This window comes from Blautia sp. An81 (genome assembly GCF_002161285.1).
Taxonomy (GTDB): domain Bacteria; phylum Bacillota; class Clostridia; order Lachnospirales; family Lachnospiraceae; genus Blautia; species Blautia ornithocaccae.
On sequence record NZ_NFHH01000003.1, the window covers coordinates 227917 to 285587 of the forward strand.

General features: G+C 45.0%; 57 protein-coding genes and 1 pseudogene (2 of these 58 only partly in view). 54 read left to right on the forward strand and 4 right to left on the reverse strand.

Annotated elements, in window-relative coordinates; translation table 11 throughout:
* The 13 genes from B5G33_RS04620 to B5G33_RS04685 all read left to right on the forward strand — a co-directional run.
* Positions 1 to 853, forward strand: partial view of an ArsR/SmtB family transcription factor gene (locus tag B5G33_RS04620; RefSeq protein ID WP_087272328.1) — the 3' portion only. 59 nt of this gene lie to the left of the window's left edge; 853 of the gene's 912 nt are visible here — the last part of the coding sequence; its start codon lies beyond the left edge, outside the window; it ends in the stop codon at positions 851 to 853.
* A gap of 104 nt (positions 854 to 957) precedes the next feature.
* Positions 958 to 2127 carry a galactokinase gene (locus B5G33_RS04625; protein ID WP_087416885.1) on the forward strand — a complete coding sequence of 390 codons (1170 nt, stop codon included), beginning with the start codon at positions 958 to 960 and terminating at the stop codon, positions 2125 to 2127.
* Between the two features lie 31 nt (positions 2128 to 2158).
* On the forward strand, positions 2159 to 3649 hold the full coding sequence (galT, locus tag B5G33_RS04630; RefSeq protein ID WP_087416916.1) for a UDP-glucose--hexose-1-phosphate uridylyltransferase: 1491 nt from the start codon (positions 2159 to 2161) through the stop codon (positions 3647 to 3649).
* Between the two features lie 113 nt (positions 3650 to 3762).
* Positions 3763 to 6408: a DNA polymerase I gene (gene polA / locus B5G33_RS04635; RefSeq protein ID WP_087416886.1), complete on the forward strand. Its 2646-nt coding sequence runs from the start codon at positions 3763 to 3765 to the stop codon at positions 6406 to 6408.
* 26 nt (positions 6409 to 6434) lie between these two features.
* On the forward strand, positions 6435 to 7037 hold the full coding sequence (gene coaE / locus B5G33_RS04640) for a dephospho-CoA kinase (protein WP_087269703.1): 603 nt from the start codon (positions 6435 to 6437) through the stop codon (positions 7035 to 7037).
* Entirely contained in the window at positions 7024 to 7821 is a 798-nt protein-coding gene (locus B5G33_RS04645; protein WP_087416887.1) for an MBL fold metallo-hydrolase, read from the forward strand. The genes coaE and B5G33_RS04645 overlap by 14 nt, the downstream gene beginning before the upstream one ends.
* 15 nt (positions 7822 to 7836) lie before the next feature.
* Positions 7837 to 8109 (forward strand): ACT domain-containing protein, encoded by a 273-nt coding sequence (locus tag B5G33_RS04650; protein WP_087269708.1) that lies wholly within the window; start codon positions 7837 to 7839, stop codon positions 8107 to 8109.
* Positions 8110 to 8142: 33 nt separating this feature from the next.
* Positions 8143 to 9507, forward strand: a complete 1365-nt coding sequence (locus B5G33_RS04655) for a PFL family protein (RefSeq protein ID WP_087269711.1) — start codon at positions 8143 to 8145, stop codon at positions 9505 to 9507.
* Between the two features lie 24 nt (positions 9508 to 9531).
* A complete protein-coding gene (locus B5G33_RS04660; protein WP_087269714.1) occupies positions 9532 to 9858 on the forward strand; it encodes a hypothetical protein in 327 nt (108 codons plus the stop codon).
* 292 nt (positions 9859 to 10150) lie between these two features.
* Positions 10151 to 10480, forward strand: coding sequence for a PadR family transcriptional regulator (locus B5G33_RS04670; RefSeq protein WP_087269717.1), 330 nt, complete (start codon positions 10151 to 10153; stop codon positions 10478 to 10480).
* A gap of 3 nt (positions 10481 to 10483) precedes the next feature.
* Positions 10484 to 11794 carry an FtsW/RodA/SpoVE family cell cycle protein gene (locus B5G33_RS04675; protein ID WP_087416889.1) on the forward strand — a complete coding sequence of 437 codons (1311 nt, stop codon included), beginning with the start codon at positions 10484 to 10486 and terminating at the stop codon, positions 11792 to 11794.
* Between the two features lie 200 nt (positions 11795 to 11994).
* The gene (locus tag B5G33_RS04680; protein WP_087269724.1) at positions 11995 to 12309 is read left to right on the forward strand and encodes a DUF4258 domain-containing protein; all 315 of its coding nucleotides are present in this window, start codon (positions 11995 to 11997) and stop codon (positions 12307 to 12309) included.
* Positions 12310 to 12311: 2 nt separating this feature from the next.
* On the forward strand, positions 12312 to 12539 hold the full coding sequence (locus B5G33_RS04685; RefSeq protein WP_087269727.1) for a type II toxin-antitoxin system MqsA family antitoxin: 228 nt from the start codon (positions 12312 to 12314) through the stop codon (positions 12537 to 12539).
* 83 nt (positions 12540 to 12622) lie between these two features.
* Here the strand turns inward: B5G33_RS04685 and B5G33_RS04690 are convergent, their stop codons facing one another.
* A complete protein-coding gene (locus B5G33_RS04690) occupies positions 12623 to 13894 on the reverse strand; it encodes a tRNA(Met) cytidine acetate ligase (RefSeq protein ID WP_087269732.1) in 1272 nt (423 codons plus the stop codon).
* A 403-nt stretch (positions 13895 to 14297) separates the two neighbouring features.
* Here B5G33_RS04690 and B5G33_RS04695 point away from each other — a divergent pair, with 403 nt between their 5' ends.
* The 10 genes from B5G33_RS04695 (at position 14298) to ilvA (ending at position 25055) form a co-directional block, all read left to right on the forward strand.
* Positions 14298 to 15500, forward strand: coding sequence for an acetate/propionate family kinase (locus B5G33_RS04695; RefSeq protein ID WP_087416917.1), 1203 nt, complete (start codon positions 14298 to 14300; stop codon positions 15498 to 15500).
* A 58-nt stretch (positions 15501 to 15558) separates the two neighbouring features.
* Positions 15559 to 16086: a YceD family protein gene (locus tag B5G33_RS04700; RefSeq protein WP_087416890.1), complete on the forward strand. Its 528-nt coding sequence runs from the start codon at positions 15559 to 15561 to the stop codon at positions 16084 to 16086.
* Positions 16087 to 16089: 3 nt separating this feature from the next.
* A complete protein-coding gene (gene rpmF / locus B5G33_RS04705) occupies positions 16090 to 16275 on the forward strand; it encodes a 50S ribosomal protein L32 (protein WP_087269741.1) in 186 nt (61 codons plus the stop codon).
* Positions 16276 to 16558: 283 nt separating this feature from the next.
* Positions 16559 to 17149 (forward strand): hypothetical protein, encoded by a 591-nt coding sequence (locus B5G33_RS04710; protein WP_087416891.1) that lies wholly within the window; start codon positions 16559 to 16561, stop codon positions 17147 to 17149.
* A 110-nt stretch (positions 17150 to 17259) separates the two neighbouring features.
* Positions 17260 to 18288: a phosphate acyltransferase PlsX gene (gene plsX / locus B5G33_RS04715; protein WP_087416892.1), complete on the forward strand. Its 1029-nt coding sequence runs from the start codon at positions 17260 to 17262 to the stop codon at positions 18286 to 18288.
* A gap of 12 nt (positions 18289 to 18300) precedes the next feature.
* On the forward strand, positions 18301 to 18531 hold the full coding sequence (acpP, locus tag B5G33_RS04720; protein ID WP_087269750.1) for an acyl carrier protein: 231 nt from the start codon (positions 18301 to 18303) through the stop codon (positions 18529 to 18531).
* A gap of 77 nt (positions 18532 to 18608) precedes the next feature.
* Entirely contained in the window at positions 18609 to 19319 is a 711-nt protein-coding gene (rnc, locus tag B5G33_RS04725) for a ribonuclease III (RefSeq protein WP_087269753.1), read from the forward strand.
* Complete coding sequence (smc, locus tag B5G33_RS04730; RefSeq protein ID WP_087416893.1) at positions 19310 to 22870, forward strand: chromosome segregation protein SMC; 3561 nt, start codon at positions 19310 to 19312, stop codon at positions 22868 to 22870. The genes rnc and smc overlap by 10 nt, the downstream gene beginning before the upstream one ends.
* Before the next feature lie 9 nt (positions 22871 to 22879).
* Positions 22880 to 23824, forward strand: a complete 945-nt coding sequence (ftsY, locus tag B5G33_RS04735) for a signal recognition particle-docking protein FtsY (protein WP_087269760.1) — start codon at positions 22880 to 22882, stop codon at positions 23822 to 23824.
* A gap of 19 nt (positions 23825 to 23843) precedes the next feature.
* Entirely contained in the window at positions 23844 to 25055 is a 1212-nt protein-coding gene (gene ilvA, locus B5G33_RS04740; RefSeq protein ID WP_087416894.1) for a threonine ammonia-lyase, read from the forward strand.
* A gap of 119 nt (positions 25056 to 25174) precedes the next feature.
* Here ilvA and B5G33_RS04745 read toward each other — a convergent pair whose 3' ends face one another.
* Positions 25175 to 26299, reverse strand: coding sequence for a DUF362 domain-containing protein (locus tag B5G33_RS04745; protein WP_087416895.1), 1125 nt, complete (start codon positions 26297 to 26299; stop codon positions 25175 to 25177).
* Between the two features lie 177 nt (positions 26300 to 26476).
* Here B5G33_RS04745 and larC point away from each other — a divergent pair, with 177 nt between their 5' ends.
* The 16 genes and pseudogenes from larC to B5G33_RS04820 all read left to right on the forward strand — a co-directional run bounded on the left by larC (position 26477) and on the right by B5G33_RS04820 (position 38269).
* A complete protein-coding gene (gene larC, locus B5G33_RS04750) occupies positions 26477 to 27634 on the forward strand; it encodes a nickel insertion protein (RefSeq protein ID WP_242974497.1) in 1158 nt (385 codons plus the stop codon).
* Positions 27624 to 28436, forward strand: coding sequence for an ATP-dependent sacrificial sulfur transferase LarE (larE, locus tag B5G33_RS04755; RefSeq protein WP_087269768.1), 813 nt, complete (start codon positions 27624 to 27626; stop codon positions 28434 to 28436). Before larC ends, larE begins: the two co-directional genes overlap by 11 nt.
* A 130-nt stretch (positions 28437 to 28566) precedes the next feature.
* Positions 28567 to 28911, forward strand: coding sequence for a YlxM family DNA-binding protein (gene ylxM / locus B5G33_RS04760; protein WP_087269772.1), 345 nt, complete (start codon positions 28567 to 28569; stop codon positions 28909 to 28911).
* A gap of 3 nt (positions 28912 to 28914) precedes the next feature.
* The gene (ffh, locus tag B5G33_RS04765; protein WP_087269775.1) at positions 28915 to 30261 is read left to right on the forward strand and encodes a signal recognition particle protein; all 1347 of its coding nucleotides are present in this window, start codon (positions 28915 to 28917) and stop codon (positions 30259 to 30261) included.
* 38 nt (positions 30262 to 30299) lie between these two features.
* Positions 30300 to 30545 (forward strand): 30S ribosomal protein S16, encoded by a 246-nt coding sequence (gene rpsP / locus B5G33_RS04770; protein WP_087269778.1) that lies wholly within the window; start codon positions 30300 to 30302, stop codon positions 30543 to 30545.
* A gap of 17 nt (positions 30546 to 30562) precedes the next feature.
* A complete protein-coding gene (locus B5G33_RS04775) occupies positions 30563 to 30793 on the forward strand; it encodes a KH domain-containing protein (protein WP_087416896.1) in 231 nt (76 codons plus the stop codon).
* Between the two features lie 83 nt (positions 30794 to 30876).
* Complete coding sequence (gene rimM / locus B5G33_RS04780; protein WP_087416897.1) at positions 30877 to 31380, forward strand: ribosome maturation factor RimM; 504 nt, start codon at positions 30877 to 30879, stop codon at positions 31378 to 31380.
* Positions 31381 to 31390: 10 nt separating this feature from the next.
* Positions 31391 to 32077 (forward strand): annotated as a pseudogene (gene trmD / locus B5G33_RS22715) (tRNA (guanosine(37)-N1)-methyltransferase TrmD); the annotation flags it as partial.
* 522 nt (positions 32078 to 32599) lie between these two features.
* Complete coding sequence (locus tag B5G33_RS22720; protein ID WP_442856319.1) at positions 32600 to 32839, forward strand: 4Fe-4S binding protein; 240 nt, start codon at positions 32600 to 32602, stop codon at positions 32837 to 32839.
* A gap of 144 nt (positions 32840 to 32983) precedes the next feature.
* Positions 32984 to 33331 carry a 50S ribosomal protein L19 gene (rplS, locus tag B5G33_RS04790; protein ID WP_087269791.1) on the forward strand — a complete coding sequence of 116 codons (348 nt, stop codon included), beginning with the start codon at positions 32984 to 32986 and terminating at the stop codon, positions 33329 to 33331.
* Positions 33332 to 33453: 122 nt separating this feature from the next.
* Positions 33454 to 34059 carry a signal peptidase I gene (gene lepB / locus B5G33_RS04795; RefSeq protein WP_087269794.1) on the forward strand — a complete coding sequence of 202 codons (606 nt, stop codon included), beginning with the start codon at positions 33454 to 33456 and terminating at the stop codon, positions 34057 to 34059.
* 16 nt (positions 34060 to 34075) lie between these two features.
* Entirely contained in the window at positions 34076 to 34930 is an 855-nt protein-coding gene (gene ylqF, locus B5G33_RS04800) for a ribosome biogenesis GTPase YlqF (RefSeq protein ID WP_087416899.1), read from the forward strand.
* 3 nt (positions 34931 to 34933) lie between these two features.
* Positions 34934 to 35701, forward strand: a complete 768-nt coding sequence (locus B5G33_RS04805) for a ribonuclease HII (RefSeq protein WP_087269800.1) — start codon at positions 34934 to 34936, stop codon at positions 35699 to 35701.
* Complete coding sequence (locus tag B5G33_RS04810) at positions 35698 to 36075, forward strand: YraN family protein (protein WP_087269803.1); 378 nt, start codon at positions 35698 to 35700, stop codon at positions 36073 to 36075. The genes B5G33_RS04805 and B5G33_RS04810 overlap by 4 nt, the downstream gene beginning before the upstream one ends.
* Positions 36076 to 36078: 3 nt before the next feature.
* The gene (pgeF, locus tag B5G33_RS04815; protein WP_087269806.1) at positions 36079 to 36942 is read left to right on the forward strand and encodes a peptidoglycan editing factor PgeF; all 864 of its coding nucleotides are present in this window, start codon (positions 36079 to 36081) and stop codon (positions 36940 to 36942) included.
* A gap of 124 nt (positions 36943 to 37066) precedes the next feature.
* Positions 37067 to 38269 (forward strand): PcsB-like coiled-coil domain-containing protein, encoded by a 1203-nt coding sequence (locus B5G33_RS04820; RefSeq protein ID WP_087416900.1) that lies wholly within the window; start codon positions 37067 to 37069, stop codon positions 38267 to 38269.
* 62 nt (positions 38270 to 38331) lie between these two features.
* On the opposite strand, the gene B5G33_RS04825 is transcribed toward B5G33_RS04820, so the two are convergent.
* Entirely contained in the window at positions 38332 to 39495 is a 1164-nt protein-coding gene (locus B5G33_RS04825; RefSeq protein WP_087269812.1) for a ribose-phosphate pyrophosphokinase, read from the reverse strand.
* Positions 39496 to 39698: 203 nt separating this feature from the next.
* Between B5G33_RS04825 and B5G33_RS04830 the strand changes: the two genes are divergently transcribed.
* Genes B5G33_RS04830 through B5G33_RS04845 form a run of 4 tightly spaced genes read left to right on the forward strand, consistent with a single transcriptional unit; the run spans position 39699 to position 44039 of the window.
* Positions 39699 to 41105 (forward strand): DUF512 domain-containing protein, encoded by a 1407-nt coding sequence (locus B5G33_RS04830; protein ID WP_087416901.1) that lies wholly within the window; start codon positions 39699 to 39701, stop codon positions 41103 to 41105.
* Positions 41044 to 42369, forward strand: a complete 1326-nt coding sequence (der, locus tag B5G33_RS04835) for a ribosome biogenesis GTPase Der (RefSeq protein WP_087416902.1) — start codon at positions 41044 to 41046, stop codon at positions 42367 to 42369. Before B5G33_RS04830 ends, der begins: the two co-directional genes overlap by 62 nt.
* Positions 42370 to 42372: 3 nt before the next feature.
* Entirely contained in the window at positions 42373 to 43017 is a 645-nt protein-coding gene (gene plsY, locus B5G33_RS04840; protein WP_087269821.1) for a glycerol-3-phosphate 1-O-acyltransferase PlsY, read from the forward strand.
* 5 nt (positions 43018 to 43022) lie between these two features.
* On the forward strand, positions 43023 to 44039 hold the full coding sequence (locus B5G33_RS04845) for an NAD(P)H-dependent glycerol-3-phosphate dehydrogenase (RefSeq protein ID WP_087416903.1): 1017 nt from the start codon (positions 43023 to 43025) through the stop codon (positions 44037 to 44039).
* Positions 44040 to 44193: 154 nt separating this feature from the next.
* Here the strand turns inward: B5G33_RS04845 and B5G33_RS04850 are convergent, their stop codons facing one another.
* Positions 44194 to 45030: an aldo/keto reductase gene (locus tag B5G33_RS04850; RefSeq protein ID WP_087269827.1), complete on the reverse strand. Its 837-nt coding sequence runs from the start codon at positions 45028 to 45030 to the stop codon at positions 44194 to 44196.
* A gap of 313 nt (positions 45031 to 45343) precedes the next feature.
* Here B5G33_RS04850 and B5G33_RS04855 point away from each other — a divergent pair, with 313 nt between their 5' ends.
* The 11 genes from B5G33_RS04855 to acsV all read left to right on the forward strand — a co-directional run.
* Positions 45344 to 45658, forward strand: a complete 315-nt coding sequence (locus tag B5G33_RS04855) for a cobalt transporter (protein WP_087269830.1) — start codon at positions 45344 to 45346, stop codon at positions 45656 to 45658.
* 3 nt (positions 45659 to 45661) lie between these two features.
* Positions 45662 to 45844, forward strand: coding sequence for a CooT family nickel-binding protein (locus B5G33_RS04860; RefSeq protein ID WP_087269833.1), 183 nt, complete (start codon positions 45662 to 45664; stop codon positions 45842 to 45844).
* 58 nt (positions 45845 to 45902) lie between these two features.
* Positions 45903 to 46835: a methylenetetrahydrofolate reductase gene (locus tag B5G33_RS04865; protein WP_087269836.1), complete on the forward strand. Its 933-nt coding sequence runs from the start codon at positions 45903 to 45905 to the stop codon at positions 46833 to 46835.
* 27 nt (positions 46836 to 46862) lie between these two features.
* The gene (locus B5G33_RS04870; protein ID WP_087269839.1) at positions 46863 to 47633 is read left to right on the forward strand and encodes an ATP-binding protein; all 771 of its coding nucleotides are present in this window, start codon (positions 46863 to 46865) and stop codon (positions 47631 to 47633) included.
* A gap of 28 nt (positions 47634 to 47661) precedes the next feature.
* On the forward strand, positions 47662 to 49554 hold the full coding sequence (gene cooS, locus B5G33_RS04875; protein ID WP_087269843.1) for an anaerobic carbon-monoxide dehydrogenase catalytic subunit: 1893 nt from the start codon (positions 47662 to 47664) through the stop codon (positions 49552 to 49554).
* 34 nt (positions 49555 to 49588) lie between these two features.
* Entirely contained in the window at positions 49589 to 50356 is a 768-nt protein-coding gene (locus tag B5G33_RS04880; protein ID WP_087416904.1) for an ATP-binding protein, read from the forward strand.
* A 20-nt stretch (positions 50357 to 50376) separates the two neighbouring features.
* Positions 50377 to 52503 carry an acetyl-CoA decarbonylase/synthase complex subunit alpha/beta gene (acsB, locus tag B5G33_RS04885; protein ID WP_087269849.1) on the forward strand — a complete coding sequence of 709 codons (2127 nt, stop codon included), beginning with the start codon at positions 50377 to 50379 and terminating at the stop codon, positions 52501 to 52503.
* A 296-nt stretch (positions 52504 to 52799) separates the two neighbouring features.
* Positions 52800 to 53741 (forward strand): acetyl-CoA decarbonylase/synthase complex subunit delta, encoded by a 942-nt coding sequence (gene acsD / locus B5G33_RS04890; protein WP_087269852.1) that lies wholly within the window; start codon positions 52800 to 52802, stop codon positions 53739 to 53741.
* Between the two features lie 24 nt (positions 53742 to 53765).
* Positions 53766 to 55112, forward strand: coding sequence for an acetyl-CoA decarbonylase/synthase complex subunit gamma (gene acsC / locus B5G33_RS04895; protein WP_087416905.1), 1347 nt, complete (start codon positions 53766 to 53768; stop codon positions 55110 to 55112).
* Between the two features lie 53 nt (positions 55113 to 55165).
* A complete protein-coding gene (acsE, locus tag B5G33_RS04900; protein ID WP_087269857.1) occupies positions 55166 to 55951 on the forward strand; it encodes a carbon monoxide dehydrogenase/acetyl-CoA synthase methytransferase subunit in 786 nt (261 codons plus the stop codon).
* A gap of 90 nt (positions 55952 to 56041) precedes the next feature.
* Positions 56042 to 57671, forward strand: the 5' portion of a protein-coding gene (acsV, locus tag B5G33_RS04905; protein WP_087269860.1) for a corrinoid activation/regeneration protein AcsV. 305 nt of this gene lie beyond the right edge of the window; only the first 1630 of its 1935 coding nucleotides appear in the window; its start codon is at positions 56042 to 56044; its stop codon lies beyond the right edge, outside the window.

Here is a 57671-nt window from a genome sequence, read left to right on the forward strand (position 1 = left end):
TTCCTCAGAAGCCCGGATCAGAATTCTCAGTTTATTGGGAAACGGTCCTCTGTGTGTAAATGAGATTGCAGAAATGCTGGACATACCGGCTTCTTCTGCAGCCTTGAATATCCGTGTTCTGGAAGAGGCAGGCCTGATCCGCACAGAATTGAAACCAGCGGCAAGAGGTTCCATGAAAATGTGTATTCCCCAAGAAGGAAAAGTAATCCTGGATCTTCAGAAACAGGAGGAGAAAAAGAAAGAAGAGATAATTTCCATGCCGGTGGGAAACTATGTGGACTATCGGATCACCCCTACCTGCGGAATGGTAAACGAGGAAGGCTATATTGATGGAGAAGATGAACCCAGATGCTTCTATGACCCTAAGCGGACAACGGCAAAACTGATCTGGTTTTCTTCCGGATATCTGGAATACCGGTTCCCTAATGCGGCTCTTCAGGAGGAACCGGCCAGAGTCTTAGAGTTTTCGGCAGAACTGTGTTCAGAGGCACCGGACTATAATCTGGACTATCCTTCAGACATCACTTTATGGATTAACGGAAAAGAAGCGGGAACCTGGATCTGTCCTTCGGACTTTGGAGGAAGAAGGGGAAAACTGAACCCTGACTGGTGGGAGGACAGCAAGAGCCAGTATGGAAATCTGAAAACCTGGAGACTGGACCGTTCCGGAACTTATCTGGATGGAGAGAGAAGCGCTCCTTTTAAGATAGAGGATTATGATCTGGAAAAAGGCCCTTATATTTCTGTGATCATAGGAATCAAAGAACAGGCAGAACACATAGGAGGGGTGAATATATTTGGAAACTGCTTCGGCGACTATCCTCAGGACCTGGTTATGAAAGTAAAATTTTAAAAAAGGGGTTTACAAACAGGTAATCTGTGCTATAATTGCGATAGAAACATAAAAAATGAAATGAAACATAAAAAATGTTTTAAATGCAAAGCATGGAGGTAGAAATGATGCTGCAATTGATGGAAAAGTTTCAGAAGCTTTTTGGAGAAGGAGGAGATATTCGCTCTTACTTCTCGCCGGGACGTGTAAATCTTATCGGCGAGCACACAGATTATAACGGAGGACATGTTTTTCCCTGCGCGCTGACTATTGGCACCTATGGCGTGGCAAGAAAGAGAGGGGATAGGAAAATCCGTCTTTACTCTGAAAATTTCAGCAAAATGGGCGTTATAGAAACCAGTCTGGACGACCTGGTATATCAGGACAGTGCAGGATGGACCAATTATCCCAAAGGGATTGTCTGGACCTTTCGTGAAAAAGGCTATCCCATTGATAAAGGTTTTGACATGCTGATGTATGGAAATATTCCTAATGGCTCAGGTCTTTCTTCTTCTGCCTCTGTGGAGCTTCTTATGGGAATTATCCTGAAAGATCTGTTCGGATATGAAGACCTGACCATGATAAACCTGGCTCTGATGGGACAGTATGGGGAAAATAATTTTAACGGTATGAACTGCGGGATCATGGATCAGTTTGCCATAGCAATGGGGAAAAAAGACCATGCGATTTTCCTGGATACCCAGAATCTTCAGTACGAATATGCGCCAATCCATATGGAAGGCTGCAAAATTGTTATTGCTGCAAGCAACAAGAAGAGAAAACTGACAGATTCTAAATATAACGAGAGAAGAGCGGAATGTGAAGAAGCCCTGAAAGATATCCAGAGTGTGAAGAATGTTCAGGCTCTTGGGGAATTGTCTGAGGAAGAGTTTGAGGAGATAAAAGACGTTATAAAAAATCCGGTCTGCAGGAAAAGAGCAAAGCACGCAGTCTATGAAAATCAGAGAACAGTTCGGGCGGTTAAGGCTCTGAAAAATAATGAACTGGAAACTTTCGGAAGACTGATGAACGAATCCCATATATCTCTGAGAGATGATTACGAAGTTACGGGGAAAGAGCTGGATACCCTGGTAGAAGCAGCCTGGAAACAGGAAGGCGTTATCGGTTCAAGAATGACAGGGGCAGGCTTTGGAGGCTGTACAGTCAGTATTGTAAAAGAGGATAAGGTAGAGGATTTTGTTAAAAATGTAGGCGGAATTTACGAAAAGACCATAGGTTATGCAGCAGACTTTTATGTAGTGGAGATTGGTGACGGAACAAGAAGGATTTCTTAAAGAAGCAATAGAAAGGAGAAGGGTGAAAGATATGTTGAACAAGAATATCAGAGATCTGGTACAGTATGGGATTGATACAGGGCTGGTGCCTGAGTGTGAGAGGGTTTATACTACGAATCTTCTGCTGGATGTATTTCATGAAGACGAATACACAGAGCCGGAGGACCAGGAAGTATGCAAAGACCTGGAGACCATTCTGGGAGAACTTCTAAATGAGGCAGTAAAAAGAGGGATTATTGAAGATAGTATTGGCTACCGGGATCTGTTTGACACCAAAATCATGAACTGCCTGGTTCCCCGTCCGGCCCAGGTTCAGGAAAAATTCTGGAAAGAGTACGAGAAAAGCCCTGAAGCGGCTACAGAATTTTTCTATAAATTCAGTCAGGATACGGATTATATCCGCCGTTACCGCATAAAGAAAGACAGGCGCTGGACTGTGGAAAGCCCCTATGGAACCATAGATATCACCATTAACCTTTCCAAGCCGGAAAAAGATCCAAAGGCTATTGCCGCTGCAAAGAATGCAAAACAGAGCAGTTATCCAAAATGCCAGCTCTGCATGGAAAATGAGGGATATGCAGGAAGACTGAATCACCCTGCAAGAGAAAACCACCGGATCATTCCCATCACTATTAATGACAGCCAGTGGGGATTCCAGTATTCTCCATATGTTTACTATAACGAACATTGTATTGTCTTCAATGGACAGCACATTCCTATGAAGATTGAGAGAAATACCTTTGTAAAACTTTTTGATTTTATCAAGCTGTTTCCTCATTATTTCCTGGGGTCTAATGCAGACCTGCCCATTGTAGGAGGCTCTATTTTAAGCCACGACCACTTCCAGGGAGGACATTATACTTTTGCCATGGCCAAGGCTCCTATGGAAGAAAAAGTTGTCATTCCAGGCTATGAAGATGTAGAAGCAGGCATCGTAAAATGGCCTCTTTCCGTGCTGAGAATCCGGAGCAAAGATGAGAAAAGGCTTATTGACCTGGCAAGCCATGTACTGGAAGTATGGAGAGGATACACAGACGAAGCTGCCTTTGTCTTTGCGGAAACAGATGGAGAGCCCCACAATACTATTACTCCTATCGCCAGAAAGAAAGGGGATATGTTCGAGCTGGATCTGACCCTTAGAAATAATATCACTACGGAGGAAAATCCTTTAGGAGTGTACCATCCCCATGCAGAGTACCACCATATCAAGAAAGAAAATATTGGTCTTATTGAGGTTATGGGTCTGGCTGTCCTTCCTGCAAGACTGAAGGAAGAACTGGAACTTCTGGCAGAATACATATTGGAAGGAAAAGATCCTGCAGAAAATGAAATGCTGGAAAAACACAGTGTCTGGGTAAAGGAATTCCTTCCAAAATATCCTGAGATCACAAAGGAGAATGTAATGGACATCCTTCAGGAAGAAGTGGGGCAGGTATTCGTTCATGTACTGGAGGACGCAGGAGTTTATAAGTGTACACCTGAGGGAAGGGAAGCCTTCCGCCGCTTTATAAAGGTTTTATAAGAACAAATGCAGAGGAAACAAAAAAGATAGGCGCTCCTGCCTGTCTTTTTTGTTTCCTTTATGCTATACTACAAGAATAAGATAGAAATTATCCAACAACAAGGAGAACAGACATGAAGGAAAAAATCCTGCTGATAGACGGGCACAGTATCTTGAACAGAACTTATTACGGGCTTCCGGACCTGACAAATTCCGAAGGCCTTCATACCAACGCCATATACGGGTTTCTCAATATCCTATTTAAAATGCTGGAGGAGGAGAATCCCGATTACCTTACAGTAGCCTTTGACCTTCCTGCCCCTACCTTCCGCCATAAAATGTATGATGCCTATAAAGGGACCAGAAAGCCTATGCCGGGAGAGCTGCGGGAACAGGTGCCGGTGATGAAAGACGTGCTGGAAGCCATGGGAGTAAATATTGTATCTAAAGAAGGGTATGAGGCAGATGACGTCCTGGGAACTCTGGCAAAGAAAAGCGAAACTCAGGGAATGGATGTGACCATTCTTTCCGGTGACAGGGATCTCCTTCAGCTGGCCACAGAAAATATCTGTATCCGGATTCCCAAGACAAAGGGAGGAAAGACTACTATTGAGGACTATTATGCAAAAGATGTAAAAGAGGCTTACCAGCTTACGCCGCCTCAGATCATAGAGCTGAAAGCCCTGATGGGAGATTCTGCCGACAATATTCCCGGACTTCCGGGAGTAGGTGAGAAAACTGCCACAAAGCTCCTTCTGGAATACGGTACTGCAGAAAATGCCTATGCTCATGTGGAGGAAATCAAGCCCAAGAAAGCCCAGAACGCCTTTCTGGAGCATTATGATCTGGCAGTGCTGAGCCGAAAGCTGGCGACTATCAATACCGACAGTCCTGTGGAACTGGACCGGGAGAAGGCAAGGGTCCATGATTTCTATACCCAGGAGGCCTATGAATTTTTCAAGGAGCTGGAGTTTAAAAACTTCCTTTCCAGATTCCAGGATAAGGGAGAACAGGTAAAGGCAGAAGAGTATTTCCAGACAGTGACGGATCTTGCCCTTGCAGAAGAAATCTTCAAAAAAGCAGAAGAAAAAGAAGGCATCGGTCTGGAACTTTTGGAAGAGGGAGATAGTTTCCTTGGCCTGGGGCTGTCCTATGAGGAGGAAGAGAAGTTTCAGGTGTACTGTTTTCTGCCTCAGGGATTTTTGACCAGGGATTATCTCATGGAGAAGGCTGACCGTCTCTGCGGACATGGCAGACTGGTTGCTTCTCTGGATATTAAGACTATGCTCCGTCACATGGATATCCAGGAGCATACAGCTATGTTTGACGCAGGGATCGCTGCCTATCTTCTGAATCCTCTGAAGTCCCAGTATACTTATGATGATATTGCCAAGGAATACCTGGGAGAAATCCTTCCTGCTAAAGAAGACCTTATAGGAAAGCTTTCCTATGTGAAGGCTTCTGATGAAAAAGAACAGGAAGTTGCCAAAAGTATCTGCTACATGGCTTATGTGGCGCTGAAGTCTCAAAAGCCCCTTCTGGGAGCTCTGGAAAGCACAGGAATGAAAGCTTTATTTACAGACATTGAAATGCCTCTGCTTTTTACTCTTTCCGATATGGAAAAGGAAGGCATCCGGGTCAATGGAGAAGAGTTGAAGGAGTATGGAGAAAAACTTCAGGTTCGTATCGAAGAGCTGGAGAAAACCATCTGGGAAGAGGCAGGAGAGGAATTTAATATCAATTCGCCCAAGCAGCTGGGAGTGATTCTTTTTGAAAAGATGGGGCTGCCGGGGGGGAAAAAGACCAAGACCGGATATTCTACAGCAGCAGATGTGCTGGAGAAGCTGGCGCCGGATCATCAGATTGTAGCGGATATCCTGGAATACCGGCAGCTTGCAAAGCTGAAGTCTACTTACGCAGACGGACTGGCCAACTATATAGATGAAGGAGGAAGGATCCATTCCACCTTTAATCAGACCATTACTGCCACTGGAAGGATCAGCAGTACAGAACCAAACCTTCAGAACATCCCTGTCCGGACAGAGCTGGGAAGAATGCTCAGGAAGGTCTTTATCCCTAAAGAGGGTTATGTATTTCTGGATGCAGATTATTCCCAGATCGAGCTTCGCGTGCTGGCCCATATGTCCGGAGATGAGAAGCTGATCCAGGCATACCGGGAGGCCCAGGATATCCACAGGATCACAGCTTCCCAGGTCTTCCATGTTCCCTTTGAACAGGTGACACCTCTTCAGAGAAGAAATGCCAAGGCAGTAAACTTTGGGATTGTCTATGGCATCAGCTCCTTTGGATTGAGCCAGGATCTGAGTATTACCAGAAAAGAGGCTGCTCAGTATATTGAGGATTATTTCAAGACCTATCCAAAGATCAAAGGATTTCTGGACGGACTGGTGAAACAGGCAAAGGAACAAGGATATGTGTCTACTATGTTTGGAAGAAGACGTCCGGTGCCGGAACTGAAATCCAGCAACTTTATGCAGCGTTCTTTCGGAGAAAGGGTAGCTATGAATTCTCCCATTCAGGGAACCGCTGCTGACATCATAAAAATTGCCATGAACCGGGTAAGCAGAAGACTCAGAGAAGAAAATCTGAAGTCAAAGCTGATCCTTCAGGTTCATGATGAGCTGCTCATTGAGACAGCCAGAGAGGAAGAGCCCAGGGTGGCCGCTATCCTGGAGGAAGAGATGAAAGGAGCAGCAGAGCTGTCTGTGGCTTTGGAAGTGGATATGCATACCGGAGAAAACTGGTATGAAGCTAAATAGCGGATTTTTACGAAGGAGGGAAAAGTATGAGAGTAATCGGTGTGACAGGGGGCGTAGGCTCAGGGAAAAGCGCGGTTTTAAATTATATTGAGGCCCATTTTGACGCCAGGATCGTAAAGGCAGACGAAGTAGGACATATGCTGATGATGCCCTGGGGAAAATGCTATGAGCCGGTGGTGAAGCTTTTTGGAGACTGGGTCGTAAAGGAGGACGGCTCTCTGGACCGTCAGGCCATTGCCCAGATCGTATTTAAGGATTCCGAAATGCTGAAAAAGCTCAATGGGATTATCCACCCTGAAGTGAAAAAATACATTGTGAATGAGATAGAAAGATCCAGAAAAGAAGAGACAGAATTCTTCTTTTTGGAAGCTGCCCTTCTTCTGGAAGAAAAATATGATGAAATCTGTGACGAGATATGGTATATTTATTGCGAAAAAGAAGTCCGGATGGAGCGCCTTCGCCGGGACCGGGGATATTCAGATGAACGGATCCGCCAGGTAATGGAAAATCAGCTTCCCGATGAGGAGTATGAGGCTCACTGTGACTTCCAATTATATAACGATGAAGATGTGGCCCACACCTATCTTCAGATCGAGCGAAGGATGAGAACATATTATGAATCTGTGTAGTATAGCCAGCGGAAGCAGCGGCAACTGTATTTACGTGGGAAGTGAGCACACCAGCCTGCTGGTAGACGTTGGGATCAGCAAAAAGCGCATTGAGGAAGGACTGCGCAGCATTGACCGGAGCTGTCAGGAGTGTGACGGAATCCTGATCACCCATGAACACTCCGATCACATTAAAGGTCTGGGAGTGATTTCCAGAAAGCATGGGATACCGGTTTATTGTACAAAAGGGACCATGGAGGCGATCCAGAGGATGAACAGTCTGGGGAAACTGCCTCCTGATCTTTTTCACGTCATCGAGGCTGACCGCCCTTTTCAGATCGGAGACCTTCAGGTAAACCCTTTCGCCATCTCCCATGATGCGGCGGAACCGGTAGGGTACCGGATCAACCAGGGAGAAAAGTCTGTGGGGATTGCCACAGACCTGGGGTATTATGATGAGTACATAGTCCAGAATCTTTCAGGACTGGATGTGCTTCTCCTGGAGGCCAATCATGACGTGAACATGCTTCAGGTGGGAAGGTATCCCTATTATCTGAAGCAGCGTATCCTGGGAAATAAGGGGCACTTGTCCAATGAGACGGCGGGAAGACTGCTTTGCAGGCTTCTCCATGACCGCCTCCAGGCGGTTTTTCTGGGACATCTGAGCCAGGAAAACAATTACGAGGCACTGGCCTATGAGACCGTGTGCTCAGAGGTGACTATGGGAGAAAATCCCTGGACTTCCTCAGATTTTAAGATTACCGTGGCCCACAGGGACAGAATATCCGACCTGGTCACCATTTAGAAAAGGAGCAGAATCATGAAAAAGACAATTATTACTGTAGTGGGAAAAGATACTGTAGGCATTATCGCAAAGGTATGTACTTATCTGGCAGAGAACAGGGTGAATATCCTGGATATTTCCCAGACCATTGTAGATGGATATTTCAATATGATGATGATCACAGATACCAGCCTGTCCCCGAAAAAGCTGGATGTACTTTCCAAGGAACTGGAAGAAGTGGGGAAAGAAATCGGCGTGGCGGTCCATGTGCAGCATGAGGATATCTTTACCAAGATGCACCGCATCTGAGACACCAGGGAGAAAGGACAGGTAAGACAGATTATGATAAATATGTATGAGGTCAATGAGACCAATAAAATGATCGAGCAGGAAAATCTGGATGTGCGTACCATTACTTTGGGTATCAGCCTTCTGGACTGTATTGATTCGGACCTGCAGCAGGTAAACCGGAAAGTTTATGAGAAGATCACCACCCTTGCCGGACATCTGGTGGAAACGGGAGATGAGATCTCCAGGGAATTCGGAGTTCCTGTAGTAAACAAAAGAATCTCTGTTACACCCATTGCTCTTGTAGGGGGAGCAGCCTGCAAATCCTCTGAAGACTTTGTAACCCTGGCTCAGACCCTGGACAAAGCAGCAAAAGAAGTAGGTGTAAATTTCATCGGCGGCTACAGCGCTACCGTGGCAAAGGGAATGACAAAGGCAGACGAGCTGCTGATCCGTTCTATTCCTGAAGCCCTGGCCTGTACAGAGCGGGTATGCAGTTCTGTAAATCTGGGCTCTACAAAAACCGGTATTAACATGGACGCTGTGCGCCTTATGGGAGATATTGTCCTGGAAACCGCCAAGGCTACTGCAGACCAGGATTCTCTGGGCTGTGCCAAGCTGGTAGTATTCTGTAACGCTCCGGACGACAATCCATTTATGGCAGGAGCTTTCCACGGGGTCACAGAAGCAGATGCAGTTATTAACGTAGGTGTTTCCGGTCCAGGTGTTGTAAAGACTGCTCTGGAAAGAGTCCGGGGAAAAGATTTTGAGGTACTGTGCGAGACTATTAAGAAAACCGCCTTTAAGGTGACCAGAGTAGGACAGCTGGTGGCTCAGGAAGCCTCCAAACGTTTGGGAATTCCTTTCGGCATCGTAGACTTGTCTCTGGCTCCTACACCGGCCATTGGCGACAGTGTGGCGGATATTCTCCACGAGATCGGAGTGGAATACGCAGGAGCGCCGGGAACTACAGCAGCTCTGGCCCTCCTTAACGACCAGGTAAAGAAGGGCGGAGTTATGGCCTCTTCCTATGTAGGAGGATTAAGCGGAGCCTTTATTCCTGTCAGTGAAGACCAGGGTATGATCGATGCTGTCCGTGCCAATGCCCTGACCATAGAGAAGCTGGAGGCTATGACCTGTGTCTGCTCTGTGGGACTGGATATGATCGCTATTCCGGGAGATACCAAGGCCACTACCATTGCAGGAATCATTGCAGATGAATGTGCCATCGGTATGGTAAACCAGAAGACTACCGCTGTCCGTCTGATCCCGGTAATCGGAAAAGGAGTGGGAGAGACCGTAGAGTTCGGCGGCCTGTTAGGCTATGCGCCTATCATGCCTGTAAATCCCTACTCCTGTGATAATTTCGTAAACCGTGGAGGAAGGATTCCGGCACCTATACACAGTTTCAAGAACTGATGCTGTAAAAAGGAGAGATTTTCTATGATACAGGGGCTGCTTGCAGCAGTGGCTGTGATTCTCCGCTTTGCCTTTCTTTTTGGGATTTATTATCTGATAAAGGGCCTGCTTCTGCTGTCAGGCAGAAGACTGCCTTTGAGAGGAATGGGAGACATGAGTAAAGAAGACTGGGAGAAATGGGCTTCCGGAGAAGGCAGAGTATGCCTTTATTGGGCGGGAGTCCTGCTTCTTGCTTCTGCCTGCTTCTTTCTTTTAAAGACGATATCTTATATTCTGGTACTTGCAGTTTGCGTGCTGCTGGTGCTGGGATATGTGAAAAGAGTGAGAAATAATATAAAATATAGAAAGTAAAACGAAGAATGAACTTTCAGCCAATGCTGATTCAGGCCTTTTGACGAAAAAGAGACCATCCCGTAAAATCCAGGCTTTTGTAAAGCCTCAGATTTTGTGGGATGGTCTCTTTTCTCTTTAAAGAAGAGGATTGCCCAGCTATTACGGCCCAGAATAAGGAGACCGGGAACTGGGCGACAGGAATAACCAGGTTACTGTGGCCCAAAATAAGAAAAACCCTTGACATATATCGGCTTCCGATATACTATATAGTTAATCTATATATAGATAACCAATATAAGGAGTGATGTACATGGCGGCAAATAAGGCATGGATATCAGGCAGCGTAAAAATGCTGTTATTAAAGCTGTTGTCAGAAAAAGATATGTACGGCTATGAGATGATTACTACACTGCGAAAGCGTTCCCAGAACGTATTTGAATTGAAAGCAGGGACTCTTTACCCTCTCCTTCACACCATGGAGGAAGAGGAACTTCTGACTTCTTATGAGGAAGAATTTCTGGGGAAGACAAGGAAGTATTACCGGATTACGAAAAACGGGGAGAAACTTCTGAAATGTAAGGAAGAGGAATGGGAGGAATATTCTTCTGCCGTAACTGCTGTACTGAAATGGGAGGGCTAGGACATGGAAGAATATTTAAAGACGCTGTTGGAGCAGATCCGGTGTAAAAAAGCCAGAAGTCTCATAGAGGAAGAACTGAGAGGCCATCTGGAAGAACAGATAGAAGAAAACCGGATGTCAGGTATGGAACCGGAAGAAGCGGAAAAAGCCGCTGTCCTGGATATGGGAGATCCGGTCCAGACGGGAATCTCTCTGGATGGAATCCACCGGCCCCAGATATCCTGGAGACTGGTGATTCTTGTAGGTGCAGTCAGTCTTCTGAGTATTGTCCTTCAGATGGCAGCAGGACTCAGCCAGAATCCTGCTGGAGGAATAGCTGGAGGACTGGACCACAGCCTGTATGTAATTTTTGGTTTTGCCCTTATGCTCGTAATTTATCGGATGGATTACAGTTTTCTTGGAAAAAACGCTCTGTGGGTGACTTTGGGTTTCTTCCTGATGCTGCTTTTCTTTAGAATATTGTCCATGCCGATTAACGGAACTTATATATGGCTATCCATCGGGAATGTCAGTATTTCACTGGGAGCTTTGCTATATTTATGGCCTCCTTTATATGGAGCTCTTCTTTATAGATATTATGGCCAGGGATATAAAGGAGTTGCCAAGTGCTTTCTGTGGACCTTATTTCCTCTATGGTATGCCTGGACTTTCCCTGATATAGGCCTGGCTTTCGTTATTTTTTTTGCAAGTATGATCCTTTTGTCTCTTGGGATTATTCAGGGATGGTTCCGGATCAAGAAGGGAAGGACTCTGGCTGTTATATGGGGAGCGGCTATTTTTCTGCCGGCTTTTTACCTTTTGTGGGGAGTGTTTTTTCATGGATTTGAAGCTTATCAAATGGAACGCCTGACTGTGTATTTAAGGGGAGAAAACAGAGCAGTCAGCATGCTGGCAGGCAGCCGCTGGTTTGGAAAAGGTGCAGAAATGGATGTTGCAAAAGCAGTTGAGTATAACAGTGACTATATACTGAGCTATTTATGCTCCTGTTATGGAATCCTAGCGGCTGTTTTTATTGCGGTTTTAGTTCTCGGACTGATTTTCGCAGCAATAAAAATTGCAGGGAAAGGGAAAAACCGTTTTGGGAAAATGATTGGCTTTGCCAGCGGACTGTCTCTGCTTCTGCCGGCAGGAATCAATGTCCTGGTGAATCTTGGGCTGATCCCTGGGATGAACACCTTTCTGCCTTTTCTGTCTAAGGGAAATTCCTACCTGTTGGTATCCTATATTCTGCTTGGGCTGATGTTAAGTGTATACCGGTATAAAAACATCCTTTCAGAAAAGGCATGCCGGAAGGCAAAGCCGGCGGTAAAATAAGAAAATCAGAGAATTACAGGAGATTTTTGCAGATCGCTGACAAAGGTCTTCTGTGATTTTTCTGCTTTTATGGTTTTACAGATCTGCTAATTGACGCAGATACTTTAAAGGACTACAATATTATTAAAGCAGATGACATGAATGGAAGTGATGGTGAAAAATACATTCATTGTTCATGATATAAGCTAAGGAGTGGTTAAATGGATTTAAAAATATTCCAGACACTATGTGCAGAATCTAAAATCATCTGGACGCAACACGGATTGGAACGAATGCAGGAACGTGATATCAGTCGAGCAGATGTTAAAAATGGAATTGCAAGTGGAGAAATCATTGAAGAATATCCGGACGATTATCCTCACCCAAGCTGTTTGATTTTTGGGTATACTGTTAACGGCAGGATTTTGCATATTGTAGCTGGATGTGATAGTATAAATGTATATATCATAACAGCATACTATCCAGACAGCAGAAAATTTGAAGATGATCTGAAAACCAGAAGAAAGGGGAAATAATTATGTGTATGTTTTGCAAGAATGCGACAACTGTTCAAAGCACTACAACTCATGTGGTAAACTATAAAAACTGTATTATTGTAATTAAAAATGTTCCCTGTCTTGAATGTGATCAGTGCGGCGAGAAATATTATACAGATGAAGTGGCTGAAAAACTGGAAGTAATTGTAAATATGGCTAAAAAGCTGATGCAGGAGATTGCAGTCATTGATTATCAGCAGGCAGCATAAATAAGAGACAGCAATTCCCCAGCAACCGCCCAGCATGTATGATGACATACTTGCTTGACTAGCTGCTGGCGGAATTAAGAAAATCAGAGAATCACAGGAGATTTTTGCAGATCACTGACAAAAGTCTTCTGTGATTTTTCTGCTTTTACGGACTCATACAGGTCTGCACAGAACAGATCTTTTTCAAAAGCTTTTCTGCAATCTTCCGGAAGCATTTTCCGATAATCGGCAGCTTTGGTGATCACAGGGATCCGGCTGCTGTCCTGAAGCATGCGCAGAAGAGAGGAACTTTCCTTTCGGAAGCCCAGGAGCCGTACATAGCCGGGAGTTTCTGACATATCCTCCTTGGTGATGGACAGAAGGATATGGAGGAGAGCACGGCTGATCCGGGTATAAGTCATTTCTCTGGTTTTTAAAAGAGAAATAAACTGAGAAAAGGAAGCAAAATGATTTCGTTCCCTGATGATCCTTCTGGCCAGGTCTAAAGACACATCGGCAAAACCAGCAAGCTCTTCCGGAGTATGGAGCAAAAGCCGGTATTTCAGAAGAAGAGAAAAATCATCTTCCGTTACAGGAAGGTCCCAGGACAGTAAATCTTTTGTAAAAGCAGCCACAGAATCCGGCTGGGTATAGGCCAGAAGTTTTTCTAAAGGCATATCCTCGTATTTTGGACCAGTAAGGAGCCGACGGACAGCGGTGGCGCTGGAAAGGGGCTGAGAGAGGCTTTCGTCGTGATATCCGGCCCCTTCTCTTTTTACAGTAACAGGAGATATCCGGCTGTTCAGCCGGGAAAGGGCTTTGCAGTATTCAATTCCCAGAAGATTGTTAGGACTGTCCAATAAATTTTCGATTCCGGAAAAAAGGGCATCTCCGGAGAAACTTTGGTCGTGACGGGCTTCCAGATATTTTTTTAATGCTGATTTTCTTGCAGCAGGAAAGGGAAGTCCTTCTTTTAATGAATCCCGCAGGAAGTTTTGAAATTCTTCAGGCTCCTTGTCTAGGACTTGTCCCAGCTTCTGACAGGAAACAACGTCTCCGGATTCGCTGCCAAAGCACAGGTGATCCACGCAATCCAAAGCGTCCAGGATTCCTACGGCCCCCTTGGAGAAATATTCGGCACTTCCGCAGGCCCAACAGGAGGGCAGCTCCAGTACTGCGTCAGCCCCTCCCAGAAGAGCCATTCGGGTTCTGGCATATTTATCAAAGACAGCAGGAGCTCCTCTCTGAACAAAGTCTCCGCTCATGATCACAAGGACATACCGGTCACCGGTGAGTTTCCGGGCTTGCTTTATCTGATAGCCGTGGCCTTTGTGAAAGGGGTTGTATTCTGCAATGATTCCTGTAATAGCTTCCATAAGAAACTTCCTTCCTTAACATTTCATACATTTTCACAGAAAGTGATTTGAATTGTGATACCACCCAGTATACAGGAACAGCCGGGAATTTGGCAACGGCTTGTTTGGAAAAGAATACAATTTTCCCGGGAAAATCCCCAACACGCTCTTGTATGGCCTTTTAAAACGTTGTATAATATCACTAAATGTGGGGTCTTTTTTAAAGGAGCTGCCCCAAGAACCCCTATGTCAGGAATATTTATACATTTTATGCGAATTTGTCGAGCACAGCTTTGAGACCATAGGCTCAAAGTTGTGCGGACTGAGCAATAAAATGTATAAATATTCTCGATACAGGTAAATTGGGCGGTTTTTTCGAGAAGTCCTCACCTGAGATTATCTAATGATAGCGGAGGAAGAAAAAATGAACGTATTAGTAGTAAACTGCGGAAGTTCATCACTGAAATTCCAGTTGATCAATTCTGAGACAGAAGCCGTTGCAGCTAAAGGCTTATGCGAGCGTATCGGACTTGACGGGAGACTGGTATACCAGCCTACAGGCGGAGAAAAAGAAGTTACAGAGGCAGCTATGCCTACTCACACAGAGGCTATTAAGATGGTACTGGACGCTCTGGTAAATCCTAAGACAGGCGTATTAAAGAGCCTGGACGAGGTAGAGGCTATCGGTCATCGTGTTCTTCACGGCGGAGCAAAGATCTCTGACTCCTGTATTATCAATGATGAAGTAATTTCTGTTATTGAAGAGTGCTGCGACCTGGGACCACTTCACAATCCTGCAAACCTTATGGGTATCCGGGCATGTATGGAGCTGATGCCGGGAAAACCAAACGTAGCTGTATTCGACACAGCTTTCCATCAGACTATGCCTGAGAAAGCATATATGTATGCTATCCCATATAAATACTATGACAAATACAAAGTTCGTAAATACGGTTTCCACGGAACTTCTCACAGATTCGTTTCTAAAGAGACTATCAAATTCCTGGGCCTGGATCCGGAAAACTCTAAAGTGATCGTTGCTCACTTAGGAAACGGTTCTTCTATCAGTGCAGTAGTAAACGGCAAATGTGTAGATACTTCCATGGGCCTTACACCTCTGGAAGGTCTGGTAATGGGTACACGTTCCGGCGACCTGGATCCTGCTGTTCTGGAATACATCTGCAACAAAGAAAATATCAGCGTATCTGAGATGGTAAGGATCCTGAACAAAGAGTCTGGCTTACTGGGACTTTCTCAGGGACTTTCCAGCGACTTCCGTGACCTGAGCGAAGCTATGGAAAACGGAAATCCTGATGCAAAACGTGCTATTGACTGCCTGTGCTACAGAATCATCAAATATATCGGTTCCTATGTGGCAGCTATGAACGGTGTAGACGCTATTGCCTTTACAGGCGGTATCGGTGAGAATGCAGCCCTTGTCCGCAAAACTGTTGTTGACAATCTGTCCTATCTGGGAATCACTCTGGATGAGGAAGCAAATAAGGCAAGAGGAGAGGACAAAGTAATCTCTACTCCTGACTCAAAAGTAACAGTTGCTGTTATTCCTACTAACGAAGAACTGGCTATCTGCCAGGAGACAGCAGAACTGGTAAAAAATCAGAAATAATGGTTGACAAACCTGGGATACCTATGTATAATTGACAAGGTGTGATTAGGAGACTATTATGCTAATTGATTTATCAGAAATTTTATCCCTGGAAGGAAAGACACAGGTTGTGGAAGCGCCTGTTTCCATGGATTCCTTTCAAAGCAGACTGGGAGAATTCCCGGTAGCCGAGAAGGAGCCTTTGACTGTGACTATTACAAACACAGGAAATAAGGTTCTCAAGATAGAAGTCCAAGGTCATATTACAGTAAAGATTCCCTGCGATAAGTGCCTGAAGGAGGTTCCTACAGAATTTTCCATAGACATGGAGCAGGAAGTAGATATGAAGGCTTCTGGAGAAGACAGGATAAAAGACTTAGATGAAATTAATTATGTCACAGGTTGCAGCCTGGACGTAGAGCAGTTAGTGCATAATGAGATTTTAATCCATTGGCCTTTAAGGGTTCTATGTAGAGAGGACTGCCGTGGTCTCTGTCCGGTATGCGGCAAAGATCTGAACGAAGGTTCTTGTAACTGTGATCAGTCAAGTCCTGATCCACGAATGGCGGCAATCCGTGATATATTTAGCAAATTTAAGGAGGTGTAACCTATGTCCATCTGTCCAAAGAATAAATCTTCTAAAGCTAGAAGAGATAAAAGAAGAGCAAACTGGAAAATGAGCGCTCCCAATTTGGTAAAATGCAGCAAGTGCGGCGCATTAATGATGCCACACAGAGTTTGCCGTGCATGCGGAAGCTACAACAAGAGAGAGATTATCAAAATGGAAGAAGCATAAAACATGCAGCTTGCAGGTCCTGGGGCGTATGCCTCAGGACCTTATTTGTTTTATAAAAAAGACTTTCGGACTGCCTATAGAATATATGCCCTTCAGGCGGAAATATCTACCGTAACATGGATATAGAAATAATTATTTAATAAAATCGTAATATTTTCAGGAAAAACCTTGCAGACAGTTGAAAAATAAGTTAATATGTTGTCAGGACTGTATAGGCGGAATGCCTGGAAACCTATAGTATTACATTGCTAAAGGGAGTATTGCTATAAGGAGGAATGTTATAGTGAAAAATAAATGGGTAAAAAAAGGTCTGGTTCTTTTTAGTGCAGGATGTCTTGCTTTTGCAATGACAGGATGCAGTCAGATACAGGAACAGGCCCAGGAAATTGTAAATCAGGTGACAAATAGTGGAGATAGTACTGAGGAAGAAGAAACTCAGGAAGAAGAAACAGTAACAGAGCCGGAAGTAGAAGTTGCAAAACCGGAACTGACAACTGACTTGAGCGGATCCGTTACCTATAAAACAGGTGACACTGCAAAAGCACTGACAGTAGAAGCGGCTACATCAGATGAAGGCACCATCACATATCAGTGGTATCAGTCCTCCACAAATAAAAATGGCGGGGGTACCCTTATTGAAGGAGCTACAGAAAACAGTTATGTTCCTTCCACAGAGGAGGCAGGAACCACCTATTATTATGTTGTGGCTACCAGCACTATAGAAAATTCCAGCAATGGAGTTACCAGTGCTACTGCAGAAGTGATTGTTACGGCTGATGACAGCCAGGAAGGACAGGAGCAGACAGAAACCTCAGAGGGAGAAACACAGGAAGCAGGAAGTACGGAAAACAGCGATCAGGAGAATCAGGGCTGATTTTATAGATAGTTTTCAGAGGCTGGCGTCTAAAGTGAAACAGACGGCGGCCTCTTGCATTTTTTACAGATGTCTAGTACAATCATTGTTAGTATGACAGGAGGATTGACATGGAGAATTTGATCAGAGTGGCAGTAGATGCTATGGGAGGAGATTATGCTCCCACAGAGGCTGTAAAAGGTGCAGTAGCTGCCGTAAAGGAAAAAGAAAATGTGGAAGTGCTGCTGGTAGGAAAACAGGAAGTGATAGAAAAAGAACTGTCAGCCTGTTCTTACCCCAAAGAAAGGATTCGGGTGATCAACGCCAGTCAGGTGATCGAAACAGGAGAGCCGCCGGTGGCAGCTATCAGAGGGAAAAAAGACTCTTCCATTGTAGTGGCTATGAAGATGGTAAAGAAAGGAGAAGCGGATGCTTTTGTATCTGCAGGAAGCTCCGGAGCTATTTTGGTAGGAGGTACAACCATCGTGGGAAGGATCCGGGGAGTAGAAAGAGCCCCTCTTGCCCCTCTTATCCCTACAAAGAATGGAGTATCCCTTCTCATTGACTGTGGCGCCAACGTAGATGCCAGAGCTTCTCATCTGGTTCAGTTTGCTAAAATGGGCTCAATTTATATGGAGCATGTGGTAGGAGTAAAAAATCCCCGGGTAGGTATCGTAAACATCGGAGTGGAAGAGGAGAAAGGAAACGCCCTGGTAAAGGAAACCTATCCTTTGCTGAGAGAATGTAAAGATATTAATTTTGTCGGCAGCATTGAAGCAAGAGAAATCCCTTCAGGAGCAGCTGATGTTATTGTTACAGAGGCCTTTGTGGGAAATGTGATCCTGAAACTGTATGAAGGGCTGGGGGCCACCCTTCTTTCCAAGGTAAAAGAAGGGCTGATGTCTTCCCTTCGCAGTAAGATCGGAGCGCTTCTGATCAAACCGGCTTTAAAGAGCACTCTGAAAAGCTTTGATGCGAGTCACTATGGCGGAGCGCCTCTTCTGGGGCTTCGGGGCCTGGTGGTGAAATGCCATGGAAATTCCAAAGAGACCGAATTTAAAAATTCCATCATCCAGTGTATCTCTTTTAAAGAACAGCAGATCAATGAGAGAATTGGAGAAAACCTTTCGGTTTCTAAAGAAGAGAAAAAAGAAGGATAAGGAGGGCATGTCATGGAATTGGAAAAATTACAGAAGATAATTGCTGAAGTTTTAAATGTTGATACTGCGGAGGTGGCTTTGGACACCACTTTTGTAGATGACTTGGGAGCGGATTCTCTGGATGTTTTCCAAATTATGATGGGCATTGAAGAAGAATTTGACATTGAAATTCCCACAGAGGAGGTAGAACAGATTGTTTCTGTGGGAGATGCAGTAGAAAAGATCAAGAAATTAGTAGGCTAAGGATCAGGGATGTCTTCGGAGCTGGGGGAATCTTGAATACAGCAGAAGGCATCCCATTTCCTTGCGAAGGAGAGCGTATGAAAGATACAAGAAAATTTTTGGAGTTGGAAAAGAAGATTGGATATGAGTTTGAGAACTTTCAGCTTCTCATTAACGCCATGACCCACAGTTCTTATGCCAACGAACACCATATTCCTTACAGCGGGAATAATGAGAGACTGGAATTTCTGGGAGATGCGGTACTGGAGGTTACATCCAGTGAATTTCTGTTCCATAAATTTCAGGATATGCCGGAAGGCGAACTGACAAAGAAAAGAGCCAGCATGGTCTGTGAGCCTACGTTGGCCCTGTGCGCCAGGGAGATTCCACTGGGAGATTATCTTCTTCTGGGAAAAGGGGAAGAGGCTACGGGAGGAAGAAAACGGGACTCTATCGTATCAGATGCTATGGAAGCACTGATAGGCGCCATTTATCTGGATGGTGGTTTTGCTAATGCAAAAGAGTTTATTCACAGGTTTATTTTAAATGATATTGAGAATAAGGAGCTCTTTTATGATAGCAAGACTACACTTCAGGAGATTGTCCAGGGACAGTATGAGGAAGACGTCCACTATGTACTTGTAAAAGAGGAAGGACCGGATCACAACAAGTCCTTCTATGTGGAAGCCGTGCTGGGAAACCGGGTTCTGGGAGAGGGATGCGGCCATACCAAGAAAGGAGCAGAGCAGCAGGCAGCATACTGTGCCATTAAAAAACTGAAGAGCAAAAAGGGTGACTTATGTATCTAAAAAGTATTGACGTGCAGGGGTTTAAGTCCTTTGCCAATAAAATTACCTTTGAATTTCATAATGGCATCACAGCGATAGTAGGCCCCAATGGAAGTGGAAAAAGCAACGTAGCAGATGCAGTGCGCTGGGTTCTGGGAGAGCAGAGTGCCAAGCAGCTCCGTGGAGGAAATATGCAGGACGTTATTTTTTCCGGCACAGAGACCAGAAAACCTCTGGGCTTTGCCTATGTGGCCATTACCTTGGATAACAGTGACCACAAACTGCCCATTGATTATCAGGAAGTGACCATAGCCAGAAGGCTTTACCGTTCAGGGGAAAGTGAATACCTGCTTAATGGTACTGCCTGCCGGCTGAAAGATGTAAATGAACTGTTTTACGATACAGGTATTGGCAAAGAAGGATACTCTATCATCGGACAGGGACAGATTGATAAGATTTTAAGCGGAAAGCCTGAAGAGCGTCGGGAACTTTTTGACGAAGCGGCAGGAATCGTAAAGTTTAAAAGAAGAAAGAATACTGCACTGAAAAAGCTGGAAGAAGAGCAGCAGAATCTCACAAGAGTCCGGGATATCCTGGGAGAGCTGTCCAGACAGCTTGTACCCCTGGAGAAGCAGTCTGAGACGGCCAGGGTCTATCTGAAGAAAAAGGAGACTCTGAAACAGCTGGATATCCAGATGTTCTTGGCAGAGATGGAACGTATCCGCAGCCAAATGAAGGAGACGGAAGGAAAATATCAGATTGTTCAGTCGGATCTGGAAGAGACAGCAAAGGATTTTGAGACCACCAGGACAGAATATGACAGGCTGGAAAAAGAGCTGGAAAAACTGGAGGAAGAAATCCAGGCAGCAAGAGAGGAATCTACAGAGAAGACTTTAAAGAAACAGCAGCTGGAAAACCAGATACATATCCTGCAGGAACAGATAAACTCTGGCCGCCAGAGGGATATCCAGTATGAAGACCGTATGAAAAATCTGGAAGAGGATCTGGAAAAACGGAGAGAAGAAGCGGAAAAATGCCAGGCAGAAAAGGCAGAACTGGCGGAAAAAATCAAAGCCTTCCAGAAGTCTCTGGAAGAAACCCAGGGAACTTTTAAAGACACTGCAATGGAAATCCACAGCCTGGAAGAAAAGGTGGAGAGAGATAAAAATGAGATCATAGAAATCCTGAACCTGCGGGCTTCCACCAAAGGAAAGCTTCAGCGTTACGATACGATGATGGAACAGAATTCTCTGCGCAGAACAGAGCTGAACCAGAAATATCTTACGTTAAAGAGTGAGGCGGCAAAGCTCCAGGATTCCGGGGAAAAGTATCTGGAAGAGAAGAAGGAAATCGAAGAGACTATTGAAAAGCTGATACGCCAGGGAAACCGGTGTGAAGATCAGATCAAAAAGTATCAGGCGGAGATATCCAGGGGAAACCAGCAGCTGGAAGTAGGGCAGACTGCTTACCACAGAGAGGCTTCCAGGCTGGAATCCCTGCGGAATATTACAGAACGCTATGATGGATATGGAAACAGCATCCGAAGAGTCATGGAACAGAAAAAGAGGGTGCCGGGAATCCGCGGAGTAGTAGCAGATATCCTCAAAGTGGAAAAGGAGTATGAAACAGCTATTGAGACAGCCTTGGGGGGCAGTATCCAGAATATTGTTACAGATAATGAGGAAACAGCAAAAGAGCTGATCAGTTTCCTGAAGAAAAATAAATACGGAAGAGCCACATTCCTGCCCCTTACCAGTATGAATAATAAGAAGCCCCTGAATAATCCTCAGGCTTTGGGGGAGCCTGGGGTAATAGGGATTGCCAGTGACCTGGTCAAAGTCGCCCAGGAATATCAGGGTCTTGCCGTATATCTTCTGGGAAGGACTCTGGTAGTGGACCATATTGACCATGGAATCGCTATAGCCAGAAAATATCACTACAGCATCCGTATGGTGACTCTGGAGGGAGAATCCTTAAATCCGGGAGGCTCCCTTACCGGAGGTTCCTTTAAAAACAACAGCAATCTTCTGGGAAGACGCAGAGAGATTGAAGAACTTCAGGATGCAGTGGAAAAACTGAAAAAAGATATGGAGGATATGCAGAAAAAACTGGAGGAGTACCGGAATAAGAGAAACCAGTGCAGAGACCAGGCAGCCTCCATTCAGGAGCAGCTCCAGGAGCAGTATATCCGGGAGAATACCGTTCAGGTCAATCTGGATTCTATGGGTGGAAAGAAAGAAGAAATCCGTAAGGAATATGAAAGCCTGAAACTGGAGAAGGAAGACCTGGAGAAACAGATCAGAGAAATCCGGGAAAATACAGCGTCTATCCAGTTAGAACTGGAGACCAGCGACAGTCAGGAAAAACATCTGGAAGAGGAAATCAATAAAAATCAGACCCTTTTGGAAGAAAAGAAGAAAAAAGAGGCCGAGATTTCCGCAAGTCTGGAAAAAATCCATCTGGAATCTGCAGGCTTTACCTCCAGACAGGGATTTGTCCTGGAAAACCTGAACCGTATCCGGGAAGAAATTATGAATTTTGAGAGACAGAAGGATAGTCTGAGAGCCAGCATGGAACAGGGCAAAGAAGATATCCTTCAAAAAGAAAAAGAAATCTCCCAGCTCAAGGAGACCATAAAGGCCGGAGAAGAGGAAACCAGGAGAGACCAGGAAAAGATGAAAGAAGCCCTGGGCAGGAAAGAGGAGATGACCAGAGAACACAAAGGGTTCTTTGCCAGAAGGGATGAACTGTCATCCAGAATGAATCTTCTTGATAAGGAGAGTTACCGCCTTCAGGGGCAGAAGGAAAAACTGGAAGAAGAGCAGGAATCCCAGACAAATTATATGTGGGAAGAGTATGAGCTTACATACGGCCAGGCAAAAGAACAGGCTCTGGAAGAGACAAAAGAGAGAAACGAGATCAAGAAGGAGATTCAGCAGATCAAGACAGAGATCCGGCAGCTGGGAAATGTAAATGTAAATGCTATTGAAGAATACAAAGAAATCTCCCAGCGCCATGATTTTATGAAGACCCAGCATGAAGATCTGGTGAAATCGGAAGAAACACTTCTGGGAATCATTCAGGAATTGGATACAGGTATGAGACGTCAGTTCGAAGAGAAGTTTGCACAGATCCGAACTGAGTTTGACAAGGCTTTCAAAGAGCTTTTCGGAGGAGGAAAGGGAACCATCGAGCTGGATGAGGAGGAAGATATTCTGGAAGCGGGAATCCGCATTATTTCCCAGCCTCCGGGAAAGAAGCTTCAGAATATGATGCAGCTTTCAGGAGGAGAGAAGGCCCTTACCGCCATTGCCCTGCTTTTTGCTATCCAGAATCTGAAGCCTTCTCCCTTCTGCCTTCTGGACGAGATCGAGGCGGCTCTGGACGATTCTAATGTTACCAGGTATGCTCAGTACCTGCATAAGTTGACAAAAAACACACAGTTTATTATTATAACACATAGACGCGGTACCATGACGGCGGCAGACCGTCTCTATGGTATCACCATGCAGGAAAAAGGAGTATCCACCCTGGTTTCTGTAGACTTGATCGAGCGCGATCTGGATAAATAGGAGGATATTATGGCAGAAGAGAAAAAAGGTTTTTTTAAACGTCTGGTAGAGGGGCTTTCCAAAACCAGAGAAAATATTGTTTCTGGAATTGATTCTATCTTCAGCGGCTATTCCAGCATAGATGATGATTTTTATGAAGAGATTGAAGAAATTCTGGTCATGGGAGATATAGGGATCAATACCACTACGGCTATTATTGAAAGGTTGAAGGAACAGGTGGCCCAGCAGCACATTAAAGATCCTTCTCAGTGCAAGCAGCTTCTTATGGACAGCATTAAGGAGCAGATGGCGGTAGGGGAGACGGCCTATGAATTCGAAAAACGGAAATCTGTGGTCCTGGTCATAGGAGTCAATGGAGTAGGAAAGACCACTTCTGTAGGAAAACTGGCTGGAAAATTGAAAAGTCAGGGAAAGAAAGTTATACTGGCAGCAGCAGATACCTTTCGGGCGGCTGCAGGAGAACAGCTTACTCAGTGGGCCAATCGGGCTGGAGTAGAGCTTATCGGTGGCCAGGAGGGGGCAGATCCGGCTTCTGTAGTCTATGATGCCATAGCGGCAGCTAAGGCCAGGGATGCAGATGTGCTTCTCTGTGATACAGCTGGAAGACTCCACAATAAGAAAAATCTTATGGAAGAACTGAGAAAAATTTATAAAATCATTGCCAGGGAATACCCGGAGGCTTATCTGGAAACTCTTGTAGTTCTGGACGGAACTACGGGACAGAATGCTCTGGCTCAGGCAAGACAGTTTAACGAGGTAGCCAATGTTACAGGTATCATTCTGACGAAACTGGACGGAACAGCCAAAGGCGGAATCGCTGTGGCAATTCAGTCCGAACTGGAGATCCCGGTAAAATATATCGGAGTGGGAGAGACCATTGATGATCTTCAGAAATTTGATCCGGATGAATTTGTAAATGCTCTGTTTAATACAGGAGCTCAGGACCAGGAATAGATAGAAAGAAGGGCGAGGAATGTTGACATTAGATAAATTTGAAGAGGCAGCAGAGGTTGTAAAGAAAGTTACTCAGGAAACAAAGCTGGTATACAGTGATTACTTCAGCAGCCAGACAGGAAATAAAGTATATTTAAAGCCAGAGAATATGCAGGTTACGGGAGCTTACAAGATTCGGGGAGCTTACTACAAGATCAGCACTCTTTCCCAGGAGGAGAGAGAAAAAGGTTTGATCACAGCTTCAGCAGGAAATCACGCCCAGGGGGTTGCCTATGCTGCAAAAGCATTTGGAGTAAAAGCAGTAATTGTTATGCCTACTACCACACCTCTGATAAAAGTGGAAAGGACTAAGAGCTATGGGGCGGAAGTAGTCCTTTATGGAGATGTGTATGACGAGGCTTGTGACCATGCTTACGAGCTGGCCGAAAAGAACGGCTATACCTTTATCCATCCTTTTGATGATCCGGCAGTTGCTACCGGTCAGGGAACCATTGCTATGGAGATTATCAAAGAACTTCCACTGGTAGATTATATCCTGGTTCCTATCGGGGGAGGCGGTCTGGCCACAGGAGTCTCCACTCTTGTAAAATTGCTGAATCCCAACATCAAAGTGATTGGCGTGGAACCTGCCGGCGCCAACTGTATGCAGGCTTCCCTGGAGGAAGGCGAAGTGGTGACTCTTCCTGCCGTAAATACCATAGCCGACGGAACCGCAGTAAAACGTCCGGGAGATCATATTTTCCCATATATTCAGAAGAATGTAGACGAGATCATTACCGTGGAAGACGATGAATTGGTAGTGGCTTTTCTGGATATGGTGGAGAATCATAAAATGATCGTAGAAAATTCCGGTCTTCTTACAGTTGCTGCATTAAAACACCTGAAATTCCAGAATAAAAAAGTGGTATCTATTTTAAGCGGCGGCAATATGGATGTGATCACCATGGCTTCGGTGGTTCAGCACGGACTGATCGCCAGAGACAGGATTTTTACAGTTTCAACTCTTCTGCCGGACAGGCCAGGAGAACTGGTGCGGGTAGCTGGTATTATTGCCGCAAAACAGGGAAATGTAATCAAGCTGGAGCATAATCAGTTTGTCAGCACCAATCGAAATGCTGCTGTAGAACTGAGGATTACCATGGAAGCTTTCGGCACAGATCATAAGAAAGAGATATTGGATGCTCTTGAGGAAGCAGGTTTCCGGCCAAAACTGGCAACAGCAAGTCTGTAAAATAGTGTTGGACGGATTGCCAGGAGGCGGACTGCTGACAGGGGAAATCTATAGAAAAGAAAAAGGATGGGAATCCCAGGCGTTTTGCCCGGCGGCCCATCCTTTTTATGTGGAAAGATTTATTTTACAGTAATCAGCTCATACTCCTTATTTCCAATACCAATGGCAACGCCGTGGTCTATGGCAGATTCCCAGTTGGTATCCGGGAAGATGCTGTGGAAGTGATCATGGTGATGAGCAGCCCGTTCTTCCTCATCGCAGTCGCCCAGTTTGCTGTTCTGAATCACCGGCTGAGCATTTACTGCATCAGCGCAGGCTACGTCCAGGGCTACCGGATCAAAAGAGGCGAACATTCCGACATTTGGCACAATGGCAGCATCATTTTCTCCGTGGCAGTCGCAGTAAGGAGATACGTCAATGACCAGATTGATGTGGAAGCTGGGACGCCCCTGAATTACGGCTTTGGTATATTCTGCAATCTTGCAGTTCAGGATGTCGTTGGATTCATCGGAAGCGGCCAGCACAGCATCTTTTGGACAGACACCGATACATCTTCCGCAGCCTACACATTTTTCATGGTCAATATAAGCTTTTTTATTTTCAAACTGAGGAGCGTCATGGGCGCAGATTTTGGCGCACATCTTACAGCCAATGCACAGGTCCTGATCCACATGGGGTTTTCCGGCAGAGTGCATTTCCATTTTTCCGGCTCTGGAACCACATCCCATACCCAGATTTTTTAAAGCGCCTCCGAATCCGGCTGCCTCATGGCCTTTGAAATGGTTCAGGGAGATGACGATATCGGCATCCATAACAGCCCGGCCAATTTTGGCTTCCTTTACATAGGTTCCCCCTTCTACGGGAACAAGGGCTTCATCTGTGCCTTTTAATCCGTCTGCGATCAGGATCTGGCATCCGGTAGTAACAGGGTTAAAGCCGTTGAGGTTAGCACTGTCCAGATGGCCCAGAGCGTTTTTCCTTCCCCCTACATACAGAGTATTGCAGTCTGTAAGGAATGGTTTTCCTCCCAGTTCTTTTACTACATCGGCTACTGCTTTTGCATAGTTGGGACGGAGAAATGCCAGGTTTCCAGGCTCTCCGAAATGGATTTTGATGGCCACATACTTATTTTCAAAATCGATATTTCCAATGCCTGCTGTTTTGATCAGACGCTGAAGCTTCTGGAGCAGATTGTCTCCGTTTTTTGCCCGAAGATCCGTGAAATATACTTTTGAAGAACTCATAATTCTGTTTCCTCCTGTTTTTAAGCTTTTCTACTATTTTAGACAATGGGGGAGAATTATTCAATAAGAATTTTAGCCTAAATGAAGAAAGAGTGAATATAACTGTTCTCCTGATTCGTATTTTTGTGGTATACTAATGAGCAGTATGCATGCAAAAGATTGGAAAGGAAGGGATTTATGAGAGAGCTGTATATACAGGGAAAAGGAAAGATGGACTGTGAAGGAATCCTGGGAATGCTTCTGGGACTTGGAGCGGAGCCAGAGAAGATTCAGGAAAATCTGGAAATACGTTTCTCCTTTCCTGTCAAAATAGAAGTAACAAAAGTATCAGGAAAAGAATATAGCGCCCGGATCATCACGGAAGCCAGGGAAAAGATAGGACTGGACAGGGCAGAAAAATATTTTGCCGGACAGAGAGGAAAGAAGGGAATAGACAGCAAAGTCTCTGAAATGGCGGTAATGCTCTGGCAAGCTTCAAATATGCCTGCAGGGACTCCTTTTCTGAAGCTGGCAGGGGAGGGGACCTCTCTGGTCTCTCTCTCGGCCTTGGCAGAAGCCATGGAGCTGCTGGGATTTTCCCAGTGCAGGGTCTGGGAACTGGAAGAAGGACTTGGAGCAGGAGAAGGAGGATTGGTGCCCTCAAATGAAATTATGAGAATCCTGGAAAAAAGTTCCCTGCCGGTAAATTTTTCTTGCCAAAAGGAAGAGAACCTTACCCCTGGAAGTGCAGCTTTTCTTGCCGCATACGGAAAACCTGCCGGAGAGACAGGAAGGAAGGAGATCAGGGACTGGGCCTGCGGCGTCTCCTGGGAGAAAGAAAATTCCGGAATCATCCGGGGGGTAATATTAGAAGAAAAACAGGACATTCCGGCAGACGAAAGAGAAAAGGACAGGGTGCAGGTTCTGGAGACCAATGTAGATGACTGCTCCGGGGAACAGCTGGGTTACGCCATTGACCGTCTGATGAAGGCTGGAGCTCTGGACGCCAGCTGCTTTCCGATTTTTATGAAGAAAGGCCGTCCGGCCTATATGCTTCAGGTAATCTGCAAAAAAGAGAAGCAGGAGGAGCTGGAGAATATTATTTTCCGGGAGACTACCAGTATCGGACTTCGCAGATATGAAGAAAACCGTCGGATCCTTCCCAGGTCCTTTGAAGAAATAACCTTACGGGACGGACATAAAGTAAAAATTAAGATCTGCTGTCATCACGGAGAGAAATTTTTCTATCCGGAATATGATACAGTGAGGCAAGTCTGTGAAGAAACAGGACGGCCTTACCGGAGTGTTTATGATGAGGCGGCAGCTCTGGCAGGAGGTTACAGCAATGACATATGAAGAGAAAAAAGAACAATTTTATGAGAAAATGAAAGAGTATACCCGACAGGATCTCTGTATCGCTTTTTCCGGCGGAGTAGACAGCAGCCTTCTCCTTATGGCAGCAAAAAGGACTATGGAGAAGGAACATAAGATTTATGCAGTGACCTTTGATACCATGCTCCACCCATCCTGTGACCTGGAAACCGCCAGGCGGGTTGCCGGGGAAGCAGGAGTGAACCATGAGATTCTTTACCTTAATGAGCTGGAACAAGAGGAAATCCGTTTTAATCCGGTAAACCGCTGTTACCTGTGCAAAAAAGCTCTCTTTCAGAGATTGAAGGATTTTGCGGCCCAAAAGGGTGTGTCTCTGATTCTGGAAGGCACCAATGAGGACGATCTTCATGTATACAGACCCGGCCTGCAGGCTATCCGGGAGCTGGGAATCCTAAGTCCTCTGGCAGAGACAGGCTTTACCAAGGAGGAGGTAAGAAGATTGGCGGGAGAGCTGGGAGTATCTGTAGCCAGCAGGCCTTCTACCCCCTGTCTGGCTACAAGGCTGCCCTATGGAGCTGAGATAGAGCCGGAGACCCTGGAAAGGATTGCCAGAGGAGAGGAATTTCTCAGAAAAATCGGATTTCCGGTAGTCCGGCTGCGGCTTCACGGGGATATTGCCAGGATTGAGATCCCAAAAGAAGATTTTGGAAGATTTCTGGACAAAAAAGAAACTGTCGCTGAAAATCTGAAAAACATGGGATTTCCCTACATTACTCTGGATATCCAGGGATTCCGCAGCGGAAGTATGGATGAAAATCTCCAGTAGCAATTCTGGGTGTTTTACCTAATGGCCAGAATTGAAACACTGAAGAGCTGTCAAAAAAATTTTTGAGGTGTCAAGAAAAAACACTTGACACTACGGAAAACCTGATGTATGATAGCCAAGGTGATTGTCAGTGGAAAAAATAGTAGAGCAGACGCTGCTGTATGACTTTTACGGCGAGCTTCTCACAGAACATCAGAGAAGAATTTATGAAGATGTAGTGTTAAATGACTATTCCCTCAGTGAAGTGGCCCAGGAACTGGGAATCAGCCGTCAGGGCGTCCATGACAATCTGAAAAGATGCAGCAGGATCCTTGAGGACTATGAAGAAAAGCTTCATCTGGTGGAAAAGTTTGTTTCCATCCGGGAGAAGATCCGGCGTATCCATAAGCTGAGCCAGGAATGTGAGAGCCTGGACAAAGAAGAACTGGTGTCCCGGATCGAAAGTATTTCCCAGGAGATTTTAGAGGAGTTATAGCAGATGGCATTTGAGAGTTTAACTGATAAACTGCAGAATGTGTTCAAAAATTTAAGGAAAAAAGGCCGTCTGACGGAAGCGGACGTAAAAGCGGCGCTGAAGGAAGTAAAAATGGCCCTCTTAGAAGCGGACGTCAGCTTCAAGGTGGTAAAGCAGTTTATGAAAGCCGTTCAGGAACGGGCAGTAGGACAGGATGTTATGTCTGGTCTGAATCCCGGCCAGATGGTGATCAAAATCGTAAACGAAGAACTGGTAAAGCTTATGGGCAGCGAGACCACAGAGCTTGCCCTGAGACCGGGAAATGAAGTGACAGTCATTATGATGGCAGGTCTTCAGGGTGCAGGTAAGACCACCACTGCCGCAAAGCTGGCAGGTAAGCTGAAATCCAAGGGAAGAAAGCCCCTTCTGGCAGCCTGTGACGTATACCGTCCGGCAGCCATCAAGCAGCTCCAGGTCAATGGAGAGAAGCAGGGCGTAGAAGTGTTTACTATGGGTGACAAGAACAGTCCGGTGGACATTGCCAAGGGAGCTTATGAACACGCAAAAAATGAAAAATACAATGTTTTGATATTAGATACCGCAGGACGTCTTCACATAGATGAGGATATGATGCAGGAGCTGGAGAACATAAAAGCGGCTCTCACTGTGGATCAGACAGTTCTGGTAGTAGATGCCATGACCGGACAGGATGCGGTAAATGTGGCAGAGACCTTCCAGAACAAGGTGGGCATCGACGGTGTGATCCTGACAAAGATGGATGGTGACACCAGAGGCGGTGCGGCCCTTTCCATTAAGGCTATCAGCGGAAAGCCTATCCTCTACGTAGGTATGGGAGAAAAACTTTCCGATCTGGAGCAGTTTTATCCGGAGCGTATGGCCTCCCGTATTCTGGGAATGGGAGATGTAATGAGTCTCATTGAAAAGGCTCAGGCCAATCTGGATGAAGAAAAGGCAAAAGAGATGGAACAGAAGTTCCGGAAGAATACTTTTGGCTTTGACGATTACCTGGAGAGTATGAATCAGATGAAAAACATGGGCGGTCTGTCCAGCGTTCTGAGCATGCTTCCCGGCATCGGTTCCCAGGTAAAGGATATTGACAGCATGGTAGATGAGAAAGAACTGGCCCGGAAAGAGGCTATGATCCTTTCTATGACGCCAAAGGAGCGTTCTAATCCTGACATCCTGAATCCTTCCAGAAAAGCGAGGATTGCAAAAGGAGCAGGGGTGGACGTGGCAGAAGTTAACCGCATGGTAAAACAGTTCGAGCAGGCCAAGAAGATGATGAAGCAGATGCCCGGACTGATGGGCGGCAAAGGTGGTAAAAGAGGAAAATTCAAACTCCCCTTTTAACATATAAGAATGAGTAAAGATCAGGAGGTGAAAAGAACATGGCAGTAAAAATCAGATTAAGAAGAATGGGACAGAAAAAAGCTCCTTTCTATAGAATCATCGTTGCAGATTCCAGATCCCCAAGAGATGGAAAGTTCATCGAGGAGATTGGAACCTATGATCCAAACCAGGATCCAAGCGTATACAAAGTAGATGAAGAAGCAGCAAAGAGATGGCTGGCTAACGGTGCTCAGCCTACAGACGTAGTTGCTAAGATCTTTAAGCTGGCTGGTATCGAAAAATAATCGGGAGGTACTTTGTAATGAAAGAATTAGTAGAAGTAATTGCAAAATCTCTGGTAGATTGTCCCGATGAAGTCGTTGTTACCGAGACAGAAGAAAATGACGCAGTCCTTGTAGAGCTTAAAGTAGCGCCTTCCGACATGGGTAAAGTGATCGGACGCCAGGGACGGATCGCAAAAGCTATCCGCACAGTGGTAAAGGCCGCATCTTCAAAGAGCGACAAAAAGGTAGTCGTTGATATTTTGCAGTAAGCGTTTCGCTTATGACAGCATAGAAAGGGCTGTTGCAATAAAAGATTATTGCGGCAGCTCTTCTTTTATATAGGAGAGAAAAAATGGAAGATTTGCTTCAGGTTGGAGTCATTACCACCACCCATGGCATTCGGGGAGAGGTAAAGGTATTTCCCACTACAGATGATCCCCGGAGGTTTGAGAAACTCCCCAGCGTGCTCCTGGATACAGGGAAAGAATTGTGTGAACTGGAAATCCAGAGAGTGAAATATTTCAAACAGTTTGTGATCCTGAAATTCCAGGATGTAGATGATATTAATGAGATCGAACCCTATAAAGGAAAAAGTCTCTATGTGACCAGAGACATGGCAGTGCCTTTAGGAGAAAACGAATATTATATCGCAGATCTTATAGGTATGGATGTTTTTCTGGAAGACGGAAGCCTTTTTGGAAAAATAAAAGACGTTATGGAGACAGGGGCCAATGACGTATATATTGTCCAGACCCAGGAAAAAGAAGTGCTGATCCCGGCGATCAAGGACTGTATCCGCCAGGTAGATGTGAAGGAAAACAAGATGGTCATCCATCTTTTAAAAGGATTGGTCTAGGAGGAAGGGTATGAAATTTCATGTACTGACTTTATTTCCGGAAATGATCGAAAATGCAGTCCACACCAGCATTACTGGACGGGCGGTAAAGAAAGGGACCATATCCCTGGATACGGTAAATATCCGGGATTTTTCGGATAATAAGCATATGCGGGTAGATGATTACCCTTATGGAGGCGGCGCCGGCATGGTGATGCAGCCAGAGCCTGTATACCGTGCCTGGACATCGGTGGCAGAACCATGCAGTAAAGAGGGAAAAAAGCCCAGATGTATCTATCTGACCCCTCAGGGCAGGGTTCTGAACCAGACACTGGTAGAAGAACTGGCTATGGAAGAAGAGCTGATACTTCTCTGCGGCCATTATGAAGGAATAGATGAACGGGTTTTGGAGGAAGTGGTCACAGACTATGTGTCCATTGGTGATTATGTCCTGACAGGAGGAGAGCTGGCAGCCTGTGTGCTCATCGATGCGGTATCCAGATTTGTGCCGGGGGTGCTGAGCAATGAGGAGTCTTTCCAGTTTGAATCCATCCAGGATAATCTTCTGGAATACCCTCACTATACCAGACCAGAAGTATGGCAGGACAGAAAGGTACCGGAAGTGCTCCTGAAAGGAGACCACAAAAAAATCCAGTCCTGGCGTATGGAACAGTCTTTGGAGAGGACCAGACAGAGAAGACCGGACCTTCTGGAGAAGAACCGGCAAGTGACTGCTGCTGTTTTCAGCCCTACAGGAGGTACCAGAAGAGCGGCAGAGATCTTTACAGAATATCTCACCCAGAATCCCAGATATATAGATTTGACCAGAAGAAAGCTGAGAAAAGAAAAAATAAAATTTTCTTCCAGAGAACTTCTGATCGCAGCAGCACCTGTCTACGGAGGACAGCTTCCGGTTATGGAAGAGCCTCTTTTTGCCAACCTTCAGGGAGAAGGAACTCCCTGTGTTATTATAGCAGCCTATGGAAACCGGCATTATGACGACACACTGGCTCAGATGAAGGAACGTCTGGAGAGCCAGGGATTTATCTGCATCGGAGCAGCCGCCCCCATAATTCCTCATATCTATTCCCCTGTTCTGGGAAAGGGAAGGCCAGATGAAAAGGATCAGCAGATACTCCGGAGATTGGCAGTGGAGATTAAGAAAAGACTGGAAAAAGGCCAGGAAGAAGGTTTCCTTTCTGTTTGTCTCCCGGGAAATCCTCGGCCAGAACCGAAACAGATGAAGCCGGTAGAAAAACATTTTGACAGAGGACTGTGCACTAACTGCCAGGCCTGCGTTCAGAAATGTCCTGTAAACGCTATTTCTCAGGAGACCCTGGAAATCTGTGAGGACAGATGTCTGAACTGTATGTCCTGTACAAAAGTCTGCAAGGCCGGTGCCAGAGGATTTGACTGTTCCCAGGTAAGGCAGTATCTGGAGAGTAATTACAGCAGTCCCAGAAAAACAGAGGTTTTTTAAACCTTTTTACTTGACAGGATAGTATCCCCATAGTATAATGATATCCGTTGTGAATGGTGGGAGCAGTGCGCCCTCACTTAAAAAAAGAGATGGTCCTCTGCTGCGTAGTGCATTAAGAACATCCAGAGATAAAGGAGAATAATTATGAACGAAATCATCAAAAACATTGAAGCTGCTCAGCTGAAAGCAGAAGTACCTCAGTTTAACGTAGGTGACACAGTAAGAGTACACGGAAAGATCAAAGAGGGAAACCGTGAGAGAATCCAGGTATTCGAAGGTGTTGTTTTAAAGAAACAGGGCGGAAGCAGCCGTGAGACATTTACTGTAAGAAAGAATTCTAACGGTATCGGTGTAGAAAAGACATGGCCTCTTCATTCCCCAAATGTAGAAAAGGTAGAGGTTATCAGACGCGGTAAAGTAAGACGTGCAAAACTGAACTACTTGAGACAGCGTGTTGGTAAAGCTGCAAAAGTAAAAGAGTTAGTAAGATAATATGGTGATAAACAGGGGGCCGCTGTGTGGAGAGACATTCAGCGGCCCCCTGTTTCTTAAACATATAAAAAAGTACCGAGCGAATTTTGCTCATCCACTATATACAGGATTCGGGGGTCAGCATGAAAAAGAGAAAAAAGAAAAAAATACAGAAGATAGAGTTTCAGAGAGAAATGGCTCTGGAGTTTATTAAAAGCGAAAAGGGACGTCCTGTTTTTGCCTGGGTATTCCAGATCGCAGTAACCCTGGCCCTGGCAGCAGTGGTGGCCATCTTTTTTTTCCAGAGTATTGCAATGCAGGAAAGCAGTATGGAACCAACTATAGAGACCGGGGAGAGATTCTTTATCAATAAACTGGCCTATAAATTTACTAACCCTGGCCGGGGAGATATCATCGCTTTCACTAAAGATGGCAGCGATGATGCACCTGTCCATATTAAGCGGGTGATCGGCCTGCCGGGAGAGACTATAGAAATCCGTGATGGCGTTATCTATATTGACGGAGAGGAATATGAAGAGGAAGGAGACCTTCCCCAGATCAGCAATCCTGGTCTGGCAGAAAATGGAGTGACATTAGACGGAGATGAATATTTTGTACTGGGAGATAACAGGAATAACAGTGAAGACAGCCGGTTTGCGGAAGTACAGAATATAAATGAAAAGTATATTGAAGGAAAGCTCTGGTTCTGCTGTTATCCCGCAGACAAGATAGGGTTTGTAAAACATTAGAAAAGCGAGGAAAAATATGAATTATCAATGGTATCCCGGACACATGACAAAGGCGAAGCGGATGATGGAGGAAAACATCAAGCTCATTGATCTGATCATAGAGGTGGTAGATGCAAGGATCCCAATATCCAGCAGAAACCCTGACATTGACCAGCTGGGAAAAAATAAGGCAAGACTTCTCCTGCTGAATAAATCAGATCTGGCAGATTCGGATCAGAATGAAGCCTGGAGCCGTTTTTTTCAGGAAAAGGGATTTCATGTATTGAAACTGAATTCCAGGAGCGGAAGCGGAGTGAAAGGTGTGCTGCCTTTGGTCATGGAAGCCTGTAAAGAAAAAATCGAAAGAGACAAAAGAAGAGGTATAAAAAATCGGCCTGTTCGGGCTATGGTGGTGGGGATCCCCAATGTAGGAAAATCTACTTTTATCAATGCTTTTGCAGGAAAAGCCTGTACCAAAACAGGAAATAAACCGGGAGTGACCAAAGGAAAACAGTGGATCCGGATCAATAAAAGTCTGGAACTTTTGGATACGCCCGGTATCCTCTGGCCAAAGTTCGAGGACCAGCAGGTAGGTGCCAGATTGGCTATGGTCGGCTCTATAAAAGACGAAATATTAAATCTTGAGGAATTATCTCTGGAGCTTCTGAAATATCTCCACAGAGACTATCCTGGGTTGTTAAAGGCCAGATACGAAATAGAAGAATCTCCGGAGCCTCTGACTATGCTGGAGCAGATCGCATCAAACCGGAAGTGCATCCAGAAAGGCGGAGAGCTTGACTATGGAAAAGCCGCAGGGATTCTTCTGGAGGAATTCCGAAATGGAAAGATTGGGCGGATTACTTTGGAGAAACCTCTGATACAGGAGCAGTAAAGAATGAAGAGCATACAGGAAATAAAGGAAGAGTTTAAAAGAGCTGCGCTGAAAGAACTTCCGGCTCTTATGGAGAATTACAGGGAAGACCAGCGCAAAGGGGTCATGAATCTTCTGGAACAGGCTGGGAAACGGCTGGAAAAGCTGGAGGCAGAGAGAGTACGTCTGGAGAAAATGAGAGCCTATGAGCATGAATATGAACATCTGGGTTATGTCTGCGGTATTGACGAGGCAGGAAGAGGTCCTTTTGCAGGACCTGTGGTGGCAGGGGCGGTAATCCTGCCAAAAGACTGTGAAATCCTGGGCCTGAATGACTCTAAACAGATTTCCGAAAAAAGAAGAGAAGAACTCTATGAGGAGATCATAGAAAAAGCAGTGGCTGCAGAAACAGGCTTTGCCAGTCCGGCCAGAATTGATGAGATTAATATCCTGCAGGCCACCTATGAAGCTATGAGAGAAGCAGTAGGAAAACTCCCTGTGAGACCGCAGATTCTTTTGAATGATGCAGTTACTATACCGGGAATAGAGATCCCCCAGGTGCCCATTATAAAAGGAGACAGTAAAAGCCTTTCCATTGCTGCAGCTAGTATTGTGGCAAAAGTTACCAGAGACCGGCTGATGCGGGAGTATGATAAGATCATGCCGGAGTATGGATTTGCGTCCCATAAGGGATATGGCTCCAGGGAACATATTGAGGCATTGAGAAAATATGGCCCCTCTCCTATACATAGAAAAACTTTTATAAGAAATGTTTTTGAGGACAGGACATGACCGGCGGGAGAAAAGGCCCGGACTCTTCTAAGAAGATTGGAAGCCGCTATGAGCAGGCTGCTGCAGATTTTCTCCAGGACCGGGGCTATAAAATTCTGGAGCGGAATTTCCGCTGCCCTGCAGGAGAAATTGATATTATTGCCAGAGAGGGAGAATATCTCTGCTTTCTGGAAGTAAAGTTCAGAAGCGAAAAAGACCGGGGGACTCCCCAGGAAGCTGTGAACGGAAGAAAGCAGCGGAGGATATCAAGAGCAGCCCTTTATTATATGATGAAAAATGGGCTGAGTGATACCACACCCTGCAGGTTTGATGTAGTGGGAATTTTGCCAGAGAAGACCACATTGATAAAGAATGCGTTTTCTTTTAAGAGGTGAATGATGAAAATTAAATGGGACAAAGACACAGAAGAACATATGGCAGTACAGGAAAAGGAAGGGGTCGTTTATCTTACCTATCCGGCATTTGAAAAATTTCCCCAGTTCTGTCATGGCTTTTCTACCAGGCTGGGAGGCGTGAGCCAGGGAATTTACAGCACTATGAATTTAAGCTTTCAGAGGGGGGACCTGGAAGAAAATGTGTCTGAAAATTACCGGCGTATTGCCAGGGCCATAGGCTTTGACCTGGAGGGGGCAGTGTGCTCTCAGCAGACTCACACAGTCAATATCCGTCAGGTAAAAAAAGAGGATGGAGGCAAGGGGATTCTGAAGCCCCTGGACTATCAGGACATTGACGGATTGATCACAGATATACCAGGCATGACTCTCGTAACTTCTTTTGCAGACTGTGTTCCTCTGTTTTTTATGGATCCAGTTCATAATGCTATAGGTCTGGCTCATTCCGGCTGGAAAGGAACAGCGGCCAGAATGGGACGCCATATGCTGGGAGCGATGAAAGAAGCCTTCGGTTCAAAGTCATCAGAGATATATGCGGCTATTGGCCCCTCTATCTGCCAGAAATGTTATGAGGTGAGCCAGGATGTGGCAGAGATTTTTTTTAGAGAGTTTCCCCAAAGCCAGAAGGAAAAACACTTTATTTACAGAAAAGATAATGGAAAATATCAGCTAAACCTTTGGAGAGCCAACGAAATAATCTTTCTTGAGGAAGGGATTCCCAAGGAGCATATTAGTTTTCCCGGAATCTGTACCTGCTGCAACCCGGAGCTGCTCTTTTCCCACAGGGCCAGTAAAGGAAAAAGGGGAAATCTGTCAGCTTTTCTGGAAATCAGGCCGTCAATGGAATAGTTGCATAAAGTTTACAAAGCATCTTAGGCAATATTACATAAATGTTACAAAAAAATGAAAAACCACTGTTCATTTCACAGATTCTATGATATAATCTTAAGCGTTAGTGAAAAGGAGCTTTGGTATGAAGAACAAAACAACTACAAGCCTGCTTATGGGGCTGTTGGCAGTGAGTCTGGCTGCATCCCCCTGTTACGCTTCCACCCAGCAGAAGATTACAGATACTCAGAATGCGCAGCAGGAAAACCAGCAGAAATTGGACGACGCTCAAAGCCGGATCAACAGTCTGGAATCAAAGAAAGACGATCTGGAAGGGTACTTGCAGGAGTTAAATCAACAGCTGGGCGACTTGGAAGAAAATTTGCAGGAAATTCAGACAAAATCAGATGAGACACAGAAGACTTTGGAGAAACTTGAAAAGGAGCTGGAGGCTGCCAAAGAAAAAGAAGCGCAGCAGTATAACGATATGAAGCTCCGCATCCAGTATATGTACGAAAATGCAGAAGGCTCATATGTGGTTATGCTTTTGGAGTCTAACTCTATTTCTGATTTTCTGAGTCAGGCAGAGAATATGTCTCAGATTACAAATTACGACAGGGACATGCTGGAAGAGTATAAAAAGACAACAGAAGAGATACAGGAAAAAGAAGCCAGTATCCAGGAAGAACAGCAGGAACTGGAAGAATTGAAACAGCAGAGCCTGGACAAGCAGGACGAAATCTATGAGGTTGTGAAAACAACCAATCTGCAGATTCAGGATTATGAAGGACAGATTTCCCAGGAAGAGGGAAATGCAGAAAAGTTAATGGCTCAGATTGAAAGCCAGAAGGATACGATCAATTCTCTGATCAAACAGCAGAAAGATGAAGAGGCTGCACAGATTCAGGCACAGCGCCAGGCAGAGGCTGCGGCAGAGCAGCAGCAGGCTGCATCAGAATCTTCTCAGAGCAGTCAGGAGAATACCCAGACAACAACGTCATCTTCCTCATCATCTTCAGAGTCATCCTCAGGAAGCCAGGAAAGTCAGTCCTCTGATTCTGGCAGCGGCAATACATATCTGGGAAGATTCCGGCTTACAGGGTATTGTCCCTGCACTCAGTGCTGTGGTAAGTCTGACGGAATCACCGCCAGCGGAACTCAGGCTACAGCAGGAAGAACGGTTGCCATGGGCGGTGTTCCTCTAGGAACAAAACTGATGATCAATGGAACGATCTATACAGTGGAAGACAGGGGAACTTCTTATGGACATGTGGATATTTTCTTTAATACCCATGGAGAGGCTCTTCAGTTCGGAAGCGGCTATGCAGATGTGTACCAGGTTAATTAAATAATTTATACATAACAAAAAACAGAAGGAATTTTCATCCTTCTGTTTTTTTGATACTTTTGTCAGCTTCTCTTGAGAAGCTGATTGATCTTTTGGGTTGTGCTCCTTACCTTTTCCACAGACAGGTCGTGATTCAGGATATCCATAATACTAGCCAGATATTTACTCATATCTGCTTCCAGGTAGTAAGGTCTTTTCAGAAGCTCCGGATTACGGTAACTCAGGTTTGTAGTGATAACACGATAGATATACTCTTTTTCGTAGTATTCATCGAATTTTTCCAGACCATCGGTGAACAGGCCAAAAGTCGTGCAGACAATTACCCGTCTGGCTTTTCGGTCTTTCAGTTTTTTGGCGACATCCAGCATGCTTTCTCCAGAGGAAATCATATCATCAATGACTACCACATCTTTTCCCTCTACAGAATCGCCAAGGAATTCGTGAGCTACAATTGGATTCTTTCCATTTACAATTGTAGAGTAATCCCTGCGCTTATAGAACATTCCCATATCTACACCGAGAATATTGGAAAAATACACAGCTCTCTGCATAGCGCCTTCGTCAGGGCTGATGATCATCAGATGCTCATTATCGATTTTAAAGTTATCAATAGAGGCGACCATTGTCTTTAAAAACTGGTAGGTAGGCATGAAATTGTCAAAACCGGACAAAGGAATGGCATTCTGCATTCGGGGATCATGGGCGTCAAAAGTGATGATATTGGAAACACCCATCTGCACCAGTTCCTGAAGGGCAAGAGCACAGTCCAGAGATTCTCTCTTGCTTCTCTTGTGCTGGCGGCTTTCGTAAAGGAATGGCATGATCACATTGATCCTGTGGGCTTTTCCTGCTGCTGTAGCGATGATCCTCTTCAGATCCTGATAGTGATCGTCCGGAGACATGTGGTTGGTATGACCGCAGATTTTATAAGTCATACTGTGATTGCATACATCTACCATAACAAACATGTCGGTTCCACGGATGGACTCGCTGATCACGCCTTTGGCTTCACCGGAACCAAAACGTGGGCATTCACAATCAATAAGGAAGCTATCCTCTGCATAGCCTCGGAAATTAAGTCCGGACTGATTGTGGGAATTTAATTCTTTTCGAAATTGAACCAGATGGGCATCTACCTGAGATGCCAGCTGAGCGCAGCTTTCCAGAGCTGCTATTTTGATAGGGGCCACTGGAATAGATTTTTCCAGCAAACTGATATTGATCATAAAGACCTCCATGTAATTTCTTGTATTTTACTTTCTTTTTACATCATACACATTAAGTTATAACATTCGACATAATATCCAGTCAAGGAAAAATATTGCTTTTTTATTGCTTTGTTGGTATACTAGCCGCAGAGCAGCTGGTATTTCCGGCTGCTGCCGGATGAACAGAAACGCTTATTTTTGCGGAAAAGAGAGAGGTATATATGACAAAATCCAGACACATAATCAGAGAAGTGGAAGAGGGAAGCATTGCCTGGGAACTGGAGCTGGAACCTGGAGATGAGCTTCTTTCTATAAATGGAAATGCCATTGAGGATGTTTTCGATTATCACTACCTGGTGAATGATGAAGAAATACTGCTGTTAGTCAAAAAGGCAAACGGAGAAGAATGGGAACTGGAAGTGGAGAAAGAATATGAGGAAGATCTGGGAATCGTCTTTGAGAACAGCTTAATGGACGAATACCGTTCCTGCAGCAACCACTGTATTTTCTGTTTTATCGATCAGATGCCTCCAGGAATGCGGGAAACTCTTTATTTTAAAGATGATGATTCCCGGCTGTCTTTTCTTCAGGGGAATTATGTGACCCTTACAAACATGAGCGATCACGATATTGACCGGATCATAGAGTATCATCTGGCCCCTATAAATATTTCCTTCCATACGACAAATCCGGAGCTTCGGCGAAGGATGCTCCACAATCGATTTGCAGGAGATATCTTTCCAAAGGTGGACAGGCTGTACCAGGCGGGGATTGAGATGAATGGACAGATTGTTCTGTGCAAAGGGATCAACGATGCTAAAGAACTTGAGAGGAGTATAAAAGACCTTTCCGAATATCTTCCTCATCTAAAAAGTGTTTCTGTGGTACCTGTAGGCCTGAGCAGGTTTAGGGAAGGTCTATATCCTCTGGAACCTTTTGATAAGGAGGATGCCTGCAGAGTCATCGATCAGATTGAGATATGGCAGAAAAGGCTGTATGAACAGTATGGTCTGCATTTTATCCATGCCAGTGATGAGTGGTATCTTCTGGCAGAGAGAAAATTGCCGGAAGAAGAGCGGTATGACGGATATCTGCAGCTGGAAAACGGTGTGGGAATGCTGCGGCTTTTAGAAGAGCAGGTGACTGAGGCGTTAGAAGGCCAGGAGGGAGATGACAGAAGAGAGACCCTGGCCTTTGCTACGGGAAACCTTGCTTACCCCTTTATCAGTCGTTATATGGAAAAAATCCAGAAAAAATTTCCAAATGTACAGGTTCGGGGGTATAATATAAAAAACCGTTTTTTTGGAGAGCAGATAACTGTGTCCGGCCTTCTTACCGGACAGGATCTGATCCAGCAGCTGAAAGGAAAAGAATTGGGGGAATACCTTCTTCTCCCTTGCAATATGCTGAGAAGCGGAGAAAACGTTTTCCTGGATGATGTGACTGTGGAAGATGTGGAGAGAGAATTAAAGGTGTCTGTGAAGATTGTAGGAGAAGAAGGAGCTGATCTTATAGAGGCTGTTCTGAACAGAGAAGCAGGCAGAGAACATAAAAGGAGACAAATGTATGAGCAAACCAATTGTAGCTATAGTGGGACGGCCCAATGTGGGAAAATCCACACTTTTTAATGCTCTGGCGGGAGAAAAGATATCTATAGTAAAGGATACCCCGGGAGTTACCCGTGACAGGATTTATGCCGATGTTACCTGGCTGGACAAAACCTTTACGCTGATCGATACCGGAGGTATTGAGCCAGAGAGTAAAGATATCATTCTTTCTCAGATGAGGGAGCAGGCACAGATCGCCATTGATACGGCAGATGTGATCATTTTTATTACCGATGTCCGCCAGGGACTGGTAGATGCAGACAGTAAAGTTGCAGATATGCTTCGCAGAAGCCAGAAACCTGTAGTATTGGTGGTAAATAAGGTAGACAGTTTCCAGAAGTATATGATGGACACTTATGAATTTTATAATCTTGGAATCGGAGAACCAGTGCCGATTTCTGCAGCCTCTATGCTGGGGCTGGGAGATATGCTGGAAAAGGTAACAGAGCACTTTCAGGATATTCCCCAGGATGAGGAAGAGGATGAAATCCCCAGGATTGCTGTGGTGGGCAAGCCCAACGTAGGTAAATCTTCTCTGATCAATAAGATTGTAGGAGAGGATAGAGTTATCGTTTCCGATATCGCCGGCACCACCAGAGATGCTATTGATACCAGAGTGGTCTATCAGGATAAAGAATATATTTTTATAGATACTGCAGGTCTGAGAAGGAAAAACAAGATCAAAGAGGAGCTGGAACGCTACAGCATTATCCGTACAGTGACGGCTGTAGAGAGGGCAGATGTAGTAGTTATGATGATCGATGCAGAGGAAGGGGTTACGGAACAGGATGCTAAGATCGCAGGGATTGCCCACGACAGAGGAAAGGGAATCGTCATTGCTGTAAATAAATGGGATGCTATTGAAAAAGATGATAAAACCATATATAAATTTACAAATAAGGTAAGAGAAATCCTTTCCTTTATGCCCTATGCGGAAATTATGTTTATTTCTGCAAAGACAGGACAGAGAATTCCGAAGCTCTTTGAGACCATTGACATGGTGCTGGAAAACCAGACCCTGCGTATCCAGACGGGAGTTCTGAATGAGATCATTACGGAAGCGGTAGCTATGCAGCAGCCTCCTTCTGATAAAGGAAAAAGGCTGAAGATTTTCTATGCTACTCAGGTTTCTGTGAAGCCGCCTACCTTTGTTATCTTTGTAAACAGCAAAGAACTGATGCATTTTTCCTACACAAGATATCTGGAAAATAAAGTTCGGGAGGCTTTTGGCTTTAAAGGAACTTCTCTGAAGTTTATTATCAGAGAAAGAAAAGAGGGGGAATAGAAAATGCTGGAACGTATCGTATGTCTGGTTATCGGATATGCTTTAGGGCTTTTCCAGACATCCTATATTTACGGAAGAAAACAGGGAATTGATATCCGGGAGCACGGCAGCGGGAATGCTGGTACGACTAATGCCTTCCGGACTATGGGAAAAAAGGCAGGAGCGCTGACACTGCTGGGGGATATCCTGAAGTGCGTACTTGCCATGGCTGCCGCAAGACTTTTGTTCGGCAATAGTTTCGGAGACAATATCCGTCTTCTGGAACTCTATGCCGGAGCAGGCTGCATCCTGGGACATAATTTTCCCTTTTATCTGAAATTTAAAGGAGGAAAGGGAATTGCAGCGTCAGTAGGACTTCTCCTTGCCTTTGACTGGAGAATTTTTCTCATCTGCGCAGTAGTTTTTTTTGCACTGTTTTTTGCCACCCATTACGTATCCCTTTGCTCTCTGGCAGGATATCTGTGCTTTGTGGTGCTCCTTTTTGCTTTTGGGCAAACAGGCATGTACCCCTGCAGCCAGCCGGTGCTTTATGAAATGTATGTGATAGCGTTTCTGCTCATGGTTTTGGCATACTGGAGACACAGACAGAACATTGGCCGTCTGCTCCATGGAAATGAAAACAAGATTTTTCTCAGTAAAAAGAGGTAAGGGATATGGCAAATATTGGAATTATTGGTGCTGGCAGCTGGGGAACGGCTTTGGGAATACTTCTGGTAAATAACGGACATAACACTACGCTCTGGTCTCACAGACTGGAACAGGCAGAAGAGCTTGTCTGGACAAGAGAACACAGGGAAAAACTTCCTGGTGTTCAGCTTCCGGAATCTCTGGAGATTACCAATGATCTGGAAAAGACCCTGGTGGGAAAAGATATCCTGATCATGGCAGTCCCCTCTGTAGCTGTGCGGCAGACTGCCAAAAGAATTAAACCCTATATACGGTACGGGCAGCTGATCGTCAATGTGTCTAAGGGAATAGAAGAGGGAACACTGATGACCCTTACTGACATTATAGAAGAAGAGATACCTGAGTCGGTGGCCTGTGTTCTTTCAGGCCCCAGCCATGCAGAAGAGGTGAGCCGAGGGCTTCCTACCACCTGTGTGGCAGGTGCAAAAGAGCGGAAGACTGCAGAATATATACAGAATATTTTTATGAGTCCTGTGTTCAGGGCTTACATCAGTCCAGATGTGCTGGGTATTGAGCTGGGGGGAGCTTTGAAAAATGTCATTGCTCTGGCAGCAGGAGCAGCAGATGGTCTGGGATATGGAGACAATACTAAGGCAGCTCTTATTACCAGGGGGATTTCAGAGATTACCAGACTGGGAATTGCCATGGGCGCCAAAGCAGAAACTTTCTATGGCCTTTCCGGTATCGGAGATTTGATCGTTACCTGTGCCAGCAGACACAGCCGGAATCGGAGAGCGGGAATCCTCCTGGGACAGGGAAAAACTGCAGAAGAAGCTATGAAAGAAGTAAAAATGGTAGTAGAAGGTGTGTATTCCGCAAAAGCCGGATGGGAACTTTCTCAGAAATACCAGGTTGAAATGCCTATTATCCAGCAGGTATACCAGGTCCTTTTTGAGAAGAAGTCTCCGGACCTTGCAGTTCAGGATTTGATGCTGAGAGACCGGAAAATAGAGTCTTGGGATGTTTCCTGGAAACCAGAGTGATCAGCTGGATAGATGAGATAAAGAGAAATAGAAAGAGGCCTTTTCTCACAGAGGGAAAATAGATATTCCGGTCCCTCTGTGAGAAAAGGCCTCTTTTGTATGGGATATGTACGGTTGGGTTCTTCCAACAAAATGCCATGGCATGGAAGAAAACTTATAATATATAAGGAGCCATGTCTTCGGGAACTCCGGCTACCCGCTGCTGTACATCCATTGCTGTAATAGCAGCCATCTCTTCTTCGGAAAGAACAAAATCAAAGATCTGACTGTTTTCCTCCAGCCGCTCTTTATGCACAGATTTGGGAATTACGCCGATGCCTTGCTGAACAAGCCAGCGCAATCCTACCTGGGCGGGGGTTTTCTGATGATTCTTTCCTATTTCAATCATCAGAGGACTGTTCATATAGGCGCCTCTTGCCAGAGGAGCGTAAGCCTGAAGGACAATTCCCTTTTCTTCACAGTAAGTTTTCAATTCAGGATGGTTAAACAGGGGGTGAAACTCTACCTGGTTTACTGCGGGAACTACATCTGAAACAGTCTTCAGCAGTTCCAAGTCTGCAATACTGAAATTCGATACCCCAATAGACTTTACTTTTCCATCTGTCCGAAGTTTTTCCATTACTTTCCAGGTATTTCCAAAACATCCAGGCACAGGCCAGTGGATAAGATAGAGGTCCACATAGTCCAGCCCCAGACGCTCCAGGCTCCGGTTAAAACTGTCTTCTATATCTCCGATTCTCTGAGCAGTATTCCATATCTTCGTCGTGATAAATAAATCTTCTCTTGGTGTGTCAAGAGCCTGTATTCCTTTACCGACTCCTTCTTCGTTTTTGTAGAAAGAAGCTGTATCGATCAAGCGGTAGCCAGAAGACACGGCATCTGATATTGCCTGTTTCAGCTCTCCGTCGTCAGTGGCTTTGTAAACGCCAAGGCCTAACAGCGGCATTTCTCTTCCGTCATTTAGATGAATTACATGTTCGCCAAAAGACATAACACCAAACCTCCTTTTTACAATCGTTGATAGTATACCATGAAAATATGAAGAATGTTAGTCATATTTATTAAAATTCACAATTTATTCAAACACAAATCAAAATCCACAAAGGTCACGGGCTTTAAAATAAGAGGTTTTTACATAAATTATAATTTCGGAAGAAGACGGTAAAAAGGGGAGGGAAAGCACTAAGAAAAATACATAAAATAGCTTGATAAAACATAGTAAACCATGTATAATGAAGCTAATTGATAAATTATTGTCATTCAGTGTGCCCAAATATGAAAAAGGGCCTGGAAAGGATGGAAAAATGCATTTAATCAAAGATGAAAATGGTAATGTGATCCCTCATGGAGGGGAGGCTCATCAGCATGAACATTGCGGAAGCTGCAGCGATAACTGCCAGGAGAATTGTTCTCAGGAAGTGGTAGCTTTATTGAATTATATGCTGTCACACAATGAACATCATGCCCAGGAGTTGGATCAGATGGCTGAGAATCTTCAGAAACTTGGAATGGAAGATGCAGCTAAGACGATTAAAGAAGGAGTGGCAGATTTTCAGAAAGGAAATATGCGCCTTGGACTGGCTTTGACACTGGTAAAAGAACACTTAAAGGAGGCGTAGATCATGTGTCTTGCAACTGTTCAGAAAGAAAGTGACAATACCGTAATTTTGAAAATGGTCAGCCGTATCGATGTGGATGGGGATAAAGTGATTCTCCGAGATATTATGGGAGAAACGAAAACCATCGTTGGAAGGATTTTGATGGTAGATCTGGCCAACAGCATTGTGAAGCTAGACTGTGAATAACAAAAGGTTTTATGGGGAAACCCTTAAAATAAAACACAATATGCGGAGGTAAAGACCAATGAAACTAGCAGAGGCTATGAAGGAGAAAATGCTCCTTTCCTTTGAACTTTTCCCCCCGAAGACCGAGAAAGGCATGGAAAATCTTCCGGGCACGATTGAGCATCTGTGCAAGTATAAACCGGAATATATTTCCTGTACCTACGGCGCAGGAGGGGGAAACGTAGGAGCAAACAGGGAAGTCTGCCAGATGATCAAAAAAGCTGGCCCTATTCCTGTGACTCACTTCACGGTTATCCGTAACACAAAGGAGGGCATCAAAGAGCAGCTGGATCAATATCTGGCGGAAGGCGTAGATCATATGCTGGCTCTTCGGGGCGATCTTCCTCTGGGGGAAACCACTACCTGCGGGGATTTTGATTATGCCACAGATCTTGTGAAATTTGTAAAAGATCAATATGGCGACAAATTTGAAATCGCAGTAGCAGGCTCTCCGGAAGGACATATCGCATGCCGCAGCCTGGAAGCGGATATTTCCGTTTTGAGGCAGAAGCAGGATAACGGAGCTGATTACATCATGACTCAGCTTTGCTGGGACATGGAACAGTTCAAACGCTGGCTGGACGCTATTCGTAAAGCAGGCGTGACCATGCCGGTGGATGTGGGGATTATGCCGATTCTGGATCAGGCCGCCACTATTAATATGGCTCTGTCCCGGAATGGCTGTGTAATGGACCGTGAATTGTCCAGACTCATCTCCAGACACTGGCTGTTCCCGAATCCTTTCAATCCTAAGGACGCAGAGGGTAAGCCCTTTGATATGTTCTATGATAAAAAGGTGAAAGAATTTAAAGAAGAGGGTATCGAGTATACCATCAGACAGATTGATGAGTACCGGGCACTTGGTGTTAATGGTATCCATCTGTATGCGTTGAATAAGTGGAAAGACGTATCTGAAATTATTGAAAGATCTGGACTTCGTACACTTGTTTAAAATTTAAATTCAGGAGGCGCCTGATTTATGGCACATGTAATTGCAGTCGCAGGAAAAGGCGGCGTAGGTAAGACAACATTAACGGGACTGATCATACAGTATCTGGGCGAAAAGGGAAAAGGTCCCATCCTTGCAGTGGATGCGGATGCAAACTCCAATCTTAATGAAGTGTTGGGAGTGGAGGTAGAGACTACTCTGGGAGAAATCAGAGAAGAGGTGGCAGGAGCAGAGATGGCTTCTAAAAACCCGATTCCTTCAGGCGTGTCAAAGGCAGATTATATGGAGTATAAGTTTGACGATGCTCTTGCAGAGTCTGACGACTTTGATCTGCTGGTTATGGGACGCACTCAGGGGAAAGGCTGTTACTGCTTTGTAAACGGACTTCTTCAGGCACAGATTCAGCGACTTGAAAAGAATTACCCCTATATTATTGTGGATAATGAAGCTGGTATGGAGCATATCAGCAGAGGTGTGCTTCCGAACATGGAAACAGCGATTCTGGTCAGCGACTGTTCCAGAAGAGGCGTTCAGGCTGCCGGCAGGATCGCCCAGCTGATTAAAGAGTGCAATATGCACCCCAGACAGGTAGGACTGATTGTAAACAGAGCCCCTGATGGAAAACTTAATGAAGGAACCAGAGAAGAGATCGAAAAACAAGGTCTTCATCTACTGGGAGTAGTACCACAAAATGATACAGTCTATGAGTATGACTGTGACGGGACGCCAACCGTTGACCTTCCCGAAGACTCGCCTGTGAAAAAAGCCATTCGGGAAATTGTGGACAAATTAGAATTTTAAGAGAAGAGGCGACATAAAGGAGGATAACATGAGTGAATTCAGATTAACTACAGTAGAAGAATTTGAAGCTGCTACTGCGAGACTGTTAGAGACAGGTGCTAAAGTAGGCGCTGATTCCTGGCAGGCTCGTGTAAAGAACCAGACACCCCATTGTAAATTTGGTGAAGAAGGCGTTTGCTGCCGTATCTGTACAATGGGACCATGCCGTATCACGAAGAAAGCCCCAAGAGGAATCTGTGGATGTGATGTACACGGTATCGTAGGACGTAATTATCTGAAGTTTACAGCAGGCGGAGCTGCTACCCATTCCGATCACGGACGTGAGATCTGCCACACTCTTTATGCTACAGCAGCAGATGGATGCTATAAAGTAAAAGATCCTGATAAGCTGATCCGCATTGCAAAAGAGTGGGGAATTGAGACAGAAGGAAAAGACATTTACGACCTGGCTCATGAAGTGGCTTATGAAGGCCTTATGGAATACGGAAAACCTTTCGGAACTCAGAGATTCTTAAAGAGAGCTCCGGAATCCCAGCAGAAACTGTGGGAAGAAAATGAACTGGCACCACGGGCTATTGACCGTGAAGTATCATGCTCCTTACATATGGCTCACATGGGATGTTCTTCCAAACCAGAAGCCCTGGTAAAACAGTCTATCCGTGCAGGACTTTCTGATGGATGGGGCGGTTCCATGATGGGAACAGAGTTTTCTGACGTACTCTTCGGTACACCAAAGCCTATTGAGACAGAAGCGAACCTGGGTGTTATGGTAGAAGAAAACGTGAATATCGTTGTTCATGGACATGACCCAAGTCTTTCCGAAATGATCTGCGAAGTGGCTGACAGTCCTGAAATGGTTGCATATGCAAAAGAAATGGGTGCAAAAGGAATTACTATTTCCGGTGTATGCTGTACCTCTAACGAGGTTGCCATGCGTCGTGGAATCCCAATGGCAGGTAACTTCCTTCAGCAGGAAAACGTAGTGCTCACCGGAGCCTGCGAAGCTATCGTTGTAGATGTGCAGTGTATCTTCCCTGCATTAGGACCTCTGAGCAAATGTTTCCATACCAAGTTCATTACAACATCTCCAATCGCACAGATGCCGGATTCCGAGTTTATTCGCTTTGATGCTCATTCCGCACTGGAAAAGGCTACTCAGATCGTGAAGCTGGCAATTGAGAACTTTAAGAACAGAAAACCGGAACTTGTTTACATTCCTCAGATGAAACAGAAAGCAACTGTTGGATATTCTACAGAAGCTATCGTAAAAGCTCTGGACGGCGTTGCCAATACACAGGTTGACGAACTTGGAACCACAAAACCGCTGCTTCAGTGTATTACCTCCGGTGTATTAAGAGGAGCTGTAGCTATGGTTGGATGTAATAACCCAAAGGTTCGTCCTGACCTGGCTCATATCGAATTGATGAAGAAGCTGCTGGCAAACGACATCATCGTCATTGCTTCTGGCTGTTCTGCACAGGCTGCTGCTAAGGCAGGTCTTATGGATAAGGCAGCAAAAGATGTGTGTGGCGATGGCCTGAAGAGAGTATGCGAACTGGCAGATATTCCTCCGGTACTTCATATGGGATCTTGTGTAGATATTTCCCGTATGCTGGTTCTGGCAGCAACTCTTGCTAAAGATGCAGGTCTTCATATTTCACAGCTGCCGGTTGTAGGCTGTGCTCCAGAATGGATGTCTGAGAAGGCAGTATCTATCGGAAACTATGTTATCGGTTCCGGTATTGATACATTCCTGGGCGTAGATCCATATGCATCAGGCTCCAGCGAAATGGTTGAAATCCTGACAAACGGCACCAGACAGTGGTGTGAAGCAGCGTTTACTGTAGAAAAAGATATTGATAAATTAGGTGATGCCATGATGGCAAGAATCGAAGAAAAGAGAGCTGCCCTGGGCATCTAATAATTCTGAAACATAACTAGGAAAGGTGAATGACATGAAAATAGCGGTTACAGGAAAAGGCGGTGTGGGAAAGACCACCTTCGCCGCAACTCTTGCCCGGCTTTATGCTGACGAAGGAAAACATGTTCTCGCAGCAGACGTAGACCCGGATGCCAATCTTGGATTGGCTCTGGGGTTTGACGAAGAAACCCTGGATTCTATAGTCCCCATTACTAAAATGAGAAAACTCATTGAAGAAAGAACAGGGGCCGGAGAGGATAATCAGTTCTATACACTGAATCCTAAGGTCAGCGATATTCCGGATACATACTCGAAAGAGGTAAACGGTGTAAAGCTTCTTGTTCTGGGAACAGTGGAGACAGGAGGAGGCGGCTGTGTATGTCCGGAGCATGTTATGCTCAGAAGGATCATCAATAACCTGGTCCTGCACAGAGACGATGTTGTGATCATGGATATGGAGGCCGGTCTGGAGCATCTGGGCCGTGGAACTACAGAATCCATGGATCAGTTTATCGTTGTGATCGAACCAGGAGCCAGAAGCGTACAGACTTATAAAAATGTAAAGCGCCTTGCAGATGATCTAGGGGTCAAACAGGTACGTGTAGTTGCCAATAAAGTAAGAAATGCAGAGGATGAAGAATTTGTCAGAAGCCGTATACCGGCAGAGGATCTCCTGGGCTTCATTCACTACAACACAGAAGTTATGGATGCAGATCGTCAGGGAAAATCCCCTTACGATTTCAGCAATACAGTAAAAGAAGAAATCACACAAATTAAAAACATAATCGATCAGGGATTATGAGATGTTAGGAGGAAAAAACATTGACTTTATTTGAAACAGTATTCAGCGGAAATGACGCTGTCTATGGATTGACAGAAAATGCAATTAATGCTGCTATTGAACAGCACGGTGCTGACAAAGCTGTCAGCTTTCCAAACACAGCATACAGCCTGCCATGCTACTATGCTGTAACAGGTGTAAAGGTTGGCACTTTAGGAGAATTAAAAAATGCTCTGGGCGTAGTAAAAACTCTTATGACAAGAGAAAACAGAACCCATGACATTTTCATGTCCGGTGTTGCAACTGCTCTTTGTGCTGAGTTTATCGAAGTATTAAAATATATTGACGGAGCAACTCCATATGAAGAGCCGTGCTACGGACATCTGGCAGATGCTGTGATCCGTGAGCTGGGTGTACCCCTTGTAACTGGAGATATCCCAGGTGTAGCCGTTATCTTAGGCAAAGCTCCTACTACAGAAGAAGCTGTAGCCCTGGTTAAGAGCTATCAGGCACAGGGTATTCTGGTAACACTGGTTGGCGATATCATTGATCAGTTATCAGAGGCCGGTATGAAGACTGGTGCAAACCTTCGTGTTATTCCTTTAGGAAAAGACGTAACAGCTGTTATCCATGTTGTATCTGTTGCTCTTAGAGCAGCCCTGATCTTCGGTAACATCACACCGGGAGATGCAGGAAATCTGATGAAGTACACAATGGAACGTGTTCCTGCATTTGTAAATGCTTTTGCTCCTTTAAACGATGTGATCGTAGCATGCGGTGCCGGCGCTATTGCTTTAGGATTCCCTGTAATCACAAACCAGGAAGGCGTAGCTGAAGTACCAAAGAGCCTGATCTGCCAGCCAGATGTAAGCAAATTCAACGCAACATCTCTGGAAGCCCGTGACATTAAGATCAAAATTACAAATATCGATATTCCTGTTGCTTTCGCTTCTGCATTTGAAGGTGAGATCATCCGCCGCGGCGATATGCAGGTTGAATTTGATGGTTCTCGTGTAGACTGTGCTGAGCTGGTACAGGCTGTAGACGCTACAGAGATTGAAGATCACAAGATCACCATTGTAGGTCCTGACGTAGACGAAATGGAACTGGGAAGTAAGAATACCATCGCCTATGTTGTAAAAGTCGCTGGAAAGAACATGCAGTCTGACTTTGAGCCGGTTATCGAGCGTAAGTTCCATAACTACATCAACTGTATTGAGGGCGTATATCATACAGGACAGCGTGATATGCTCCGTATCCGTATCGGAAAAGAAGCTTTTAACGCAGGCTTCCGTCTGAAACATATCGGTGAAGTACTTTATGTTTCTGTTAAAAACGAATTTGACGCAGTTGTTGATAAATGCGAGGTAACTATCTATACAGATCCTGCTGAATGTACAAGAGTACGTCATGAAGTTGCTATTCCAACCTTTGACAAACGTGACGAGCGTCTGGATACTCTTACAGATGAATCTGTTGATGTTTACTACAGCTGTATCCTGTGCCAGGCATTCTCACCATCTCACGTATGCGTGGTAACTCCGGAACGTCTGGGACTTTGCGGAGCCGTTTCATGGCTGGATGCAAAAGCTACAAACCAGCTGGATCCAAACGGACCATGTCAGGTAATCACAAAAGAGAGACCTATCGATGAAAGGATCGGCGAATACGAAGACGTTAACGAAGCTGTTCAGAAATTCTCTCAGGGTGCTTTACAGGATGTATCTCTGTACTCCATCATGGAGAAACCAATGACCTCCTGCGGATGTTTTGAGTGTATCTGCGGTATTGAGCCATTCTCTAACGGTGTTGTTATCACAAACCGTGAGTATGCAGGAATGACACCTCTTGGAATGACATTCCCAGAGCTGGCTTCTATGACAGGCGGCGGTGTTCAGACACCTGGATTCATGGGACATGGTAAACACTTCATTTCTTCCAAGAAGTTCATGAAGGCAGAAGGCGGTATCGAGCGTATCGTATGGATGCCTAAGGAACTGAAAGATACTGTTGCAGAGAGACTGAACAAAACAGCTAAAGAACTGTACGGAATCGACAACTTTACAGATATGGTCGGAGATGAGACCATTGCAACAGATCCGGAAACACTGGTTGCTTTCCTGACAGAGAAAAACCATCCTGCACTGGGCATGGAACCAATGATGTAATAATTTAGAAATATGCAGTATCGGGAAATGGGAGATGTCTCGCAGGAGGCCTCCCGTTTCCTGTGTAAAAGTAAATTGACAAAAAAACTCCAAATAAGTCACAGAACAGACCGTAGTTTTATAAAGTTTTTTGTATAATATTACAGGGGAAACTTGTCAATATTGCGTGTAATGTAGTATAATGTAGGCGGCAAAATAGAGGGCTGCCATTTACCTCTTTGCCGTTTATATACAATGGGACGGTACCTTTGTCGGACCGCCTGTTGTAAAGAATAATATGAAGGAGGCTCATAGAAATGCCGTTTAATCAGAAACCACAGAAGTTCAATGCAAGCATTAATACAGTTGAGATTGGATGCGGAGACAAAGCGATCAAATTAGGAGGAGAATGTACTTTTCCTTTCTATACATTTGATGCTCCTATGGAAAATGCACCGAAGATTGGTGTAGAAGTTTCCGATCTGGGTATTGCTTCCAATATTCCTGGTATCCAGAAGTTTTACGAAGGCGCTTCTACTATCGGAGAAATTGCAAAAAAAGCCGAGACAATGGAAGGCGCTGATTTTGTCTGCCTGCGCTTAGAGGGCGGAGATCCTAATGGAGAAGACAAATCTATTGATGAACTGATCGAAGTTGTAAAGGAAGTTGCAGACGCTGTTACCTGTCCTCTGGTAGTAGAAGGATGCAAAAATGTTGAAAAAGACACAGAACTGCTTCCAAAGGTAGCTGAAGTTCTGCAGGGCAAGAACGCTCTGGTAATGTCTGCAAGAGAAGAAAACTACAAAGCTGTAGGTGCTGCTGCAGGTCTTGCTTACAACCAGAAAGTAGGCGCTGAATCTGCCGTTGATATCAACCTTGCAAAACAGTTAAACGTTGTTATGACTCAGCTGGGAGTTAAGGCTCAGGATATCGTAATGAACGTTGGTTCTGCTGCAGTGGGTTATGGTTTTGAATATGTTGTTTCTACTATGGACCGTATTAAAGGTGCTGCTTTATCTCAGAATGATAATATGCTGCAGATGCCTATCATCACAGCAGTTGCTGATGAAGCATGGAGTGTAAAAGAGGCTATGGCTACTGAAGAGGATATGCCTGAGTGGGGTCCTCTGGAAGAAAGAGGAATCAGCATGGAAGTTCAGACAGCAGCTGCTGTATTAGCATCCGGTTCTGACGCCGTTATCCTGAAACATCCTCAGTCCGTTGCAACTATTTCAAAAATGATTAAAGAATTAATGTAATCGTAAAACAGGAGGATATTAAAAATGGCATTAACAGGTATTCAAATCTTTAAAATGACACCAAAGAAAAACTGTAAGGAATGCGGCTGCCCTACATGTATGGCTTTTGCTATGAAAGTTGCTCAGGGCGCTCTGGAAATATCCAAATGTCCGCATATGTCTGAGGAAGCTCTGGCAGAGCTGTCTGAGGCTACTGCTCCCCCAATGAAAACTATCAAGGTTGGAACAGGCGAAGGAGAATACACCTTAGGCGGAGAAACTGTTTTATTCAGACATGAGAAAACTTTTGTCAGCAAGACAAGATATGCTGTTTCTCTCTGCACATGCATGGATGACGCAGCAGTAGATGCAAAGATTGCTGAACTTCAGAAGGTTGATTATGAGCGTATCGGTGAAAGAATGCACGTGGAAATGGTTTACGTGAACTATCAGGACGGTGCAGACAAAGACCGCTATGTAGAAATGGTGAAGAAAGCAGCAGCAACAGGCAAGACTCTGATCCTGGGATGTAAAGACGCAGAAGTTGCAAAAGCAGCTCTGGAAGTATGCAAAGATGGCAAACCAGTATTAAACGGTGCTACAGCTGCAAACTATGCTGCTATGAACGATATCGCTAAAGAAGCAGGAGTTGTTCTGGGAGTATCTGGCGCTGACTTAAATGAAATCTATGATACAGTAGCAGCTTTAGAGAAAGCCGGAAATAAGAACCTGGTAATCGATGCTACAGGCGCTTCTGTAAAAGAAGCATATGCAAACGCTGTACAGATCCGTCGCGCTTCTCTGAAAGATCAGGACAGAACTTTCGGTTATCCTACAATCGTAAATACAGCAGCAGTTGCTCATGGTGACAGATATCTGCAGCAGGCACTGGCTTCTCTGTTTACAGTAAAATATGGTTCTATCGTTGTTATGGAAACTCTGGATTACGCTGAGGCACTTCCTCTGTTCGGTCTGAGACAGAACGTATTTACAGATCCTCAGAAACCAATGAAGGTTGAACCAGGCATCTATCCATTAAACGGAGCAGATGAAAATTCTCTGTGTCTGACAACTGTAGACTTTGCTCTTACATATTTCGTTGTTTCCGGCGAGCTGGAGCGTTCCGGTGTTCCATGCAACCTGATCATTTCCGATGCAGGCGGACTTTCCGTACTGACAGCATGGGCAGCAGGAAAACTGTCTTCCACTTCTGTTGCAACTTACATCAAAGAAAATGTAGAAGACAAAGTAAAATGCAGAAAACTGGTTATTCCTGGAAAAGTTGCCGTACTGAAGGGCGATATCGAGTCCAAACTTCCTGGATGGGAAATCATTGTAGCTCCTCTGGAGGCTGTACAGTTAGTAAAATTCCTGAAAGATTTAACTGCTTAATGTTTGCAAAAAGAGCTTGTTAAAAGAAAATTTTTTATAAAAGGAGAAACATTATGGCAAAATTTATTACAATTGGTGAGAGACTTTCCACAACTGCACCTGCAGTAAACAAAGCTTTTACAGAGAGAGATCCTGAACCGATTCTGGCAAGAGCAAAACAGCAGCTGGATGCAGGCGCTGTTTACCTGGATGTAAACATCGGACCTGCTGAGAACGACGGCGAAGATTTAATGAAATGGGTAGTAGAACTCCTTCAGTCAAACTTCGACAACGTTCCTCTGGCACTGGATACTTCCAACAAAAAAGCTATCGAGGCTGGTATCTCTGTATATAACAGAGCAAAAGGAAAACCTATTGTAAACTCCGCAGATGCAGCTGGCAGAATTGAATATCTTGACCTGGCAGCAGCAAACGATGCAATCTGTATCGCTCTTTGCAACGGCGAAGGCCTTGCAAAAGATAATGACGAGCGTATGATGTACTGCCAGACACTTCTTGAAAGAGGTATGGAGCACGGTATGGATGCTGCTGATATCTGGTTCGATCCTTTATTCCTGGTTGTTAAAGGTATGCAGGAAAAACAGATGGAAATCCTGGAAGCTATCAAGATGTTCAGCGATATGGGACTGAATTCTACAGGTGGTCTTTCCAATAACTCCAACGGTATGCCAAAACATATCCGTCCGATCATGGACTCTGCTATGGTTGCTATGGCTATGATGCAGGGACTGACATCTGCTATTGTTAATCCTAACGACAAGAGACTTATGGAGACAATTAAATCCTGTGACGTTCTGAAGAACAATACATTATATGCAGATTCTTATCTGGAGCTTTAATATTACAGATAAAGATGAACATGAGAGAGGAGCTGCTGCACATTTTCGTGCGGCAGTTCCTGTATAAAACAAAGAAAGGCAGAAATTCCTATGTTTAAAGTGACTTTTAAGTTCGGAAGCGGCGAGGATGTCACGACCTTTGCCCAGGAAAATGAGAATCTGCTGGAAGCAGCCCGGAAGGTAAACGTAGCTATCGATGCCCCTTGCGGCGGTAATGCTTCCTGTGGAAAATGCAAAGTAAAAATTCTGGAGGGTAATATAGATTCCCCAAAGACCCGGCATATTTCCGATGAGGAATACAGCGAAGGATGGAGACTGGCATGTGTAAGTAAGGTGACAGGTGATGTTGCGGTACAGGTACCTGATATTGCATCTGCTTACCGCAGTAGAATGAAAGTTGCGGATTTAAGCTCGAATAAAGAAATTGAAATTTTCGAGAATGCAAAAAATGATATAGAAGCAGCAGGAATTGCCTTGACAAACAGCATGGGTGTCCTGGATGTGGAAATGGATGTGCCAACTTTAGACGACACAATGCCGGATAATGAGCGGCTTATGCGGGCTATTAAGAAAAAAACAGGAGCTGCAAGAGTACGCCTTCCGTTCCAGGTGTTAAATAAAATCGCCCGGGTTTTCCGGGAATCTGATTTTCAGGTGTGCTGTGTGATCCGTACCTCTGTGGATAAAGAAGATATTTTTGTCTATGACGTATATCCAAAAGGTGCAGAGGTAGTTATCGGCGGTCTGGCAGTGGATATTGGAACCACCACAGTTTCCGCCCTTCTGATCAATATGGAAACCGGAGAGATTATCGGAAAGGCCTCTGCCGGGAATGGACAGATCCGTTACGGCGCAGACGTGATCAACCGTATCATTGAATCCATGAAACCGGGAGGAAGCAAGAAGCTTCAGGATGCGGTGATCAAAGAAACTATCAATCCAATGATTGAACAGATGTGCAGAGCCAGTGGTTTTAATCCTGACCATATTTACCGCATGTGCGTGGCAGGAAATACTACTATGAATCATCTGCTGACTGGAATGGAAGGAGATCCCATCCGCATGGAGCCTTACATTCCTACATTTTTCAAAACCAATTCCCTGTTTGCATCTGATATTGGTATCCGGATTAACAGAGACGCACATATTATTGTGGCCCCCAATATCGGAAGTTATGTAGGCGGGGATATCACAGCCGGTACTTTGGTAAGTATGCTTTGGAATCGTCCGGAATTTTCTTTATTCATCGACTTAGGCACAAATGGTGAATTAGTCTTTGGAAACTCTGATTTTATGATGAGCTGTGCATGCTCTGCAGGACCTGCCTTCGAAGGCGGAGATATCAGCTGCGGCATGCGGGCTACAGATGGAGCTATCGAGGCCTGTACCATTGACAAAGAGACAATGGAGCCTTCTTATCATGTCATCGGTGAGGAAGGTCAGAAGCCTATTGGTCTTTGCGGCTCCGGGATCATCGATGTGATCGCAGAATTGTTCCGTACGGGCATCATCAACCCTAAGGGTAAATTTATCCGGGAGGGAAAACGTGTGCGCCATGACCAGTACGGCATGGGCAGTTATGTCCTGGCTTTTGAGGAAGAGGCAGGTTCTGTAAAAGATGTGGAAATCAATGAAGTGGATATTGATAATTTTATCCGGGCAAAGGGAGCAATTTTCTCTGCTATCCGTACTATGCTGGCTTCTCTTGATTTCGACGTGG

Coding starts and splice junctions, on each gene's coding strand:
- coaE (WP_087269703.1), top strand. CDS start 6,435: ATGAGAGTAATCGGTGTGACAGGGGGCGTAGGCTCAGGGAAAAGCGCG.
- cooS (WP_087269843.1), top strand. CDS start 47,662: ATGAGTGAATTCAGATTAACTACAGTAGAAGAATTTGAAGCTGCTACT.
- B5G33_RS04685 (WP_087269727.1), top strand. CDS start 12,312: ATGTGTATGTTTTGCAAGAATGCGACAACTGTTCAAAGCACTACAACT.
- rplS (WP_087269791.1), top strand. CDS start 32,984: ATGAACGAAATCATCAAAAACATTGAAGCTGCTCAGCTGAAAGCAGAA.
- B5G33_RS04775 (WP_087416896.1), top strand. CDS start 30,563: ATGAAAGAATTAGTAGAAGTAATTGCAAAATCTCTGGTAGATTGTCCC.
- rimM (WP_087416897.1), top strand. CDS start 30,877: ATGGAAGATTTGCTTCAGGTTGGAGTCATTACCACCACCCATGGCATT.
- B5G33_RS04695 (WP_087416917.1), top strand. CDS start 14,298: ATGAACGTATTAGTAGTAAACTGCGGAAGTTCATCACTGAAATTCCAG.
- rpsP (WP_087269778.1), top strand. CDS start 30,300: ATGGCAGTAAAAATCAGATTAAGAAGAATGGGACAGAAAAAAGCTCCT.
- B5G33_RS04690 (WP_087269732.1), bottom strand. CDS start 13,894: ATGGAAGCTATTACAGGAATCATTGCAGAATACAACCCCTTTCACAAA.
- acsD (WP_087269852.1), top strand. CDS start 52,800: ATGCCGTTTAATCAGAAACCACAGAAGTTCAATGCAAGCATTAATACA.
- B5G33_RS04820 (WP_087416900.1), top strand. CDS start 37,067: ATGAAGAACAAAACAACTACAAGCCTGCTTATGGGGCTGTTGGCAGTG.
- B5G33_RS04700 (WP_087416890.1), top strand. CDS start 15,559: ATGCTAATTGATTTATCAGAAATTTTATCCCTGGAAGGAAAGACACAG.
- B5G33_RS04745 (WP_087416895.1), bottom strand. CDS start 26,299: ATGAGTTCTTCAAAAGTATATTTCACGGATCTTCGGGCAAAAAACGGA.
- ffh (WP_087269775.1), top strand. CDS start 28,915: ATGGCATTTGAGAGTTTAACTGATAAACTGCAGAATGTGTTCAAAAAT.
- B5G33_RS04845 (WP_087416903.1), top strand. CDS start 43,023: ATGGCAAATATTGGAATTATTGGTGCTGGCAGCTGGGGAACGGCTTTG.
- B5G33_RS04865 (WP_087269836.1), top strand. CDS start 45,903: ATGAAACTAGCAGAGGCTATGAAGGAGAAAATGCTCCTTTCCTTTGAA.
- B5G33_RS04625 (WP_087416885.1), top strand. CDS start 958: ATGATGCTGCAATTGATGGAAAAGTTTCAGAAGCTTTTTGGAGAAGGA.
- B5G33_RS04825 (WP_087269812.1), bottom strand. CDS start 39,495: ATGATCAATATCAGTTTGCTGGAAAAATCTATTCCAGTGGCCCCTATC.
- rnc (WP_087269753.1), top strand. CDS start 18,609: ATGAAAGATACAAGAAAATTTTTGGAGTTGGAAAAGAAGATTGGATAT.
- B5G33_RS04650 (WP_087269708.1), top strand. CDS start 7,837: ATGAAAAAGACAATTATTACTGTAGTGGGAAAAGATACTGTAGGCATT.
- rpmF (WP_087269741.1), top strand. CDS start 16,090: ATGTCCATCTGTCCAAAGAATAAATCTTCTAAAGCTAGAAGAGATAAA.
- larC (WP_242974497.1), top strand. CDS start 26,477: ATGAGAGAGCTGTATATACAGGGAAAAGGAAAGATGGACTGTGAAGGA.
- larE (WP_087269768.1), top strand. CDS start 27,624: ATGACATATGAAGAGAAAAAAGAACAATTTTATGAGAAAATGAAAGAG.
- B5G33_RS04675 (WP_087416889.1), top strand. CDS start 10,484: ATGGAAGAATATTTAAAGACGCTGTTGGAGCAGATCCGGTGTAAAAAA.
- polA (WP_087416886.1), top strand. CDS start 3,763: ATGAAGGAAAAAATCCTGCTGATAGACGGGCACAGTATCTTGAACAGA.
- smc (WP_087416893.1), top strand. CDS start 19,310: ATGTATCTAAAAAGTATTGACGTGCAGGGGTTTAAGTCCTTTGCCAAT.
- B5G33_RS04810 (WP_087269803.1), top strand. CDS start 35,698: ATGACCGGCGGGAGAAAAGGCCCGGACTCTTCTAAGAAGATTGGAAGC.
- der (WP_087416902.1), top strand. CDS start 41,044: ATGAGCAAACCAATTGTAGCTATAGTGGGACGGCCCAATGTGGGAAAA.
- acpP (WP_087269750.1), top strand. CDS start 18,301: ATGGAATTGGAAAAATTACAGAAGATAATTGCTGAAGTTTTAAATGTT.
- ilvA (WP_087416894.1), top strand. CDS start 23,844: ATGTTGACATTAGATAAATTTGAAGAGGCAGCAGAGGTTGTAAAGAAA.
- acsC (WP_087416905.1), top strand. CDS start 53,766: ATGGCATTAACAGGTATTCAAATCTTTAAAATGACACCAAAGAAAAAC.
- B5G33_RS04830 (WP_087416901.1), top strand. CDS start 39,699: ATGACAAAATCCAGACACATAATCAGAGAAGTGGAAGAGGGAAGCATT.
- plsX (WP_087416892.1), top strand. CDS start 17,260: ATGGAGAATTTGATCAGAGTGGCAGTAGATGCTATGGGAGGAGATTAT.
- B5G33_RS04645 (WP_087416887.1), top strand. CDS start 7,024: ATGAATCTGTGTAGTATAGCCAGCGGAAGCAGCGGCAACTGTATTTAC.
- B5G33_RS04880 (WP_087416904.1), top strand. CDS start 49,589: ATGAAAATAGCGGTTACAGGAAAAGGCGGTGTGGGAAAGACCACCTTC.
- B5G33_RS04805 (WP_087269800.1), top strand. CDS start 34,934: ATGAAGAGCATACAGGAAATAAAGGAAGAGTTTAAAAGAGCTGCGCTG.
- B5G33_RS22720 (WP_442856319.1), top strand. CDS start 32,600: ATGAAGCCGGTAGAAAAACATTTTGACAGAGGACTGTGCACTAACTGC.
- B5G33_RS04860 (WP_087269833.1), top strand. CDS start 45,662: ATGTGTCTTGCAACTGTTCAGAAAGAAAGTGACAATACCGTAATTTTG.
- B5G33_RS04850 (WP_087269827.1), bottom strand. CDS start 45,030: ATGTCTTTTGGCGAACATGTAATTCATCTAAATGACGGAAGAGAAATG.
- B5G33_RS04870 (WP_087269839.1), top strand. CDS start 46,863: ATGGCACATGTAATTGCAGTCGCAGGAAAAGGCGGCGTAGGTAAGACA.
- ftsY (WP_087269760.1), top strand. CDS start 22,880: ATGGCAGAAGAGAAAAAAGGTTTTTTTAAACGTCTGGTAGAGGGGCTT.
- B5G33_RS04660 (WP_087269714.1), top strand. CDS start 9,532: ATGATACAGGGGCTGCTTGCAGCAGTGGCTGTGATTCTCCGCTTTGCC.
- B5G33_RS04680 (WP_087269724.1), top strand. CDS start 11,995: ATGGATTTAAAAATATTCCAGACACTATGTGCAGAATCTAAAATCATC.
- acsE (WP_087269857.1), top strand. CDS start 55,166: ATGGCAAAATTTATTACAATTGGTGAGAGACTTTCCACAACTGCACCT.
- B5G33_RS04670 (WP_087269717.1), top strand. CDS start 10,151: ATGGCGGCAAATAAGGCATGGATATCAGGCAGCGTAAAAATGCTGTTA.
- B5G33_RS04655 (WP_087269711.1), top strand. CDS start 8,143: ATGATAAATATGTATGAGGTCAATGAGACCAATAAAATGATCGAGCAG.
- B5G33_RS04855 (WP_087269830.1), top strand. CDS start 45,344: ATGCATTTAATCAAAGATGAAAATGGTAATGTGATCCCTCATGGAGGG.
- lepB (WP_087269794.1), top strand. CDS start 33,454: ATGAAAAAGAGAAAAAAGAAAAAAATACAGAAGATAGAGTTTCAGAGA.
- pgeF (WP_087269806.1), top strand. CDS start 36,079: ATGAAAATTAAATGGGACAAAGACACAGAAGAACATATGGCAGTACAG.
- galT (WP_087416916.1), top strand. CDS start 2,159: ATGTTGAACAAGAATATCAGAGATCTGGTACAGTATGGGATTGATACA.
- plsY (WP_087269821.1), top strand. CDS start 42,373: ATGCTGGAACGTATCGTATGTCTGGTTATCGGATATGCTTTAGGGCTT.
- ylqF (WP_087416899.1), top strand. CDS start 34,076: ATGAATTATCAATGGTATCCCGGACACATGACAAAGGCGAAGCGGATG.